This window comes from Streptomyces sp. YIM 121038 (genome assembly GCF_006088715.1).
Classification (GTDB): Bacteria; Actinomycetota; Actinomycetes; order Streptomycetales; family Streptomycetaceae; genus Streptomyces.
Window position 1 is genome coordinate 3025145 of record NZ_CP030771.1, and the last position, 56362, is coordinate 3081506.

General features: G+C 73.6%; 49 protein-coding genes (2 of these 49 cut by a window edge). 24 read left to right on the forward strand and 25 right to left on the reverse strand.

Annotated features, from left to right (window positions below):
- The 4 genes from C9F11_RS12665 to C9F11_RS12680 all read right to left on the reverse strand — a co-directional run.
- A protein-coding gene (locus C9F11_RS12665) for an MFS transporter (protein ID WP_138959387.1) crosses the window boundary here: on the reverse strand, positions 1–334 show its 5' portion. Its footprint begins 884 nt before the window's first position; only the first 334 of its 1218 coding nucleotides appear in the window; it begins with the start codon at positions 332–334; its stop codon lies beyond the left edge, outside the window.
- Between the two features lie 183 nt (positions 335–517).
- Positions 518–1540 (reverse strand): endonuclease/exonuclease/phosphatase family protein, encoded by a 1023-nt coding sequence (locus C9F11_RS12670; protein ID WP_138959388.1) that lies wholly within the window; start codon positions 1538–1540, stop codon positions 518–520.
- Between the two features lie 245 nt (positions 1541–1785).
- Positions 1786–2382, reverse strand: coding sequence for a TetR/AcrR family transcriptional regulator (locus C9F11_RS12675; RefSeq protein ID WP_171075717.1), 597 nt, complete (start codon positions 2380–2382; stop codon positions 1786–1788).
- Between the two features lie 187 nt (positions 2383–2569).
- Positions 2570–4174, reverse strand: coding sequence for a DHA2 family efflux MFS transporter permease subunit (locus tag C9F11_RS12680; protein ID WP_138959389.1), 1605 nt, complete (start codon positions 4172–4174; stop codon positions 2570–2572).
- Between the two features lie 219 nt (positions 4175–4393).
- Here C9F11_RS12680 and panB point away from each other — a divergent pair, with 219 nt between their 5' ends.
- The 3 genes from panB (at position 4394) to C9F11_RS12695 (ending at position 7375) form a co-directional block, all read left to right on the forward strand.
- On the forward strand, positions 4394–5275 hold the full coding sequence (panB, locus tag C9F11_RS12685) for a 3-methyl-2-oxobutanoate hydroxymethyltransferase (protein WP_138959390.1): 882 nt from the start codon (positions 4394–4396) through the stop codon (positions 5273–5275).
- A gap of 211 nt (positions 5276–5486) precedes the next feature.
- Positions 5487–6524: an ATP-binding cassette domain-containing protein gene (locus tag C9F11_RS12690; protein WP_138959391.1), complete on the forward strand. Its 1038-nt coding sequence runs from the start codon at positions 5487–5489 to the stop codon at positions 6522–6524.
- The gene (locus C9F11_RS12695; RefSeq protein WP_138959392.1) at positions 6521–7375 is read left to right on the forward strand and encodes an ABC transporter permease; all 855 of its coding nucleotides are present in this window, start codon (positions 6521–6523) and stop codon (positions 7373–7375) included. The genes C9F11_RS12690 and C9F11_RS12695 overlap by 4 nt, the downstream gene beginning before the upstream one ends.
- 28 nt (positions 7376–7403) lie before the next feature.
- On the opposite strand, the gene C9F11_RS12700 is transcribed toward C9F11_RS12695, so the two are convergent.
- Positions 7404–10796, reverse strand: coding sequence for a BTAD domain-containing putative transcriptional regulator (locus C9F11_RS12700; protein WP_138959393.1), 3393 nt, complete (start codon positions 10794–10796; stop codon positions 7404–7406).
- A gap of 211 nt (positions 10797–11007) precedes the next feature.
- Between C9F11_RS12700 and C9F11_RS12705 the strand changes: the two genes are divergently transcribed.
- Entirely contained in the window at positions 11008–11802 is a 795-nt protein-coding gene (locus C9F11_RS12705) for a site-2 protease family protein (RefSeq protein ID WP_138959394.1), read from the forward strand.
- Here the strand turns inward: C9F11_RS12705 and C9F11_RS12710 are convergent.
- From C9F11_RS12710 to C9F11_RS12720, 3 genes are all read right to left on the reverse strand, one after another.
- The gene (locus tag C9F11_RS12710) at positions 11792–11989 is read right to left on the reverse strand and encodes a hypothetical protein (protein ID WP_138959395.1); all 198 of its coding nucleotides are present in this window, start codon (positions 11987–11989) and stop codon (positions 11792–11794) included. The genes C9F11_RS12705 and C9F11_RS12710 overlap by 11 nt on opposite strands.
- A 96-nt stretch (positions 11990–12085) precedes the next feature.
- Positions 12086–12790 (reverse strand): NADPH-dependent F420 reductase, encoded by a 705-nt coding sequence (gene npdG / locus C9F11_RS12715; RefSeq protein WP_138959396.1) that lies wholly within the window; start codon positions 12788–12790, stop codon positions 12086–12088.
- Positions 12791–12826: 36 nt separating this feature from the next.
- Positions 12827–13912 (reverse strand): sialidase family protein, encoded by a 1086-nt coding sequence (locus C9F11_RS12720; RefSeq protein WP_138959397.1) that lies wholly within the window; start codon positions 13910–13912, stop codon positions 12827–12829.
- Between the two features lie 80 nt (positions 13913–13992).
- On the opposite strand from C9F11_RS12720, the gene C9F11_RS12725 reads away from it, so the two are divergent.
- Together C9F11_RS12725 and C9F11_RS12730 are read left to right on the forward strand one after the other, a co-directional pair.
- Positions 13993–14604: a hypothetical protein gene (locus tag C9F11_RS12725; RefSeq protein WP_138959398.1), complete on the forward strand. Its 612-nt coding sequence runs from the start codon at positions 13993–13995 to the stop codon at positions 14602–14604.
- Positions 14605–14693: 89 nt separating this feature from the next.
- Positions 14694–15956, forward strand: a complete 1263-nt coding sequence (locus tag C9F11_RS12730) for an MFS transporter (protein ID WP_138959399.1) — start codon at positions 14694–14696, stop codon at positions 15954–15956.
- A 556-nt stretch (positions 15957–16512) separates the two neighbouring features.
- Here C9F11_RS12730 and C9F11_RS12735 read toward each other — a convergent pair.
- A complete protein-coding gene (locus tag C9F11_RS12735) occupies positions 16513–16746 on the reverse strand; it encodes a hypothetical protein (RefSeq protein WP_138959400.1) in 234 nt (77 codons plus the stop codon).
- Positions 16747–16816: 70 nt separating this feature from the next.
- Between C9F11_RS12735 and map the strand changes: the two genes are divergently transcribed.
- Positions 16817–17674: a type I methionyl aminopeptidase gene (gene map / locus C9F11_RS12740; protein WP_138959401.1), complete on the forward strand. Its 858-nt coding sequence runs from the start codon at positions 16817–16819 to the stop codon at positions 17672–17674.
- 149 nt (positions 17675–17823) lie between these two features.
- Positions 17824–18510, forward strand: coding sequence for a biliverdin-producing heme oxygenase (locus tag C9F11_RS12745; RefSeq protein ID WP_138959402.1), 687 nt, complete (start codon positions 17824–17826; stop codon positions 18508–18510).
- A gap of 107 nt (positions 18511–18617) precedes the next feature.
- Here the strand turns inward: C9F11_RS12745 and C9F11_RS12750 are convergent, their stop codons facing one another.
- From C9F11_RS12750 to C9F11_RS12760, 3 genes are all read right to left on the reverse strand, one after another.
- Complete coding sequence (locus C9F11_RS12750; protein WP_138959403.1) at positions 18618–19355, reverse strand: PhzF family phenazine biosynthesis protein; 738 nt, start codon at positions 19353–19355, stop codon at positions 18618–18620.
- A 92-nt stretch (positions 19356–19447) separates the two neighbouring features.
- On the reverse strand, positions 19448–21019 hold the full coding sequence (locus C9F11_RS12755; RefSeq protein WP_138959404.1) for an HtaA domain-containing protein: 1572 nt from the start codon (positions 21017–21019) through the stop codon (positions 19448–19450).
- A gap of 82 nt (positions 21020–21101) precedes the next feature.
- A complete protein-coding gene (locus tag C9F11_RS12760) occupies positions 21102–22601 on the reverse strand; it encodes an HtaA domain-containing protein (RefSeq protein WP_249401703.1) in 1500 nt (499 codons plus the stop codon).
- A gap of 134 nt (positions 22602–22735) precedes the next feature.
- Here C9F11_RS12760 and C9F11_RS12765 point away from each other — a divergent pair, with 134 nt between their 5' ends.
- The 7 genes from C9F11_RS12765 (at position 22736) to C9F11_RS12795 (ending at position 30164) form a co-directional block, all read left to right on the forward strand.
- On the forward strand, positions 22736–23722 hold the full coding sequence (locus C9F11_RS12765; RefSeq protein WP_138959405.1) for an ABC transporter substrate-binding protein: 987 nt from the start codon (positions 22736–22738) through the stop codon (positions 23720–23722).
- Between the two features lie 77 nt (positions 23723–23799).
- Positions 23800–24810, forward strand: a complete 1011-nt coding sequence (locus tag C9F11_RS12770; protein ID WP_249402169.1) for an iron ABC transporter permease — start codon at positions 23800–23802, stop codon at positions 24808–24810.
- On the forward strand, positions 24807–25643 hold the full coding sequence (locus C9F11_RS12775) for a heme ABC transporter ATP-binding protein (protein WP_138959407.1): 837 nt from the start codon (positions 24807–24809) through the stop codon (positions 25641–25643). Before C9F11_RS12770 ends, C9F11_RS12775 begins: the two co-directional genes overlap by 4 nt.
- 131 nt (positions 25644–25774) lie before the next feature.
- A complete protein-coding gene (gene efeO / locus C9F11_RS12780; RefSeq protein ID WP_138959408.1) occupies positions 25775–26941 on the forward strand; it encodes an iron uptake system protein EfeO in 1167 nt (388 codons plus the stop codon).
- 27 nt (positions 26942–26968) lie between these two features.
- Positions 26969–28240 (forward strand): iron uptake transporter deferrochelatase/peroxidase subunit, encoded by a 1272-nt coding sequence (gene efeB / locus C9F11_RS12785; protein ID WP_138959409.1) that lies wholly within the window; start codon positions 26969–26971, stop codon positions 28238–28240.
- 4 nt (positions 28241–28244) lie between these two features.
- Complete coding sequence (efeU, locus tag C9F11_RS12790; protein ID WP_138959410.1) at positions 28245–29117, forward strand: iron uptake transporter permease EfeU; 873 nt, start codon at positions 28245–28247, stop codon at positions 29115–29117.
- A 75-nt stretch (positions 29118–29192) separates the two neighbouring features.
- Complete coding sequence (locus C9F11_RS12795) at positions 29193–30164, forward strand: hypothetical protein (RefSeq protein WP_171075718.1); 972 nt, start codon at positions 29193–29195, stop codon at positions 30162–30164.
- 3 nt (positions 30165–30167) lie between these two features.
- Here the strand turns inward: C9F11_RS12795 and C9F11_RS12800 are convergent, their stop codons facing one another.
- Complete coding sequence (locus tag C9F11_RS12800) at positions 30168–30914, reverse strand: bifunctional DNA primase/polymerase (protein WP_138959411.1); 747 nt, start codon at positions 30912–30914, stop codon at positions 30168–30170.
- A gap of 170 nt (positions 30915–31084) precedes the next feature.
- On the opposite strand from C9F11_RS12800, the gene C9F11_RS12805 reads away from it, so the two are divergent.
- The gene (locus C9F11_RS12805) at positions 31085–31963 is read left to right on the forward strand and encodes a glycerophosphodiester phosphodiesterase family protein (RefSeq protein WP_138959412.1); all 879 of its coding nucleotides are present in this window, start codon (positions 31085–31087) and stop codon (positions 31961–31963) included.
- Here C9F11_RS12805 and C9F11_RS12810 read toward each other — a convergent pair.
- Positions 31950–32594: a TetR/AcrR family transcriptional regulator gene (locus C9F11_RS12810; RefSeq protein WP_138959413.1), complete on the reverse strand. Its 645-nt coding sequence runs from the start codon at positions 32592–32594 to the stop codon at positions 31950–31952. The genes C9F11_RS12805 and C9F11_RS12810 overlap by 14 nt on opposite strands.
- Positions 32595–32776: 182 nt before the next feature.
- Between C9F11_RS12810 and C9F11_RS12815 the strand changes: the two genes are divergently transcribed.
- Both C9F11_RS12815 and ddaH read left to right on the forward strand, forming a co-directional pair.
- Positions 32777–32956 carry a DUF6243 family protein gene (locus tag C9F11_RS12815; RefSeq protein ID WP_138959414.1) on the forward strand — a complete coding sequence of 60 codons (180 nt, stop codon included), beginning with the start codon at positions 32777–32779 and terminating at the stop codon, positions 32954–32956.
- A 163-nt stretch (positions 32957–33119) separates the two neighbouring features.
- Positions 33120–33947, forward strand: a complete 828-nt coding sequence (ddaH, locus tag C9F11_RS12820) for a dimethylargininase (RefSeq protein ID WP_346347257.1) — start codon at positions 33120–33122, stop codon at positions 33945–33947.
- A gap of 105 nt (positions 33948–34052) precedes the next feature.
- On the opposite strand, the gene C9F11_RS12825 is transcribed toward ddaH, so the two are convergent.
- The 5 genes from C9F11_RS12825 to C9F11_RS12845 form a co-directional block, all read right to left on the reverse strand.
- Complete coding sequence (locus tag C9F11_RS12825; RefSeq protein WP_138959415.1) at positions 34053–36005, reverse strand: glycoside hydrolase; 1953 nt, start codon at positions 36003–36005, stop codon at positions 34053–34055.
- Between the two features lie 89 nt (positions 36006–36094).
- The gene (locus C9F11_RS12830; protein WP_138959416.1) at positions 36095–37102 is read right to left on the reverse strand and encodes a small ribosomal subunit Rsm22 family protein; all 1008 of its coding nucleotides are present in this window, start codon (positions 37100–37102) and stop codon (positions 36095–36097) included.
- A 47-nt stretch (positions 37103–37149) separates the two neighbouring features.
- Positions 37150–38328 (reverse strand): serine hydrolase domain-containing protein, encoded by a 1179-nt coding sequence (locus C9F11_RS12835; protein ID WP_138959417.1) that lies wholly within the window; start codon positions 38326–38328, stop codon positions 37150–37152.
- Complete coding sequence (locus C9F11_RS12840) at positions 38280–39575, reverse strand: multidrug effflux MFS transporter (protein ID WP_249401704.1); 1296 nt, start codon at positions 39573–39575, stop codon at positions 38280–38282. The genes C9F11_RS12835 and C9F11_RS12840 overlap by 49 nt, the downstream gene beginning before the upstream one ends.
- 215 nt (positions 39576–39790) lie before the next feature.
- Positions 39791–41422 carry an alkaline phosphatase D family protein gene (locus C9F11_RS12845; RefSeq protein WP_138959418.1) on the reverse strand — a complete coding sequence of 544 codons (1632 nt, stop codon included), beginning with the start codon at positions 41420–41422 and terminating at the stop codon, positions 39791–39793.
- Between the two features lie 192 nt (positions 41423–41614).
- Here C9F11_RS12845 and C9F11_RS12850 point away from each other — a divergent pair, with 192 nt between their 5' ends.
- The 3 genes from C9F11_RS12850 to C9F11_RS12860 all read left to right on the forward strand — a co-directional run bounded on the left by C9F11_RS12850 (position 41615) and on the right by C9F11_RS12860 (position 44174).
- On the forward strand, positions 41615–42433 hold the full coding sequence (locus tag C9F11_RS12850) for an SDR family oxidoreductase (RefSeq protein ID WP_249401705.1): 819 nt from the start codon (positions 41615–41617) through the stop codon (positions 42431–42433).
- Positions 42434–42748: 315 nt separating this feature from the next.
- Positions 42749–43216, forward strand: coding sequence for a lamin tail domain-containing protein (locus C9F11_RS12855; RefSeq protein ID WP_138959420.1), 468 nt, complete (start codon positions 42749–42751; stop codon positions 43214–43216).
- 73 nt (positions 43217–43289) lie between these two features.
- The gene (locus tag C9F11_RS12860) at positions 43290–44174 is read left to right on the forward strand and encodes a PhzF family phenazine biosynthesis isomerase (protein ID WP_138959421.1); all 885 of its coding nucleotides are present in this window, start codon (positions 43290–43292) and stop codon (positions 44172–44174) included.
- A 60-nt stretch (positions 44175–44234) separates the two neighbouring features.
- On the opposite strand, the gene C9F11_RS12865 is transcribed toward C9F11_RS12860, so the two are convergent.
- The gene (locus C9F11_RS12865; RefSeq protein WP_138959422.1) at positions 44235–44558 is read right to left on the reverse strand and encodes a nuclear transport factor 2 family protein; all 324 of its coding nucleotides are present in this window, start codon (positions 44556–44558) and stop codon (positions 44235–44237) included.
- 188 nt (positions 44559–44746) lie between these two features.
- Here C9F11_RS12865 and C9F11_RS12870 point away from each other — a divergent pair, with 188 nt between their 5' ends.
- Together C9F11_RS12870 and C9F11_RS12875 are read left to right on the forward strand one after the other, a co-directional pair.
- A complete protein-coding gene (locus tag C9F11_RS12870) occupies positions 44747–45289 on the forward strand; it encodes a DoxX family protein (RefSeq protein WP_138959423.1) in 543 nt (180 codons plus the stop codon).
- Between the two features lie 73 nt (positions 45290–45362).
- On the forward strand, positions 45363–46142 hold the full coding sequence (locus C9F11_RS12875) for a class I SAM-dependent methyltransferase (protein ID WP_138959424.1): 780 nt from the start codon (positions 45363–45365) through the stop codon (positions 46140–46142).
- 7 nt (positions 46143–46149) lie between these two features.
- Here the strand turns inward: C9F11_RS12875 and C9F11_RS12880 are convergent, their stop codons facing one another.
- Positions 46150–47133 (reverse strand): aminoglycoside phosphotransferase family protein, encoded by a 984-nt coding sequence (locus tag C9F11_RS12880; protein ID WP_171075719.1) that lies wholly within the window; start codon positions 47131–47133, stop codon positions 46150–46152.
- A 97-nt stretch (positions 47134–47230) separates the two neighbouring features.
- A complete protein-coding gene (locus C9F11_RS12885) occupies positions 47231–47698 on the reverse strand; it encodes a hypothetical protein (protein WP_138959425.1) in 468 nt (155 codons plus the stop codon).
- A 366-nt stretch (positions 47699–48064) separates the two neighbouring features.
- Here C9F11_RS12885 and C9F11_RS12890 point away from each other — a divergent pair, with 366 nt between their 5' ends.
- Positions 48065–48949 carry a glycosyltransferase gene (locus tag C9F11_RS12890; protein WP_138959426.1) on the forward strand — a complete coding sequence of 295 codons (885 nt, stop codon included), beginning with the start codon at positions 48065–48067 and terminating at the stop codon, positions 48947–48949.
- Positions 48950–48980: 31 nt separating this feature from the next.
- On the opposite strand, the gene C9F11_RS12895 is transcribed toward C9F11_RS12890, so the two are convergent.
- From C9F11_RS12895 to C9F11_RS12905, 3 genes are all read right to left on the reverse strand, one after another.
- A complete protein-coding gene (locus C9F11_RS12895; RefSeq protein WP_138959427.1) occupies positions 48981–49490 on the reverse strand; it encodes a hypothetical protein in 510 nt (169 codons plus the stop codon).
- A gap of 81 nt (positions 49491–49571) precedes the next feature.
- On the reverse strand, positions 49572–55820 hold the full coding sequence (locus tag C9F11_RS12900) for a DNRLRE domain-containing protein (protein ID WP_138966410.1): 6249 nt from the start codon (positions 55818–55820) through the stop codon (positions 49572–49574).
- A 349-nt stretch (positions 55821–56169) separates the two neighbouring features.
- On the reverse strand, positions 56170–56362 hold the end of the coding sequence (locus C9F11_RS12905) for a response regulator transcription factor (protein WP_138959428.1). 488 nt of this gene lie beyond the right edge of the window; only the last 193 of its 681 coding nucleotides appear in the window; its start codon lies beyond the right edge, outside the window — the gene reads right to left on this strand; it ends in the stop codon at positions 56170–56172.

Genomic DNA, 56362 nt, shown 5'->3' on the forward strand with positions numbered 1-56362 from the left:
CGACGCCGAAGAACGCCCCGTGCGGCAGTCCGCTGAGGAAGCGGGCGGCGAGGAGCAGGTGGTAGTCCGAGGCCGCGGCCGAGAGCGCGTTGCCGACGACGAAGAGGACCATGAGGCCGATCAGGACGCGGCGCCGGGGCAGCCGCGCGGTGACGGCGGCGAGCAGCGGGGCGCCGATGACGACGCCGAGCGCGTACGCGGACACGAGGTGTCCTGCGGTGGGTATGGATATGCCGAGGTCGTCGGCGACGTTGGGCAGCAGGCCCATCATCACGAACTCGGTCGTGCCGATGCCGAAGGCGCCCACGGCGAGGGCGAGCAGGGCCAGGGGCATGGAGACGTACTACCTTCCGAACAGCCCGTACGAGGGCAGGGACGATCCAGGGAATCGTTTGGTTCACGTACGGAACAAAGAGGTCCGCACCCAGTATTCCGCCCGCGCGCACCGCGAGGTGAAGGGCACATGACCATCGAGCGTCGACGGCGCGCGGCCCTCAGCGGCTGGCCGTGCGTGACCTCAGAGGTCGACGCTCGCCGCCACCGGCAGGTGGTCGCTGTCCGTCCGCGACAGCGTCCAGGACGACACCGGCTCGACGCCCTTGACCATGATCTGGTCGATGCGGGCCATCGGGAACGACGCGGGCCAGCTGAAGCCGAAGCCGTCGCCCGCGGCGCCCTGCGTGGAGCGCATCTGGGAGGTGACGGCGTTCAGGGCGCGGTCGTTCATCGTGCCGTTCAGGTCGCCGAGCAGGATGACCTTGCTGATCTTCTCGTGGGAGATGGCCTCGCCGAGCGCGTCGGCGCTGTCGTCGCGCTGCCCGGCGGTGAAGCCCGCGTCGAGCTTGACCCGCACCGACGGCAGGTGGGCGACGTAGAACGCCACCTCGCCCTTGGGCGTGTGCACGGTCGTCCGCATGGCCCGGGTCCAGCCCAGCTTGATGTCGACGGGCTTGGTGGCGGTCAGCGGGTACTTGCTCCACAGCCCGACGGTGCCCTGCACCGAGTGGTACTTGTACGTGCCCGCCAGCGCCTTCTCGTACGTGGGGACCGCGGCGGAGGTGAGCTCCTCCAGGGCGATGACGTCCGCGCCGGACGCGGCGACGTCACGGGCGGTCGAGGCCGGGTCGGGGTTGTCCGCGTTCACGTTGTGCGTGGCCACGGTGAGGTCGCCGCCGCTGCCCGACTTGTCGGTGACGAGGCCGCCGAAGGCGTCGAGCCAGACGATCACAGGGAGCAGCAGGGTGACGAGCGCGGTCGCGGACTTGCGGACGACGGCGATCACGAGGAGCACGGGGATGAAGAGGCCGAGCCACGGCAGGAACGTCTCGGTGAGACTGCCGAGGTTGCCCACGCCGTTCGGGATCTGGGCGTGCACGAGCATCACCAGACCGATCACGACCGCGAATCCGGCCGTGACGAGTCCGCGCCGCCAGATGCCGGGGTCACCCCGCCAGCCGTCGACGAAACGCCGCAGCGGGGAGCCCTGGCGCTCGGGCCGCGAGCTGCCGCTGTCCGTCTCCGCCTTGTACGCCTGCGCCATACTCTCGTCGCCTCACTGACTGCCGTGCACACCGTCCCCCGCCCCTGAACCCTAGGCGATGATCGGGTGTCGTCCCCGCCGTCCGCGGACGGCCCTACGGACCCGAGGACGAGCGGGGGCGCACGACAGGTTCCGGATGCGCCCCCAGGGTCCGCACTCTGTGACGAAACGCGCATATCGCCTGCGAGTTCAGGGCTGCTCGGGGCGACACGCTAACACCCCGCACCCCTCTCGGGGGCTCACTCTCAGGGGCGCAGTCCGTCGAGGATCAGGTCGACCACGCGCTCCGGCAGGTCCTCGTCGAGGGGGGCGTCGGAGCGCATGACGGTACGGACCAGCATGGGGCCGACGAACAGCTCGTGGGCGAGCGCGATGTCGACGTCCGCGCGCAGCTCGCCGTTCTCCTGGCCCCGGCGCAGGACGTCGTGGGTGCGGCGGCGCTGTGGCTCGATGACCGTCGCGTGGTACGCGTCCCAGAGCTTGGGCAGGGTCTTCATTTGCGCGAAGACGTTGTGCAGGATCGCCGACGCGCGCAGGTTCAGACCGCGGCGGCGGATCTGCTCCAGGAGGACGACGAGGTCGTCGCGCATGGAGGTGCCGGGCAGGACGGCGGGCGGCGCCTCCAGGGTGCGCAGGACGTCGACGAAGATCTCTTCCTTGCCGCTCCAGCGGCGGTAGATGGTGGCCTTGCCGACGCCCGCGGTGCGGGCGATGCGCTCGATGGACAGCTCGGCGAGGGGGGTGCCCTCCTCGATGAGCCGGATCACGCCCTCCAGGATCGACCGCTCCACGGCCTCGCTGCGGGGGCGGCCGCGGGCGGCTCGGGTGGGGCTCTGCGCCACGGTGTCGACTCCTCTGCGGTTGAGCGGCTGGCCCCATTTTCCCCTGGCCCGGCCGTGCGGCGTGCCCCCTTGCAGCGGCCCTCGCCCACGCCCTTCGCCAGCGGTGCGGGGCAGCTGTGGGCTGCGCCCACCCGTTCCGCCCCCTGGGAGGAACGGGTCTGCACAGCAGCGAGCGCTCCCAGCCGCGTCAGCGGCCCGCGGAGGCCGGTTCCCGGTCGTGGGGTTCTGCGGGGGCGGGGGCTGCGGAGGCCGGGGGCTTGCCCGGGAGGAACAGGGCCACCACCAGGACGCCCACCAGGGCGACGCCCGCGCCGCACAGGGCGGTGACGTGCATCGCGTGCAGGAAGGAGTCGTTGGCGGCGGAGACCAGGCCCTCGCCGCGCGGCCCGAGCCGCGCCGCCGCGCCGAGGGTCGCCTCGATGGACTCGCCCGCCGTGTGCCGCATCCCCGCGGGCAGGAGCCGCATCTCGTCCTCCACGCCGCCCCGGTACGCCGCGGAGAGCACGGACCCGAGCACCGCGATGCCGAGCGCGCCGCCGACCTGGCGGAAGGTGTTGCTGAGCGCGGACGCGGAGCCCGCCTTCTCGCGCGGCAGCGCCTGCATGATGACGACGCTGGTGGGCGTCATGATGTGCGCCATCCCGGTGCCCATGAGGAAGAAGACGACCTCCAGGACCCAGATCGGCGTGTCCGAGTCGAAGATCGTGAACGCGGCGAGGGTCACGGCGATGACGGAGAGCCCGCCCACGCAGGTGGCCCGCACCCCGAACCGGTCGACGACGTGCCGCGCCCGCGGCGCGAAGATCAGCTGCGCGGCGGCGAGCGGCAGCATCAGCAGTCCGGTCTGCAGCGGCGTGTAGCCGCGCACGCTCTGCGTGTAGAAGACCGAGAAGAACGTGACGCCCATCAGCGCGAAGAAGACGAGCGCGATCGCGGTGATCGCCGCCGAGAAGACGCGGTTCTTGAAGTACGAGATGTCGATCGACGGGTGGTCGGCGCGCTTCTCGTACCAGACGAAGCCGACGAGCACGGCGAGCCCGGCGAGGATGGTCGCGAGCACGGCCGGGTCGGTGAAGTCGGCCAGCTGGCCGCCCTTGATGATGCCGTAGACGAGCAGCACGAGGCCGATCACGGACAGGACGACGCCGACCAGGTCGATCCGGCCGGGCTTCGGGTCCTTGGAGTCCGGTACGAGGACGACCATGAGGATCAGCGCGACGATCACGATCGGCACGTTGATGAGGAAGACCGAGCCCCACCAGAAGTGGTCGAGCAGGACGCCGCCGGTGATCGGGCCGATGGCGACGGCGAGGCCGACGCCGGCCGCCCAGATGCCGATGGCCTTGGGCTGCTCGTCGCGCTCGAAGACGTTCATGAGGACGGCGAGCGTGGCGGGCATCACGAAGGCGGCGCCGAGGCCCATCACCCCGCGGAACGCGATGAGCTCGACGGGCGAGCCGGACTGGGCGGCGAGCGCGGAGCCGATGCCGAACACCGCGAGCCCGGCGAGCAGCACCTTCTTGCGGCCGACGCGGTCGCCGAGCAGGCCCGCGGTGAAGAGCAGACCGGCGAAGACGAGCGTGTAGGAGTTGATGGCCCACTCCAGCTCGCCCTGGGTGGCGCCGAGGCCGGTGGGCGCGGGCGTGGAGATGGTCTTGATCGCGACGTTCAGGATGGAGTTGTCCAGGACGACGATCAGCAGGCTGAGCATCAGGACGCCGAGGATCGCCCAGCGCCGCCGGTGGACGGCCTCCGGTATCCGGGACGTGCCGGGGACGGCAGGTGTTGTCATGCTCCGACCTTAGCCACATTCCGATACGAGACCGTCTCGTATTGGAAAGGCTTTGCCAGGCCTTTCCCGGAAGGACACCAAGGAACACCCGCGTCCGTCATACGTCTCCAAAACGGCCGAAAAGAACCCCTCTAGCGCCCGGGCGGCACGCGATGCCACCATGGACGTGATCCGGGGACGCCGTCAGGGCGCCTCGAGACGACAGAAGGAGCCGTTGCGATGACGCAGCTTTCGGCTGCCCAGAGCCCTGCCCTGAACGGGCGGAAGACCGACAGCAGCAAGACGCTGTACGGCGGCAAGGGCACACGCCGCATCACGGTCCGCGACATCACCGCCGCCAAGGAGCGCGGCGAGAAGTGGCCCATGCTCACCGCGTACGACGCGATGACCGCGTCCGTCTTCGACGAGGCCGGGATCCCGGTCATGCTCGTCGGCGACTCGGCGGGCAACTGCCACCTGGGGTACGACACCACCGTGCCCGTCACCCTCGACGAGATCACCATGCTCTCGGCGGCCGTCGTCCGGGGCACGAGCCGCGCCCTGATCGTCGCCGACCTGCCGTTCGGCTCGTACCAGGAAGGGCCGGTCCAGGCCCTGCGGTCCGCGACGCGCCTGGTCAAGGAGGCGGGCGTCGGCGCGGTCAAGCTGGAGGGCGGCGAGCGCTCGCTGGCCCAGACCGAGCTGCTCGTGCGGTCCGGCATCCCGGTCATGTCCCATCTGGGGCTCACCCCGCAGTCCGTGCACACCATGGGCTACCGCGTCCAGGGCCGCAGCGAGGAGGCGGCGCACCAGCTGGTGCGCGACGCCAAGGCCGCCGAGGCCGCGGGCGCCTTCGCCGTGGTGCTCGAACTCGTACCGGCCGAGCTCGCCGCCGAGGTCACCCGCTCGCTGCACATCCCGACCGTCGGCATCGGCGCGGGCGTCGACTGCGACGCCCAGGTCCTGGTGTGGACGGACATGCTGGGCCTCACCGGCGGGAAGATGCCGCGCTTCGTGAAGCAGTACGCCGATCTGCGCGGGGTGATGGGCGACGCCGCGAAGGCGTTCGCCGAGGACGTGGTCGGCGGGGCGTTCCCGGCCGCGGAGCACTCCGTCCGCTAGCCCCGGCCCGGAGCGCCGGCCGGCGTTCCTTTCGAGCCACTGCGGCACTGACGGCAGCCCGCCGACCGTCCCCCGTCGGCGGGCTGCCGGCCCCGGCAGAGCGGATCTGTCGGGGTCTGTCGGGATCTATCGGTGTCCGTCGGTGCCGCTGTCGCCCGCCTGTAGGACATCTGTCGGCGCGTTGTCGGTGGCGGCTGCTCTCATGTAGGGCATGACACGCATCGAGAACACCCCCCAACGGGGAGCGAGCGGCGGAGCGAGTGCCGTCTCGGTACGGGGGCTGGTCAAGCACTACGGCGAGACCAAGGCGCTGGACGGCGTCGACCTGGACGTCCGCGAGGGCACGGTCCTCGGCGTCCTGGGGCCGAACGGCGCCGGCAAGACCACGCTCGTACGCTGCCTCTCCACCCTGATCACCCCCGACTCCGGCAGCGCCGTCGTCGCGGGCTACGACGTGCTGCGCCAGCCGCGCCAGCTGCGCCGCGTCATCGGCCTCACCGGCCAGTACGCGTCGGTGGACGAGAAGCTCTCGGGCTACGACAACCTGTACATGATCGGGCGGCTGCTCGACCTGCCCCGCAAGGAGGCCCGCACGCGGGCCCACGCCCTCCTGGAGCGCTTCTCCCTCACGGAGGCCGCCAAGCGCCCGGTGCGGACGTACTCCGGCGGCATGCGCCGCCGTCTCGACCTCGCGGCGTCGATGATCGGCAGCCCGGCCGTGCTGTATCTGGACGAGCCCACCACGGGCCTCGACCCGCGCACGCGCAACGAGGTCTGGGACGAGGTCCGGCGCATGGTCCGCGAGGACGGCGTCACCGTCCTGCTGACCACCCAGTACATGGAGGAGGCCGAGCAGCTCGCCGGCGAGCTCACGGTCATCGACCGCGGCCGGGTCGTCGCGGGCGGCAGCATCGGCGAGCTGAAGGCGAAGGTCGGCGGCCGCACCCTGCGGATCCGCCCGGCCGATCCTGCGCAGCTGCGCCCCACGGCGCTCGCGCTCGACGAGGCGGGCCTGACCGGCCTGGCCACCACGACCGTGGACTCCGAGGACGGCACGGTCCTCGTGCCGATCCTCAGCGACGAACAGCTCACGGCGGTCGTCGGCGTGCTCAGCGCGCGCGGCATCACGCTCGCCGACATCGCCACCGAACTGCCCAGCCTGGACGAGGTGTTCCTGTCCCTGACCGGCCACAAGGCCGGCCTCACGGACGACGCCGCGACCACCGAGTACGAGGAGGTCGCCGCATGAGCGCGACCGCAGTCAAGGCGCCCCCCGCGCCCCCGAGCCAGGCCGTCCCGCTCACCGGCCAGGCGGACACCCGCATCGGCCCGCGCGCGTTCGCGCGGCACACCGGCGCCCTGGTGCGCCGCAATCTGCTGTGGATCAAGCAGGACGTGGAGTCGATGTTCGACGCCGTCCTGATGCCGATCGTCTTCACGCTCCTGTTCGTGTACGTCTTCGGCGGCTCCGTCGGCCAGTCGCTCGGCGGCGGCCGCGAGGAGTACATCCAGTACGTCGTCCCCGGCCTGATGGCCATGATGGGGATGAACATGGCCATGGGGGTGGGCACCGGCTTCAACCAGGACTTCCAGACCGGTGTGATGGACCGCTTCCGGTCGCTGCCGATCGGGCGCTCCTCGGTCATGATCGCCAAGATCGTGGTCGAGCTCATGCGCATGCTGGTCGCCACCGGAATCCTGTTCGTCGTCGCCCTGTGCATCGGCTTCTCGGTGGAGAGCGTCCCCGGCCTGCTCGCGGCCGTCGGCCTCGCCATGGTCTTCGGGATAGGCCTGATGTGGATCTTCCTCACCATGGGCGTCGTGATGAAGAGCGCCCAGGCGATTCAGGGAATGGGATTCCTGGTGCTGCTGCCGCTGCAGTTCGGCTCGTCGATCTTCGCGCCGACCGACTCCATGCCCGGCTGGCTCCAGGCGTTCACGGACTACAACCCGCTGTCGTCCCTCGCGGACGCCGCGCGCGGTCTGATGAACGGCGGCTTGCCGGTGGCCCACGACATCTGGGTGACGCTGATCTGGTCGGTGGCCCTGACCGCGATCATGGCGCCGATCGCGATCCACAAGTTCCGTACGAAGACGTGACGTCGGCGGCGCCCGCCCGGCCGGGGCGTCACAGGCCCGCCGCGGCGACGGCCTCCTCCCAGGTGAGGCCGGAGCCCTCGGCGTACGCGGCGGCGTAGGCCGCGTCGCCGAGGGGCGCCCGGACCGCCTGCTCGGCGGCCGTGCGCACCTCCCGCTCGAAGACGGTCCGCACATGGCCGGGCGGCAGCTGTCCGTCGGCCACCGCAAGGAGGCGCGCCGCGACGGCGGCCCGGTCCGGGGCGGTGCGGGCGAACGCGTGGGCCACGGTTCCCAGATGGACGGCGAGCAGCTGGGGGGCCACGATCTGCGAGAGCGGGTCGGCGGCCTTCTCCAGGGTCGCGCGGGCGCCCGCGAGCACGCCCTCGTAGTGGCCCTCGATGGTGTCGAGCCAGGCGCTGACGGCGAGCACCGTGCCGTCGAAGACGGCGAAGCCGACGGCCTTGAACTCCTTGCGCAGCAGCGCCAGCTGGTCGCGGGCCTCGCGGACGTGGCCGCGCATGCCGAGCAGCCCGATGAGGAAGATGCGGGCGGCGGGCAGCGCCCCGTCGAGACGGCCCACGCTGTCGTCCACGACGCGCCGCAGCAGCCGCTCGCCGCGCTCGGTCTCGCCCAGTTCGACGAAGACCGCGCCGAGCCGGGCCGTCAGGAGGGACACCTGGGTCTTGGCGCCGAGCGCCTCGGCGTGGGCGATGGCGGCCGCGAAGTCCTCGGCGGCGCGCGGGAAGGCGCCGCGCCGCTCATGGGCCTCCGCGCGCGAGGACAGCGCCTCGGCCATGCCCCAGGTGTCGCCGAGCCGGGTGAAGATCTCCAGGGCCTCGTCGGCGTCCTGCCAGGCGTCGCCCGCCCAGTCGACGCGGTTGGCCAGGACGTTGGCGCGCCACTGCAGGGCCCCGGCCAGCTCCCAGGTGTAGCCGAAGTCGCGGCAGGCGGCGACGGTCCGGTCCACGATCTCCCGGACCCGGTGGACGTCGCCGCTCAGCAGGACGGCGTAGAACCACAGGCTCCCGGGGTTCCGGCAGGTCTGCGGCAGGCCCGGCCGGTAGGCCTCGCGGATGGCACGCAGCTTCTCCTCGGCCCGGGGGGTCTGCCAGGCGTCCGGGTCCATGTCCATGCAGGACATGTGCACCAGGTGCACCCCGCGCCGGGCCTCCTGGAGCACCTCGGGCCGCATCGGCGGCGGGGCGTCCGTGCAGCGCTCGTGCAGCGGCTCCACCGGCGCGACCGGCTCCGCGAACGGGTCGGGCCCGAGCGCCATCACCTCGCGGGACCAGTGTCTGACCTCGGTGCGCAGGTCCCGCATCAGCCAGAACCACGACAGGGCGTGCACCAGGCACAGCGCCTCGTGCTCGTCGCGGGCGGCGACGGCGCGGCGCAGCGCGGTGCGCAGGTTCTCGTACTCGTTCTCCAGGACCGCGACGGCCGTGCGCTGGCCGTGGCCGCGCAGCTCGGGGTCGGTGCGGCGGGCCAGCTCCCGGAAGTAGGTGAGGTGCGCGCGCTCGGTGGCGGCCCGCTCCCCCGACTCGTCGAGGCGCTCGACGGCGTACTCGTAGACGGTCTCCAGGAGGCGGTAGCGCATGCCGCCGCCCGCGGCCGAAGGGGCGGCCACCACCAGGGACTTGTCGACGAGTGAGCCGAGCAGGTCGGGCACGTCGCGCGGGTCGACCTCGACGTCCACGGCCCAGGAAGCGGTCCCGGGGGCGGCCCCGGAGGTGGCCCCGGAGGTGGCCCCGGAGATGGCGCAGACCGCCTCCGCCGCGGCGAGGTCGCAGCCGCCCGCGCAGACCGCGAGGCGGCGCAGGACGGCCCGCTCGGAGCGGTCGAGGATGTCCCAGGACCAGTCGACGACGGCGCGCAGGGTCTGCTGGCGCGGCAGGACCGTGCGGGCGCCGTTCGTCAGGAGCCGGAAGCGGTCGTCGAGGCGGTCGGCTATCTGGCGCGGCGTGAGCATCCGCAGACGGGCCGCCGCCAGCTCGATGGCCAGCGGGAGCCCGTCGAGCCGCGCGCAGATCTCGGCGGCGGCCTCCGGGTCGTCCGTGACCCGGAAGCCCGGGCGTGCCGCCTGCCCCCGGTCGGCGAGCAGCCGCAGGGCGAAGGGCTCCGGCAGCGGGCCGACGGGGCGCAGGGCCTCGCCGGGGACGCCGAGGGGCTCGCGGCTGGTGGCGAGGACGGTCAGTTCCGGGCAGGCGGCGAGGAGCCGCTCCGCGAGGTGGGCGGCGCCGTCGATGACGTGCTCGCAGTTGTCGAGGATGAGCAGCATGCGGCGCGGCGCGCAGTATTCGGTGAGCCTGAGGACCGGGTCGTCGCCGAGCCGCTCCGCCGCCGCGCGCAGCTCCTCCGCGCCCGCGCCGCGCAGCACGGTCTCGCGGGCGCCGAGCGCGGTGAGCACGGCCTCCGGCACGCCCTGCGGGTCGTCCAGGGGCGCGAGTTCGGCGAGCCACACCCCGTCCGGGGCCTCGATCCCCTCGGCGGCCTCCTGGGAGAGCCGGGTCTTCCCGGCCCCGCCGGGGCCGACCAGGGTGACGAGCCGGGCCCGCCGCAGGTCCTCCCGGATGGCGTCGATGTCGCCCGCCCGGCCGACGAAGGAGGTGAGCCGGGCGCGGAGGTTGCCGGGGGCGGCCGCCGTGGACGCGCGCGCGGCGGCCGTGGGCTCCTCGCCCGCGCGCTCCCGCGGGGCGGCGGGCCCGGCGCGGTCCGCGGCCGCGCCGGGGCGGAGCAACTCCTCGTGCAGGGCACGCAGTTCGGGCCCCGGGTCGGTGCCGAGGCGGTCCGCGAGGAGGCGGCGGACGGCGTCGTAGGCGGCGAGGGCCTCCGCGGGGCGGCCCGCCGCGCGCAGGGCGCGCAGGCGCAGCGCCTGGAGCGGCTCGTCCAGCGGACGCGTGTCGCACAGGGCGGTGATCTCGGGCAGGGCGTCCTCGGCCCGGCCGAGGGCGACGGCCGCCGCGAGGCGGGCGCGCCGGGCCTCCAGGCGCCGGGCCGCCCAGCGGGCCGCGTGCGCGGCGTGGTCCGGCAGATCGGCGAAGGCGTCCCCGTGCCAGAGCGCGAGCGCGTCGTCGAGGACGACGGCGGCCTTGGCCGGGTCGCCGTCGGCGAGGGCGCGCGTGCCCTCGCCGACGAGGCGCTCGAAGCGGTGCGCGTCCACGTCGTCCGGGGCCGCCCGCAGTTGGTAGCCGCCGTCCACCGAGGCGACGGCCTGGGCGCCGAGCGCCCGGCGCAGTCGGCCCACCAGGGCCTGCAGCGCGCCGGCGGCGTCGGCCGGGGGCTCACCGCCCCACACCTCGTCGACCAGGACGGCCACCGGAACGGTCCGCCCCGGCCGCAGCGCGAGCGCCGCGAGCAGGGCACGCAGTCGGGCACCACCGACGGCGGCGAGGGTGCCGTCGGGGCGCAGGGCCCGGGTGATGCCTAGAACGCGATATCGCACGCCCCCATTGTCGCCGTTCGCGCTCCGGGCCCGGGTCCCGGCTCCGTCCGGGCACCGCGGGGCCCTCGTTCCCGCCCCGTGGAACCACCCCGCCGTCGCCGGACGTTCACGTACTCCTGCTGTACGGTCGGGCACGCCGCGCAGGCCGCAGGCCTGCCGCCCGCCCGCTCCGGGCGTACGGCGACCGCACGAACCTCAGGAGCCCCGCACCATGACCGGCCACTCCCACGGCGACCGCCGGGTCAGCCCCGTCTTCCTCGGCATCGCGGCCGTCACCGCGGTGAGCGGCTGGGCGGCCTGGACCGGCTTCGCGGACAACCCCGGCTTCGCCGTCTTCCTGTTCGTGACGGCGGCCTGGGTGGTGTCGCTGTGCCTGCACGAGTACGCGCACGCGCGCACCGCCCTGCACGGCGGCGACATCTCCGTCGGGGCGAAGGGCTATCTGACCCTGAACCCGCTGAAGTACACGCACGCGCTGCTCAGCATCGTGCTGCCCGTGCTCTTCGTGATCATGGGCGGCATCGGTCTGCCCGGCGGCGCCGTGTTCATCGAGCGCGGGCGGATCCGGGGCCGCTGGCGGCACAGCCTGATCTCGGCGGCGGGCCCGCTGACGAACGTGCTGTTCGCCGTCGTGTGCACGGCCCCGTTCTGGCTGGACGCGCTCGACGGCGTCCCGGACACCTTCCGCTACGCCCTGGCGTTCCTCGCGCTGCTCCAGGTGACGGCGGCGATCCTGAACTTCCTGCCGATCCCGGGCCTGGACGGCTACGGCGTCATCGAGCCGTGGCTGTCGTACTCGGTCCGCCGCCAGGTGGAGCCCTTCGCGCCGTTCGGCCTGCTCGCGGTGTTCGGCATCCTGTGGATCCCGGAGGTCAACGACGCCTTCTTCGACGCGGTGGACGCCGTCCTGCGCGGCCTCGGCGTGGAGGAGTGGGACACCTACTGGGGCCAGCGGCTCTACCGCTTCTGGCAGGGCACCCCGGACATCCCCGCGATCAGCGGCTAGCGGCGGCGGTCTCGCGCGCCGCCCGCTCCAGCTTGGCCCGGCGGACGTAGTACCAGGTCATGTTGGACGACAGGCCCGCGAGCAACACCCACACGATGCCGAGGAGGCTGCCCTGGACGAAGGAGACCACGGCGGCGGCGACGGCCAGGACACAGACGACGAGGGTGTAGAGCGCTAGGCGGGGCATGGGGTTCGGCTCCCTGATCACAGCACGACGGATACGGCATTCCGGACGGACGTACCGCACCAGTGTCCCCCATGCCCCGCCCGCCCGGGCACGGGCCTAGACGTCGGTGACCCGGAGCCCCGCGTGCGCCTTGTAGCGCCGGTTGACGGAGATCAGGTTGGCGACCAGGGACTCCACCTGGTGGGCGTTGCGCAGCCGCCCGGCGAAGACGCCCCGCATGCCGGGGACGCGGGCGGCGAGCGCCTGCACCAGGTCCGTGTCGGCGCGGCTCTCGCCGAGCACCATCACGTCGGTGTCGATCTCCTCGATCGAGGCGTCCTGGAGCAGCACGGCCGACAGGTGGTGGAAGGCCGCCGTCACCCGGGAGTCGGGGAGCAGCGCGGCGGCCTGCTCGGCGGCGCTGCCCTCCTCGGGCTTGAGGGCGTACGCGCCCTTCTTGTCGAAGCCGAGCGGGTTCACGCAGTCGATGACGAGCTTGCCCGCGAGCGGCTCGCGCAGGGCTTCGAGGGTCTTGGCGTGGCCGTCCCACGGCACGGCGACGATCACGATGTCGCTGCGCCGGGCGCACTCGGCGTTGTCCGCGCCCTCGACGCCGAGGCCGAGCTCGGCGGCCGCGGCCTCGGCGCGCTCGGCCGCACGCGAGCCGATGATCACCTTCTGTCCGGCGCGGGCGAGCCGGTAGGCGAGGCCGCGCCCCTGGTCACCGGTGCCGCCGAGGACCCCGACGACGAGCCCGGACACATCGGGCAGGTCCCAGGGGTCCTTGGCGGGCGCCTTCTGCACACTTTCCGTGGAAGTCATGGTCAGACCCTACGTCCGCGTCCACGGCGACCGCGTTCAGGTGAGCCGGTCGAGCGGCACCCTGCGGAAGGTGATCGTCTCGTACGCGCCGAAGTCCCCGGTCTCGTAGAGGAGTCCGACGGCGTCCTCGTCGAGGCGCACGAGGTCGGAGTACGCGGCGGGCAGCCCGTCGACGGTGTGCACGGGCTGCCAGGTGGTGCCGTCGTCGTCGCTCCTGTGGATGCTCATCCGGGCGCGGAAGCCGGGGTCGGCGGGCCCGGAGAAGAGCAGCACGTCGGGGTCGCGCAGCTGGAGCACGCTGCACTCGACGACAGGTCCGGTCAGACAGGACTGCGGCCGGAAGGGCTTGACGAGGCTGGCGCCGCCGTCGCGGGAGTGGGCGTCGGCGCGGTTGCCGGGGGCCGGCGAGTCGTTGCGGGTGTTGAAGTACACGCGGCCGTCGGGGAGTTCGGCGGCGGTGGTCTCGTTGACGTTGATGTAGCCGTTGGTGTTGTCGTCGACGTAGCCGATGCGCCAGGTCTGGCCGAGGTTGTCGCTCAGCAGGCAGTGCCCGCCGTTGTACTTGCCCTCGGTGCCGGTGTCCGTGCCGGTGGGCGGCAGCGAGTGGTTGGCGGGGACGACGATCCGGCCGCCGCCGAGCTGGATCGCGTGGCCCGGCGTGGTCGCGTACCAGCGCCAGTCGGCCCGCTTCACCTGCTTGGTGATCTCCCGGGGCACCGACCAGGTGAGGCCGTCGTCGTCGCTGTGCTGCACCCAGACCCTGCGGCCGTCCGCCGGGGTCACCTGGCCGCGCCGGATGGCGTCCTCGGAGGCCGCGGCCGCGTTCCTGACCTGGACGAGCAGGACCCGCCCGGTGTCGAGGACGACGGGCGCCGGATTGCCCGCGAGGTCCGTGCCGTTGGCGCCGACGACCTGGAGCGGGCCCCAGGTGCGGCCGCCGTCGGTGGACCGTTTCAGCACGATGTCGATGTTCCCGAAGTCCTCCTGCGACCCGACGCGGCCCTCGCAGAAGGCGAGGACGGAGCCGTCGTGCGTGACGACGACCGCCGGGATGCGGAAGCTGGCGTACCCTTCGCGGCCCGCCCGGAACGGTACGGACGCCTCAACTGTCTCCACTGCCATCCCCGCCCCTTCCCCACCTCGGGGGAATTCGGAGTGAACTGCGGCTGTACGAATGACTTGTTGAGGCAGTATGCGCCTCCATGGACGCGGTACGGGTCGCGCTGCTGCGCGAAGTTCTGAACGGCACCGAATGGCCGGACGCCACGCGCCGCTTCGCCGGGGCGCTGCGCGCCGGTGTGGTGCCGCACGGCGGGGGCCTGCTCCTGGTGGGCACGCACGAGTACGAGCCGTGGCATCTGGCCGCGCACCTCACGGACGAGGCCGCCTGGTCCGGCACGCCCGAGCTGACGCCCACGCTCGTGCGCCACCGGCCGCGGGCGGGGGCGCCCGCGCACCTGTCGGTGGGGCTCGGCCGCGTCGAGGCCGCGCGGCGCGGCGAGACGCTGCTCGTGGTCGCGCCCGGCACGCCCGCGCCGGAGCTGCTGTCCCGCGTCCACGACGCGCGGCGCGCGGGCGCGACGGTCTTCGCGCTCGGCCCGGACACGGGCGCGGGCGACGAGCTCGGGGCGCTCGCCCACGAGGCGCTCACCGTGCCGCGCACCGGGGACCTCGACCTGGACACGGTCCAGCACCTGGTGAGCGCGGCGACGGGCGAGAACAGCCTGCCCGCGCCCCGGGGCCGCCGCCGCGTGCGCGACCGCCTCTCGCGGCTGGCGGACCAGCTGACGGCTCCGCCGTCGACGCGGTGGTGAGCCCCCCCCCGGGGGGCGCCCCTCGGGGGCGACTGGCGTTCGAGAAATCGTTTGCACGACGGCATTCGCGCCGCTGACCATGTCCCCTTGTGAAACGAATCGCCGCGATACTGCCCGACCTCTCCCCCTGGCGCTCAAGCCGGGACTTCCGGCTCCTGTGGGTCCAGGGCCTGGTCACCTACTTCGGCAGCTTCATGGCACTGATCGCCCTGCCGCTCCAGATCAAGGACCTCACCGACTCGCCGCTCGCGGTGGGGGCGATGGGCGCGGTCGAGCTGGTCCCGCTGATCGTCTGCGGCCTGTACGGCGGGGCGCTCGCCGACGCGGTGGACCGGCGCAAGGTGATCCTCCTGACGGAGGCCGCGCTCGGCGTGCTCGCCCTCGTCCTGTTCGTCAACGCGCTGCTGCCGCAGCCGCTCCTGTGGCCCCTGTACCTGGTGGCGGCCGGGGTCTCCGGGCTCGCCGGGCTCCAGCGCCCGGCGCTCGACTCGCTCCTCGCCAGGATCGTGCCGCACGACCAGCTGACGGCCGCCGCCGCGCTCAACTCGCTGCGCTGGAACGTCGGTGCCATCGCCGGGCCCGCCCTCGCCGGTGTCGTCGTGGCCTACGCCGGGCACGCCAGCGCGTACGCCGTCACGGTCGTCGGCTTCGCCGTCTCCGTGGCGCTGTGCACCCGGCTCTCGCCCGCGCCCGCCGCGCACGGCGCGCAGAAGCCGTCACTGCGGGGGCTCGCGGAGGGGGCTCGGTACGCGTGGTCGCGGCCCGTGCTCCTCGGCACCTACGCCATCGACGGGGCGGCCATGGTCTTCGCCTTCCCCAACACGATCTTCCCGTTCCTCGCGGACGACCTGGACGCGAGGTGGTCGCTCGGCCTGATGTACGCCGCCGGGGCCGTCGGGTCGCTGCTCCTCAGCCTCACCAGCGGGTGGACGTCGCGGGTGCGGCGGCACGGGGTGCTCGTGGTGTGCGGGGCGGCCGGGTGGGGGCTCGCCATCACGGCGGCGGGGCTCCTGTCGAACGTGTGGCTCGTCCTGGCCGCCCTCGCGCTCGCCGGGGCGGGCGACATGCTCAGCGGTCTGGCCCGCAGCACCATCTGGAACCAAACCATCCCCGACGAGCTGCGCGGGCGGCTCGCCGGGATCGAGGTCCTCTCCTACAGCGTCGGGCCGCAGCTCGGGCAGGTGCGGGCCGGGGCGGCGGCCGGGTGGACGGGCACGCGGTCGGCCATCTGGTCCGGGGGGCTCGTCTGCGTGGGCGCGGTGGGCGCGCTGTGCGCGGTGCTGCCTTCGCTGCTCTCCTACGACTCGGCCACGGACGAGGACGCCACCCGCCGCCGGGTCGCTGCCGCTTAGCCTGGACGGTACGGGCCGGGCCTTGCTGCGGCCCTTGCCTCAAGGGTTGCTCGGCACCTGGGGCCGTGCCGATGGCCCCCCGCGGGAAGCCGGGCCGCGTGCCGCCGGGGTCGGGCCCCTGCTTCAACGGTTGCTCGGCACCTCTGCGCTGTGCCCACCCGTCCCGCCCTGCGGGACGATTGCCCACAGCGGGGAAGCCGGGGGCGGGTCCGTGGTGCCGCGCTGCGCGCGGCCGGGGCGGGCCCACCCGCCCGCCCACCCGCAAGCGCTCCGCGTCGGGCCCGGCCGCGCAACGCCGAGGAGTTCCGGGTGGGCGGGTGGGAGATCCCGCCGCGGTAGCGGCGGAGCCACCCACCGGGCCGCGAGCGCACCGCGTCGGGGCCGAGCCCGGCAACGCCGAGGAGATTCGGGTGGGCGGGTGGGAGATCCCGCCGCGGTAGCGGCGGAAACCACCCACCGGGCCGCAAGCGCACCGCGTCGGGGCCCGGCCGCGCAAGGCCGAGGCGCTACGGGTGGGCGGGCGGGAGGGGCTCCGCGCAGCGGGGGCCCGGTGGGGTCAGGGGTTGGGCCGGTCCGGGTCACCGGTGGCGTCGTGCCAGCGAGGGTCCGTGTCCCAGTCCAGGTTCCGCTCCGCCGCCGTCTCCATCGCGTGGGTAGCCTCCTCCCGGGAGGCATAGGGCCCGAACCGGTCCTTGCCGGGGCACTCCGGGCCCTCCTCGACCTTCTTGTGCTCCAGGCAGTAGTACCACTCGCCCGGTTTCCCGGCGGTCCGCTTCTTGAACAGCGCCATGGCCACAGCTCCCGTCTCCCCCGCTCTCTCCCGCCATGCTGCCCCATCCGGGCTCGTTAGACTCGCTGGCATGTCTGGCCAGTCACTGCTCGTACCAGGGGAGCTCTCTCCCACCCGTTCCGTGCCCGGGAACATCAGGCGCCCGGAGTACGTCGGCAAGCCCGCCCCGACGCCGTACACCGGGCCGGAGGTGCAGACCCCGGAGACCGTCGAGCTGATGCGCACGGCGGGCCGCATCGCCGCCCGCGCGATGGAGGAGGCCGCGAAGGCCATCGCTCCGGGCGTGACCACCGACGAGCTCGACCGCATCGCGCACGCGTACATGTGCGACCACGGCGCCTATCCCTCGACGCTCGGCTACCGCGGCTTCCCGAAGTCGCTGTGCGCCTCGGTCAACGAGGTCATCTGCCACGGCATCCCGGACTCCACCGTCCTGCGCGACGGCGACATCGTGAACCTCGACGTCACCGCGTACATCGGCGGCGTGCACGGCGACAACAACGCGACGTACCTGGTGGGCGACGTGGACGAGGAGTCGAGGCTCCTCGTCGAGCGCACCCGCGAAGCCCTGCACCGCGCCATCAAGGCCGTCAAGCCCGGCCGTCAGATCAACATCATCGGCCGCGTCATCGAGTCGTACGCCAAGCGCTTCGGCTACGGCGTGGTCCGTGACTTCACCGGCCACGGCATCAACACGTCGTTCCACTCCGGCCTGATCGTCCCGCACTACGACAGCCCGCACGCGACCACGGTCATCCAGCCCGGCATGACGTTCACGATCGAGCCGATGCTGACGCTGGGGACGCACGAGTACGACATGTGGGACGACGGCTGGACGGTCGTGACCAAGGACCGCAAGCGCACCGCGCAGTTCGAGCACACGCTCGTGGTGACGGACAGCGGGACGGAGATCCTCACCCTGCCGTGAACCGGACGGGCGGGTAACGTTTTTACCGACAGAGCGTCGGGAATTTACCGACAGGGCGTCGGGAACCGGTTGACTTAGGTAAGCCTAACTTGCATGATCGGTGCTGGCCACACTGGTTTTCCGCCCCTCTCGGCACCCGGAGGTCCCGCATGGACTCGGCGATCCCTCAGCCCACCGCCCCGCTTTCGTTCTCGACGCTCATCCGCACCGCGTCCCACGAACAGCACACGGAGGCGGAGACGTCGACGTTCATGAGCGACCTGCTCGGCGGCCGCCTGGGCGTGGACGCGTACGCGCGCTACACGGAACAGCTGTGGTTCGTCTACCGCGCCCTGGAGGACGGCACCGAGGCCCTGCGCGACGACCCCGTCGCGGGGCCGTTCGTACGGCCCGAGCTGCTGCGCGTCGCCGAGCTGGAGCGGGACCTCGCCCATCTGCGGGGCCCGGAATGGCGCGAGCGGGCCACCGCGCTGCCCGCGACGGCCGCGTACGCGGCCCGGGTCGAGGAGTGCGCGCGGACCTGGCCCGGCGGATACGTCGCCCACCACTACACCCGCTACCTCGGGGACCTCTCCGGCGGACAGATCATCCGGGGCCGGGCCGAGAAAGCCTGGGGCTTCGCCCGCAAGGGCGACGGAGTCCGGTTCTACGTCTTCGAGGGGATCTCCAACCCGGCCGCGTTCAAGCGGGACTACCGCGAGCTGCTCGACGGGATCGAGGTCACCGTGCCCGACGAGCTGGAGCGGCACCGGATCGTCGACGAGTGCAAGCGGGCGTTCGCCCTGAACACGGCCCTGTTCCGGGACCTCGCCACCGAGTTCCCGCACGCGGCGTAGCCCTCTGACCGGGCCGGGCAACCGCATTTTCGCGCTGCGCGCTCGTCCTCAAACGCCGGACGGGCTTGATGCTCCGGCAGCGCGAGGTCCGGGTGACCCGGCCCCGTTCAGGCCGACGGCCAAGTGGCGTGCGACGGCAGGGACACGCGGCCGCCCACATCGATGAGGTCGTCGGGGCCCGGTGCCGTGATGATCTGGGAGCCGCGCCCCTGCGTGATGTTGAGGGCCCGGCCCAGCTGGTGCGTGAGCAGGAGGGCCGCCGCCCCGGTGGCCTCGTCCTCGCGGATGCCGTCGTTGCGCCCGGGGAAGCCCCGCGCCCGCACCCGCCCCGCGGCCTCGTCCTCCCACGCCCAGGCGTAGATCCACTCCCCGGCGGGCGGCACCGCCAGCGCCTCCACCTCGGCCGCCGAACCGTACGCGCGCAGCGTCCGCGGCGGCGCCCACCGCGCCCGCGCCGCGATCCAGGTGAACTCCCCGTCCTGCCGGGCCTCGACGACCCCGGCCTCGGTGACGAGCTCGGGCACGTCGAGCAGCCAGGCCGCGCCGAGGCAGGGGTATCCGGCGAAGGGCAGCCGTGTGGTGGGCGTGTAGATGTCGATGTGCCCGCGCTCGGGATCGTCGACGAACACCGTCTCGCTGAAGCCGAGTTTCCCGGCAAGCTCCTGCCGCGCCTCGCGCGCGGGCACGCGGCCGCCGTTCCTGACGACCCCGAGCTCGTTGCCGTACCGGCCGTCGGGGCCGCAGAAGACCCGCAGGACGTCGACTCCGGCGTGTACGTCGGTCCCGACGGGCACGCCGGTCCCGTCCGCCGCGCCGGGTGCGCCCGGCCGCTGTTCTTCGGTCATTCGGGCATTCAAGCATCCGGCGCCGCACGGACGTGCGGCGCCGGAGAAGGAGTTGGGGTCGTCACACCCCGGCCCGGGTCAGGCCGGTGGCGTCACGCCCGCGCGCCGTGGCCGGGGTGGTGCCGCCGCGCCGCGTACACGGCGCCCGCGCCGGCCGCGACCACCGCGCCCGCGATCCCGAGCAGCGCGCCCGAGGGCGTGTCGGAGCCGGTCTCCGCGAGGGCCCCCGTGTCGTCGCCGACCGAACCGCCGCCCACGGACCCGGCGGGCACGGCGCCGCCGCCCGTGCCGGACGCACCGCCGGAGCCGGAGGACCCCACCGAGCCGGACGGGCCGGCCGCGCCGGAGGAGCCGGAGGAGTCAGCGGCGGCGGGCGGGATGCTCGCCCGGTCGGACAGGGTGAGCGCGACGGTCACCGGGTCGACCGGGTCGCCCGCCTTGTAGGGGGAGCCCACTGTGTCGTTGGCGAACTGGCGCGCGCCCGCGGCCGTGAACTTCGCGGGGACCTTGCTGAGGAGCACCACGTCGTTCTTGGCGGCGTACGAGACACGGGACAGGTCGAGCGTCGCGAACTTCACGTCGTCACGGGTGCGGCCCTGCGCCTTCACGTCGGCGTACAGCGTGCCCTTCTTGCCGCTCGCCTTGACCCTGAGGTCGCTGAACGTCATGTCGATGCCGTGTCCCGAGTACCGGAACCGCACGCTGCCGCCGAAGGAGGCGTCCACCGTCTTGGCGCTCGCGTTCCACTTCGCCTTCGCGTACGGGAAGTCGAAGCCGTGGGACTTCTTCTTGGCGCCACCGGCCGTCGTGATCTTGCCGCCGGAGGAGATGTAGCGGCGGAAGCTCTCCTTCATGCCCCACGACATCTTGCCGCCGACGACCTTCTTGGGCTTGGCGGCGGTCGGGGTCGGCTTGGGCTTCGGCTTGGGCTTCGGCTTGGGCTTCGTGGGGGTCGACGGGGTCGGCTTCGGCTTCGTGGGGGTCGACGGGGTCGGCTTCGGATCGGGGCCGGGGACGGGCGCGCCGGGCTTCACCGTGAGGGTGGCGGGGTCGAGCACCTCGCCCTTGCGGTACATGCCGTTGAAGGCCTTCGCGCCCTTGGCGGTCAGCTTCGCCGGGACGTCCTTGAACGTCACCGCGCCGCCCTGGCCGTGGCCCGGCCGGATGCCGTCGAGGTCGAGGGTGGCGAGGTCGATGTCGTTCTGCTTGGCGCCGTTGAGGGTGACGTCCGCCCGGACGGCGCCGGTCCTGCCCTTGGTGCGCACCTTCACGTCGGCGATGGTGATGTCGAATTTGTGCAGCTGGGAGGTGAAGCGGACGCCGCCCTTGAAGGAGGTCTTCAGGGCGTGGTCGCCCACGTCGTACGTGCCTTTGGCGCCGCCGAAGGTGAACACGCCGTTGCGCGGGGCCTGCTGGGCGCCGCCGCTGGTGGTGATCTTCCCTTGCGCCATGCCGACCACGTAGCTGCGGAAGCTCTGCTTGAAGCCCCAGGTCAGGGTGCCGTCCACGATGCTGTACGCGGGCGGCGCCTGCGGGGAGCCGACGGCGGGCTCCGCGGCGGGCTCGTCGGCGGCGAACGCCGGCAGGGTGAGCGCGCTCGCGCCGAGCGTGACGGCCGTGGCGACGGCGGCCGCGCGGACTATGGGGCGGCGGGGGGCAGCCATGGGGTGTGCTCCTTGGGGTGAAGGAAGGGGGGAAGGGAGGGAAGGGGGAAGGGCAGAGGGCGGGGAGTGGGGACGGGGTGGTTCAGGGGGTGCCGGTGGAGTCGTCGGCGGTGCCGGTCGCGCGGCCCCCGCGCCGCTTGCGGACGATGCCGTAGGCGGCCGCTGCCGCGACGAGCAGGGCGGCGACGGCGCCGATGGTGATCGGCAGGGCGGCGGACGAGTCCGCCGTGTCGTCGGCGGACGCAGCGGCCTTCTCCTTCTTCGGCCCGGCGTCCGGGGCCTTCGCGGCCTTGGGCTCCGCGGCCGAGCCGAGGTCGGGCAGCGCGGGCAGCTCCGCCTTCTCGTCGACGGCGACGGCCAGCGAGACGGGGTCCATCGCGGTGCCCGCCTTGTACAGGGAGCCGAACGCCTTGGCCCCGTCGGCGGTGAGCTTCGCGGGCGCCTCGGTGACGGCGATGAGGCCGTCCTTCGGCTTGAGGTCGGCGAGGCCCGCGCCGGTGAAGGTGACCAGCGGCGCCTTCTTCTTGGTGAAGTCCCCGCTGTCGACGTCGGCGTAGAGCGTGCCCTTGCCGTCCTCGACGCCGACCGCGACCCGGCTCAGACCGATGTCGAGCCCGTGCTTCCCGGTGAAGCGGACGGCGCCGGTGAAGTCCGCGGCGAGGGTGCGCTTCTTCTTGTCGTACGAGCCCTCGCCGCGCGGGAAGCGGAACAGCGCGCCGCCGTCCTGGGCCCCGGCGGTCAGGGACCACTTGCCCCGGGCGATGGATCCGGAGACGTACTCGCGGAAGGTGCGGCGCACGCCCCAGTCGACGGCGGCGTCCTCGATGCGCCCGGCGGCCTTGGCCTTCTCACCGGCCTTCTCACCGGCCTTCTTCGCGGACTTGTCCCTGGACTTCTCCGGGGACTTCTCCGGCTTCTCCGGCTGTTTGCCGCCGGTGGCCGCGGTGAGGTCCGCCGAGAGGCTCAGCGGGTCGAGTCGCGTGCCCGCCGTGTAGTACCCGGCGAAGGCCTTCGCTCCCCGCGCGGTGAGCGTGGCGGGGATGTTGGTGAGGGCGATCGGCCCCGAGCCGCCCTTCATGTCGATGCCGGACAGGTTCAGCGAGGCGAACGGCACCTGCGTGGTCGAGGTGACCTTCCCGGAGCCCTTGGCCTTGCTGACCATGTCGACGTAGAGCGTGCCGGAGCCGCCGGAGACCTTCACGGTGGGGCGGCTGAGTGCCAGGTCGAGCTGGTACGAGGAGCCCTTCTTGTGGCCGGTGAAGTGCACCCCGCCCGAGAACGCGGCGCTGAAGGCGCCGCTCGCCGGGTCGTAGGACCCCTTGGCGGAGTGGAAGCGGAACTGGCTGCCGCCGACGGTGGCGGCGCCGCCCGTGAGGTTCCAACTGCCGTGCGCGACGGGCCCGGTGACATAGCTCTGGAAGGAGGACTTGAGGCCCCAGTCGAGCCTGCCGCCGCGCACGGTGCGCTCCTCGGCGTGGGCGGCGGCCGCCGGGAGCAGAGCGGTGACGAGTCCGGCGAGAACGGCCACGACGACGGGACGGGCGCCGTGGCCGCGGCGCGGGCGCGACGGTCTTGACGGCAAGGGACACCTCCAAGTGGAACGACGACGAGCGAGCCCTAGATCGTTAGGTAAGGCTAACCTAATCTAAGATCTCGTCATCAGGGAACCACACGACAGGACGGTGGACTTCGGTGCGTAAGTCGCGCTCACTCCGGATGGCCGGCGCCTTGGCGGCCGTACTCGCCCTCGCCCTCAGCGGCTGCGGATCCTCGGGTGACGGCGGCTCAGGAGGCGGGAACGCCAAGGCGAGGACGGCCCACGCCGACCGCCTCGAACCGCTCAAGGGCACGCCGGAGCAGAAGCTCCCGGCGACCGTCGAATCCGCCGACGGCAAGAAGGTCACGGTCGAGGACACCAGCAGGATCGTGCCGCTCAGCGGCGGCCTGAACGAGATCGTGTTCACGCTGGGCCTCGGCGGACACGTCGTGGGCCGGGACATCACCGCGACCTTCGAGCAGGCCGGGAAGCTGCCCGTCGTGACGCGGGCCCACGACGTGTCGGCGGAGAGCGTGCTCTCCCTGAAGCCGACGGTCGTCCTCGCCGAGAGCACCACGGGACCGGCGGAGGCCGTCGACCAGATCCGGGACGCGGGCGTCCCGCTCGTCGTCCTCGACCCGGCCAAGGGCCTGGACGACGTCGGCCCGCGCATCGAGGCGGTCGCGAAGGCCCTCGGCGTGCCGAAGGCGGGCGCGGCCCTCACCTCCCGTACGGAACAACGGCTCGACAAGGTGCGCCGGTCCGTGCCCGCCGGGGCGAAGAAGCCGCGCGTGGCCTTCCTCTATCTGCGCGGCTCGGCCTCCGTGTATCTGCTCGGCGGCCGCGAATCGGGCGCCCCGTCGCTGCTCGAAGCGGCGGGCGCCGTCGACGCGGGCAAGGAGTCGGGCCTGAAGAAGGACTTCACGGCGATCACCAGCGAGGCCCTCGCGAAGGCGGCGCCCGACGCGATCCTGGTGATGTCCAAGGGGCTCGACTCGGTCGGCGGCGTCGACGGCCTGGTGAAGATCCCGGGCGTGGCCGAGACCCCGGCGGGCATGGACCGCCGCGTCGTCTCCGTCGAGGACGGGGTGCTGCTCAACTACGGCCCGCGCACGGACCGGGTGCTCGCCTCCCTCGTGGACCAGCTGTACGGGGACGCCGAGTGAGTCTCCTGACCAAGTCCGCCGCGGCCCCCGCGCGGGAGGCCGCCACCGCCCGGCGCGGGCGGCGCGGGACGCCCGCGCTGCTCACCGCCGCCCTGGCCGCCGTGCTCGCCGTGCTGTGCCTGCTGTCCGCGGGGCTCGGCGCGTACGACATCCCGCTCGGCGACGTCCTCGCCTCCGTCCAGCACCGCGTGGGGCTCGGCGGGCACGCGCTCGACCGGGTGCCGGAGAGCGTGCTGTGGAAGGTGCGCCTTCCGCGCGTGGCGCTCGCACTGCTTGTGGGCGCCTCGCTGGGCTGCGCGGGCGCGCTGATGCAGGGCGTGTTCGGCAATCCGCTGGCCGAGCCGGGCGTCATCGGGATCTCCGCCGGCGCGGCCGCGGGCGCGGTCGCCTCGATCGCGCTCGGCCTGAGCTTCCTCGGCAACTGGACCGTCACGGTGTGCGCGTTCGCCGCCGGTCTCCTCACCGTGCTGCTCGTGTACGCCCTCTCGCGCGAGGGCGGCCGCAGCGAAGTGGTGACGCTGATCCTCACCGGCATCGCCGTGAACGCCTTCGCGGGCGCGCTGATCGGCCTGTTCATCTTCTTCGCCGACAACGCCCAGGTCTCCCAGATCACGTTCTGGCAGCTCGGCTCGCTCGCCCAGGCCACCTGGCCGAAGGTGCTCGCCGTGCTGCCGTGCGCGGCGGTGGGGCTGCTCGTCGCTCCCCTGTACGCCCGCAGGCTCGACCTGCTCGCGCTCGGGGAGCGGCCCGCGCGGCACCTGGGCGTGGACGTGGAGCGGCTGCGGATCGTCCTGGTGCTGGTGGTGGCGCTGCTCACCGCGGCGGCCGTGGCGGTGGCCGGGGTCATCACGTTCGTGGGGCTGCTCGTGCCGCACCTGCTGCGGATGGCGGCGGGGCCGGGGCACCGCTTCCTGGTGCCGGGCAGCGCGCTCGGCGGGGCCGTGGTGCTCGTCGGCGCCGACCTCGCCGCCCGTACGGTGGCGGCCCCCGCCGAGCTGCCGCTCGGCGTCCTCACCGCGCTCTTCGGCAGCCCGTTCTTCTTCTGGCTGCTGCGCAGGACCCGTCGCAAGCAAGGGGGTTGGGCATGATCGGGCGGCTCTTCGGCGGGCGCGGGCGCGCGCTGCCCGGGCCCGTGGCACCCGGCGACGTCCTCGCCGAGGCCGTGGACGCGCGGCTCGCGCTCGGCGGCCGTGAGGTCCTCAGGGGCGTGTCGGTGCCGGCCAGGGCGGGCGAGGTGCTCGCCCTCGTCGGCCCCAACGGCGCCGGGAAGTCCACCCTCCTGGCCGCGCTCGCCGCCGACCTGCCGGTCGCCTCCGGCACCGTGCTGATCCGCGGCCGGGCTGCCGGGGACTGGCCCCCTCGCGAACTGGCCCTGCACCGGGCCGTGCTGCCGCAGTCGGCGGCGCTGTCCTTCCCCTTCCCCGTCGAGGACGTCGTCCGGATGGGGCGCGCGCCCTGGGCCGGGACCCGCCTGGAGGAGGACGACGACAAGGTGGTGCGCGAGGCGATGGCCGCCACGGAGGTCGCCGGGTTCGCGGCGCGGCCGTTCTCCGCGCTCAGCGGCGGCGAGCGGGCCCGGGTCGCGCTCGCCCGCGTGCTCGCGCAGCGGGCGCCGCTGCTGCTGCTCGACGAGCCGACCGCCGCGCTCGACCTGCGCCACCAGGAGCTGGTCCTCAGGATCTGCCGGGAGCGCGCCGCCGCCGGGGACGCGGTGGTCGTCGTGCTGCACGACCTGGGTCTCGCGGCGGCGTACGCGGACCGTGCGGTGGTGCTGCACGGTGGGGCCGTGGCCGCGGACGGCGCCCCGTGTGACGTGTTCGACGCGGCGCTGCTGTCCGGTGTGTATCGCCAGCCGATCGAGGTGTTCCCCCATCCGCGGACCGGAAAGCCGCTGGTCACGCCGGTGCGAGGGGGGAGCTGACGGCGACCGCGCCAACGATCACCGTCGATTTCAGGACAGCACTTGACCTGTCCTTTGCCCATTCCTGGTCATGCCCGAAGTAAGGCTCGGTTAAGTTAGGCTCCCCTCACTTTCTTCCATCTGGAGCCTCCATGCACCGCGCCCGTCTCCCCCTCGCCGCCGCCACCGCGGCGGCGGCCCTCGCGGCCCTCACCGGCTGCACCGAGAAGAGCGACGGCAAGGGCGGCGACGGGACCGTCAAGGTGACCGCGAGCGACGACAAGTGCGAGGTGTCGAAGAAGGAATTCCCCGCCGGGCACGTGAAGTTGGCCGTCGAGAACAAGGGCTCCAAGGTCACCGAGGTCTACCTCCTGTTCCCCGACGACCGCATCGTCAGCGAGCGCGAGAACATCGGCCCCGGCACCCGGCAGACCCTCACCGCCGAGGTGAAGGCGGGCGACTACCGCATCGCCTGCAAGCCCGGCATGAAGGGCAAGGGCATCCGCCAGGACGTGAAGGCGACCGGTGGCGGCAGGACGGCGAAGCGCGACCCGCGCCTGGACAAGGCGGTGGCCGAATACCGCTCCTACGTCCAGGCGCAGGCCGACGAGACGCTCCCCAAGGTGAAGGTCTTCACGGACGCGGTCAGGAAGGGCGACCTGGAGGCCGCGAAGAAGGCGTACGCGCCCTCCCGCATCGGCTGGGAGCGCACCGAACCGGTCGCCGAGTCGTTCGGTGACATCGACCCGAAGGTCGACGTCCGCGAGGACGGGCTCGCCGACGACCAGGACCCCGCGAAGGACTGGACGGGCTGGCACCGCCTGGAGCGCGCGCTCTGGCAGGACAAGAAGATCGGGCAGCGCGAGAAGGACCTCGCGACGCGGCTCGACAAGGACCTCGCCCACTGGCGCAAGCGCGTCGGCAAGGCCGTGATCACCCCGACGTCCATGGCCAACGGCGCCAAGGAGCTCCTCGACGAGGTCGCCACCGGCAAGGTCACCGGCGAGGAGGAGCGCTACTCGCACACCGACCTCGTCGACTTCAAGGCCAACGTGGAGGGCGCCGAGAAGGCCTACGCCCTGCTCAAGCCGGTGGCGTCGGAGAACGACCCGGCGCTCGCCAAGGAGCTCGACAAGCAGTTCGCGGCCCTGGACGAGCTCCTCGGCCGGCACCGCGCCGGCAAGGGGACCGCGGACTCCTACGACTTCACGGCGTACGACAAGGTCGGCAAGGCGGACCGCAAGGAGCTGCTCGACGGCGTGAACGCGCTCGCGGAGCCGCTGTCGAAGCTCGCGGCGGCCGTCGTCGCCTCCAAGTGACGCGTCCCAGGGAGGGGAGGCTCAACCATGTCTGAGGAGACCAGCACCGGTGCGCCGTCGCGGCGTTCCCTGCTCGGCTGGGGCGGCGCCGGGCTCGTGCTCGGCGCGGCGGCCGCGGGCGGCGCGGTCGCGGTGACCCGTGAGGAGTCCGGCGCCGGTGACGCGGTGCCCGCGGCCTCGACCGGCGCGGCCGTCGACTTCCACGGCCCGCACCAGGCGGGCATCGCGACGCCCGTCCAGGACCGGCTGCACTTCGCCGCGTTCGACGTGAAGACCGAGGACCGCGAGGAGTTCGTGGCGCTCCTGAAGGAGTGGACGCGGGCGGCGGCCCGGATGACCGCGGGCCACGCGGTCGGCGAGGGCGCGTTCGGCGGGCTCGCCGAGGCGCCGCCGGACGACACCGGCGAGGCGCTCGGCCTCAGGCCCTCGCGCCTGACGCTCACCCTCGGCTTCGGCCCTTCCCTGTTCGAGAAGCACGGCGAGCGGTTCGGCCTCGCGGGACGGCGCCCGAAGGCCCTCGTGGACCTGCCCAAGTTCCCCGGCGACAACCTCGACCGGGCCCGCAGCGACGGCGACCTGTGCGTCCAGGCCTGCGCGGACGATCCGCAGGTCGCGGTGCACGCGATCCGCAACCTGGCCCGCATCGGCTTCGGCAGGGTCGCCATCCGCTGGTCGCAGCTCGGCTTCGGCAAGACGTCCTCGACCACGCCCGACGCCCAGACGCCGCGCAACCTCATGGGCTTCAAGGACGGCACCCGCAACATCGCGGGCACCGACGAGGCCCGCCTCGCCCGGCACGTGTGGGTCGGCGAGAAGGACGGCCCCGACTGGATGACCGGCGGCTCCTACCTCGTCGCGCGCCGCATCCGCATGAACGTCGAGACCTGGGACCGCACGTCGCTGCGCGAACAGGAGGACGTCTTCGGCCGCGACAAGGGCGAGGGCGCCGCCGTCGGCAAGGCCGAGGAGCGCGACGAGCCGTTCCTGAAGGCGATGAAGCCCGACGCGCACGTACGGCTCGCGCACCCCGACTCCAACGGCGGCGCGACGATCCTGCGCCGGGGCTACTCCTTCACCGACGGCACCGACGGACTCGGCCGCCTCGACGCGGGCCTGTTCTTCCTGGCCTACCAGCGCGACGTGCGCGAGGGCTTCATCCCCGTACAGCGCTCGCTCGCGGCGACGGACGCGCTCAACGAATACATCCAGCACGTGGGTTCGGCGGTCTTCGCGATCCCGCCCGGGGTGCGGGACAAGGACGACTGGTGGGGCCGCGCGCTGTTCACCGGGAAGGCATGAGGCGATGTTCGGCAACTATCTGATCGGCCTGCGGGAGGGCCTGGAAGCCAGCCTCGTGGTGTGCATCCTCGTCGCGTACCTGGTGAAGACCGAGCGGCGCGACGCGCTCGCCCCGGTGTGGACCGGCATCGGCGTCGCCGTGGCGCTGTCCCTCGGCTTCGGCTGCGCCCTCACCTTCGGCTCGCAGGAGCTGACGTTCGAGGCGCAGGAGGCCCTGGGCGGCTCCCTGTCGATCCTCGCGGTGGGGCTCGTGACCTGGATGGTCTTCTGGATGCGGCGCACCGCCCGGCATCTGCGGGCGGAGCTGCACGGACGGCTCGACGCGGCCCTGCGGATGGGCACGGCCGCCCTCGTCGCGACGGCGTTCCTGGCCGTGGGCCGCGAGGGCCTGGAGACCGCCCTGTTCGTCTGGGCGTCCGTCCGCGCGTCGAACGACGGCACGCACGCGCCGCTGCTCGGCGTGGTCCTCGGCCTGCTCACGGCCGTCGCGCTCGGCTGGCTGTTCTACCGCGGGGCCCTGCGCATCAACCTCGCCAAGTTCTTCACCTGGACCGGCGCGATGCTCGTCGTGGTGGCGGCGGGCGTCCTCGCGTACGGCGTGCACGACCTCCAGGAGGCGCGGTTCCTCGGCGGCCTGGAGGACAAGGCGTTCGACATCAGCACGACGATCCCGCCGGACAGCTGGTACGGCACCCTCCTGAAGGGCGTGTTCAACTTCCAGCCGAACCCGACGGTCCTCCAGGTCGTCGTCTGGTCGCTGTACCTGGTGCCGGTCCTCGCGCTGTTCCTCGCACCGGCCCGCGCGGGCTCCGGCACGCCCGCCGACCGGGCCCCGAAGGCCGCGAAAGCGGCGAAGGCCGACGCCTCCGGTTCCTGACAGCGCCCCCGCGCCCGCTCCCGGCGGGGCCCCGGTAGGGTTCGGGCCCGGGAGCGGGGAGAGTGAAGGGGTCCCATGATCAGGGTGCGCAGGCTCGGGCGGTTCGGTGCCTCGGCGGCAGCGGCACTCGCCCTGTCGACGACGGCGAGCGGATGCGTGACGGTGCACGGGGAGCGGGAGGTCGTCCCGACCGCGACCGAGGCCGAGGCCGCCCGCGCCCTCAAGGACTTCCTGCGCGCCTACAACAGGGCCGACCGGGCCTACGACCCCGCCCTGGACGCGGCCCGCGTCACGGGACCGCTCGGCGCCATCAACCAGGCGGGCCTGAAGGCGCGGCGCGCACAGCACCCGGACGGCAACGCCCGGCACGTGCCGCTGCGGTTCACGGACGTCGAGTACGCCGTCCCGAAGAAGGCGGGCTGGCCCCGGTTCTTCGTCGTCAACGCCCTCAGCAACCGCAAGCCGCACGGCTACCGCTGGCTGATCGTCTTCACCCGCGCCGGCGGGGACCAGCTGTGGCGGGCCACGTATCTGAACCTGGTCCGTCCCGACCGGATCCCGGACCTGAAGCGGGACGGGGACGGGTACGCGGAGCCGGTCGCCGCCGACCGGGCCGGTCTCGCGCTGGCGCCCCGGCGGCTCGGCGCGCGGTACACGGCGTTCCTCAGGTCCGGCGGCGACGCGTTCGCCCCGGGCCCGCACACCACGCAGTGGAAGGCCGCCCGCGACCGGAACGGCAAGCGCCTCGGCCTCGCCGTGCAGTACCTGGACGAGCCCCGGAACTCCGGCGCGTTCGCCCCCCTGGGCCTGCGCACCCGCGACGGCGGCGCGCTCGTCTTCTTCTCCACCCACCACTACGAGAAGCAGACCGCGTCCAAGGGCCTCACGGTCAGCGTGGAACCGGACGTCAAGGCCCTCATGAAGGGCGAGGCCAAGCAGTCCGTCACCCTGGAACGCGTCTCGAACCAGGTCTCCCTGACGCCCAGGAAGGGCGAGATCACGATACTGGGCCGCATGCAGGGCCTGGTGGGGGCGAAGGGCGCATAGCCCTCAGCCGCGCAGCGGCCAGGCGGCCACGTCCTCCCGGGGCTCCCCCGCGTACCGGGCGCACTCGTCCGTGAGGATCTCAAGCAGGGTCAACGGGTCGGGCAGCGCGAACTCGGGCCCCCGCACCCAGCCGACCGCGAGGTCACCCGGCAGTCGCGCGGGCGGCACGAGGACATAGGACCCGCGGCAGTGCCACCGCAGCCCGGGGTGCTCGTCCATCGTCTCCGGGTGGCAGTCCAGCTCGCAGGGCCACCACTCGTCCTCGTCCTCCGGCGTCCCGCGCGTCGCGGTGAAGAAGAGCATCCGCCCCTGGCCGTGCGCGCCCTCGGACTCGGCGACGGGCCCGACCTCGATGCCGTCGGCGAGCAGCCGCTCCAGGGCGGCCCGCCCGGCCTCGAGCGGCACGTCGAGGACGTCGTGCACCATGCCGGTCGCGGTGATGAAGTTGGCCTGCGGCTGGTGCCGCGCCCAGCGCTCGACCTGGCCGCGGTCGGTGGTGGACTGGGTCTGCCAGGCGAAGGAGACGGGGTGCCGGGCGGGGGTGGGACAGCCGATGCGGTCGCAGGAACAGCGGTATCCGGCGGGGTGCGCGGCCGGCGCGAGCGGCAGCCCCGCCGCGGCGACGGCGAGCAGCAGGTCCTCACGGCGCGTGGCTTCGGCGTCGCCGTCCGCGCCCGCACGTGCCCGTCGGCGAAGCCATTGGGAGATCCTGCTCTGCGCGCCGGACGTCCGGCCGAACTCTGCGCCCATCTATCCCCTCACCTCGCCGTCGTGCGGAACAGCATGACCTATGGTCCCACCATCCTGCTCCCCGGGTGGCCGTAGCCCACATCCGGGGTAGCTGGGGTGATGCAAGGCGGGGGGTGACATAGCGCGTCATTACGGGCGAAGTGGCGTTTTCCGCTCCTACCGTGGTCGCCATGGTCACACGGACTGTGCTGTCACTCTCGGGCGTCACCGCCCTGGTCCTCACCGGGCCCACCGCCTTCCTGGCCCCGCTGGAGTGGGGCGGCGGCCCCCTCACGGTCGACGCGCTGCCGCCGTTCGTCTACACCGCCCACCGGGGCGGCGCCCTGGAGGTGCCGGAGAACAGCATGTCGGGCCTGATGGCGGCGTTCGAGCGGGGCACGGCGCAGGTCATCGACGCCGATACGCGGATGCTGGCCGACGGCACCCTGGTGGTGCTGCACGACGCGACCCTGGACCGCACGACGTACGCGACGGGGCCGGTGCACCTGCTGACCGCCCGCGAGTGGCAGCACGTGCGGCTGCGCCCGCAGCGGCACGTGCCGGGCCTGTGGCGGGTCGAGCGGCCGCCGACGGTGACGGAGGTCCTCGACCGGTTCGGCGGGCGGGTCATGCTGATGCTGGAGGCGAAGGACCCCGAGAGCCTGAACCGGCTGAGCGCGCTGATCCACGAGCGCGGCCTGGCCCGCTCGGTGTTCGTGAACTCCAACAAGCCCTGGGTGGCCCGGCGCGCGCACCACCTGGGCCTGCTCGCGCAGCTGTGGCGGTCCAAGCGGCAGCTGCGCTCGGACCGCCCGGAGCGCTGGGCGTCGTTCGTCGACGTGCTGGACGTGGACCACAAGGCGCGCGAGCAGGACCTGCGGCGGGCGGTGAACTCCGGCGTCCCGCGCGTGTGGGCGCACACGGTGACCACGCCCGCGCAGCGCGACCGGGTGCTCCGGCTCGGCTGCAACGGCGTGATCACGGACGCCCCGGGGCTCCTCTCGCGGACCCCGGTCAAGGGCGCACGGAAGGCGGCCCGGCGCCCGCTGGGGCCGCTCAACCAGCGGTGACGCGGGGCGCGATGCCGTAGAGGGCGTACTCGACGAGCGTGTCGGCGTACGCGTGGGTGAGCGGGCCCGTGCGCTGCATCCAGCGCTGGGCGAGCGGCCCCGTCCACAGTTCGAGGGCGATGCGCGGGTCGATGTGGGCGGCGACCTCGCCGCGGTCCTGGGCGCTGCGCAGGCGCTTCACATAGAGCTGGAGCTGGGGTTCGAGGAGCTTCTCGACGAACTCGGCGCCGAGCTCCTGGTTGACGACGCCCTCGGCGGCGAGCGCGCGGGCGGGGGCGTCGAACTTGGGGTCGGTCATCTCGTCGACGGTGGCGCGCAGCACGAGCTTGAGGTCGGCTTCGAGGTCGCCGGTGTCCGGGATGTCGGTCGCGGGCTCGGCGAGCCCGGCCTCCTCGCTGAGCTGGGCGTTGGCCTGTTCGGCGAGGTCCAGGAAGGCGTCGAGCAGGACGGCGCTCTTGGAGGGCCACCAGCGGTAGATGGTCTGCTTGCCGACGCCCGCGCGGGCGGCGATCGCCTCGATGGTCATCTTGCCGTAGCCGACCTCGCCGACCAGGGCGAGAGCGGCGTCGTAGATCGCGCGGCGGGAACGCTCGCTGCGGCGCGTGGAGTCAGGTGCGGTCTTCTGGGCCATGCCGTCGAATGTAGCAGCGCCGCGAGACGCCGCGTCTCACCAACGCCGACGGCGCCCTCAATCCCCTCGACAAGACGGATCGTCTCGGTTACTGTCGAGACATGACGAGACGCAACGTCTCGTCGCTCGGCGGTGCGACAGCGGTGCCGCCGACTACTTCGACGACTCACGGAGGTCACACCATGTCGCGAGGCGGATCCGGAATGCTCGGCGTGGGCGGCACCCGCTCCAACCTGTCGCGCAAGACCCTGCGCGGCGGGAAGGGCGCGGGCCGCGTCGGCGGCGGGCTCAGCCCCCAGGAACAGAAGCGTGAGCTGCTGCGCAAACTCCAGGAGGGCCGGGCGGCGAACCACGACTCATGACGCGGGATGCCCCCGGGAACGGAGGCTCCTGACCGCCGGAACCTCCGGTTCATGAGCATTTTCCCGTCCACACCACAGTTCGAGCAACGCAGATCACTGCGCGAAGGCTCCTCAGACCGCACCATGGGCAGCAATAGCCCCTGCGGTTCGTGAGGAGCCTTCGTTGCGTCAAGCTGCCCGGCGCGCCACACCCCGGCGCTACCTGATGTGCCCACCGGCGCACTTCAAGGTCACGTACTCCATCAATCCGTGGATGGACCCCGCCAAACCCGTCGACGTCCCGCTGGCCATCGCCCAGTGGGAAGACCTGCGCGACCGCTACCGCTCGCTCGGCCACACCGTCGAGGAGCTCGAACCCCGACCCGACCTGCCGGACATGGTCTTCGCGGCCAACGGCGCCACCGTCGTCGACGGCCGGGTCCTCGGCGCGAGCTTCGCCTACCCCGAGCGGCAGGCCGAGGCCGCGGCCCACCTGGAGTGGTTCCGCGCCCACGGCTTCGAGCACGTGCACGAGCCGACCCACATCAACGAGGGCGAGGGCGACTTCGCCGTCACGTCCTCGTACGTGCTCGCGGGCCGCGGCTTCCGCGCCAGCCCGCTCTCGCACGGCGAGGCCCAGGAGGTCTTCGGCCGCCCGGTGATCGGCCTGGACCTGATCAACCCGCGCTACTACCACCTGGACACCGCCCTCGCGGTCCTGGACGACACGACGGACGACGTCATGTACTACCCGGGCGCGTTCTCGCCGGGCAGCCAGGCCGTGCTTCAGCGGCTGTTCCCCGACGCGCTGATCGCCGAGGAGGCGGACGCCGAGGCCCTCGGCCTCAACGCCGTCTCCGACGGTCTGCACGTGCTCCTTCCGCAGGCGGCGACCGGGCTCTTCCAGCCGCTGCGCGACCGCGGCTACGAGCCGATCGGCATGGACCTGGGCGAGTTGCTCAAGGGCGGCGGCAGCGTGAAGTGCTGCACGCAGGAGCTGCGGCTGCGTTAGGCCGTCCTTCGACTGCGGGCCGCCTGTGGCTGGTCGCGCAGTTCCCCGCGCCCCTACGGGGGCGCTCCTCTGTGCGGGCGGCCTGTGACCGCCCGCACCTCTCCTTCAGGAGCCCGCGTCCGCCGGACACAGCCGCCGCGGCCGCGCGTCCGTGCGCAGCTTCGCGTCGACGCAGCCGCCCGGGAGTCCGGCGCGGGCCTCGGTGCCGAAGTTGGCGGTGACGGTCAGGGTGCCGTCGCCGAAGACCGTGCGCTGGACGGAGCGGTCGCCGGTCAGCCACCGGAACGACGTGAGCCGCTCGGCCCCGGCCGCCCGGTGCAGGGGCGCGAAGTAGCGCTGGAGCGCGGCGAGTTCCCGGCCGTGGCGGGCCAGCGCGGGCCCGTCGAGGACGTAGTTCAACGGCCGGTCGTACAGCATCGCGAGCAGCGCGCGCCGCGTCTTCTCCGCGGGCAGCTTCTCGTACGACAGCTCCCAGCGCTCGGCGCTGACGGTCGCGCCGTGCAGGGCTGTCCCGTACAACGGGACGCGGTAGCGCGGCGCGTACATGGCCCGGCTCAGGTCGGCGGGCAGGCGTACCGGCTCGAAGAACGCCTTCGGGGCGTTCTCCGGGTAGTAGCCGCCCCATTTCTCCCGGTCCTTCTGGAGTGTCCACAGGCCGTCGGCGACGGGGGTCGCGCTGCCGTGGTCGAAGGCGACGGCCTGGTTGGCCCAGGCCTGGGCGGTCTCGGAGCCGAGGACGAGGCCGGACCCGGCGATGCGGCGCATCCGCGCGAGGCGGTGGGCGCGGTCCTGGGCCTTGGTCATCGGGTGGGCGGCGGAGTGGTCGCGGAACAGCTCGCCGGTGGCGTCCACGTCGAGGAAGTAGCTGTCGGCGCCGTTGCGGACCATGGCGCGGGTGCGGTCGGCCAGGTAGTGGCGGGCGGGCTCGGCGCGCTCGAAGGCGGCGGAGCTGAGATAGCAGCCGCGGCCGCCGAACCCGGTGTGCGGGGTGCCGTCGGCGTTCCGGACGCAGAAGTCCGGGTAGATGCGCCCCGGCCACACGGAGGTGGGGCTGTCGGCGGTCTTCGGGTCCTGTCCGTTGGCGAAGGTGTCGTACGGGCCCACGAGGTATCCGGCGGCCCGCGCCGCGGCGACCGCCTTCTCGTCCATGGGGTCCGGCCCGGCGTCGTACCCGAGCCACATCCGGTCGGCGCCGAGCGCGCGCAGGCGCCGCACCCCGGCGGCGGTGCGGGCCTCGCCCCAGAGGTAGGCGTGGAAGGCGCCGAGGAGCTTGCGCGCCGCCGGGTTCTGCCGGAACTTCGCGCGCAGGCTGCCGAGCCGGCCGCGCTCGGCGAGGTAGGCGCGGTAGTCGGCGGCGGGGGCGACCGGGCTGCCGTCGGTCAGGGCGAGCGTGACGGTGTACGCACGGGTGCCCTCGGCGCGGCGGAAGGCGTGCGCGGCGGTGGCGCGCAGGCGCCCGTGGGCCTTGGTGAAGGCGAGCGAGGTGCCGATGTCGGTCGGGGTGAGGTAGCTGACGCCGTGCCGCCCGGCGGAGTACCCCCACAGGGGCAGCGTGAGGTCGGCGCCCACGTCGACGCTCGTGCCCGCGAGGCGGCCGCCCCCGGAGGTCCAGAAGGGGTCGGCCACCGGGATGTCGAGCCCTTCGCCGCGCGGGAGTTGCAGGCTCGCGGCGGCCGGGGCGCCGACGCCGGTGACGGGCCAGCGCAGCGTGGTGTCGCGGCGGGCGGCGAAGCTCAGGGCGAGGCGGCCGTGGTCGGAGCGGGCGGTGACGTCGAGGCCGCGCTCGGGGTAGCTCCAGCGCACCCGGCCGCCGTCGAGCCGGTGCACGGGCCCCGGTGCGCCCAGCGGGGTGGCGGACGCGGCCGAGAGCAGCCGGTCGTGGCCGTCGCGGGTGCGGGCGCGGACGGCGAGCGTGGCGGTGTCCACGACGGCGGTGCCGCCGCGGACGGCCAGTTCGACACCGGTGCCGGGGGCCCGGTCCGGGGCGGCCGCGGCGGGGGCGGCCCCGGCGGCGAGGGCGAGGACGAGCCCGAGGGCTGTTGTGGTCTTGAGGGGCATGGTGACGTGGATAGTCACCGGTTCTAAGGGACTTCTAAGAGCCGGGGCCCGGCGCCGCGCCCCGCCTCGGGCCAGGCGTCGCGCCGGGCCTACGCCTTCGGCCAGGCGTCGCCCCAGGCGGCGTCCCGCGCCTCCCGGTAGAGGGCCCCGTGCCGCTTCGTCACGGTCTCCCGGCGCAGCGCGCCCTCTGCCTCGCACAGGTCGAGGAGGACCTGGCCCTTGCGGATCTGCGGCTTGCGGACGACGCGGCGGGGCGCGGGCGCGAGGCCCTCGGCCGCGGGTCCGGTGGCGCGGACGGCGGCGACGTACGCGAACTTCTCGTCCTCGTACGCCAGGGAGCCGCCCTTGACCTTGCGGTGCAGCGAAGAGCGGCTGACCCGGGCGGAGAAGTGGCACCAGTCGCTGCCGGGCACGATCGGGCAGGTGTCGCTGTGCGGGCAGGGCGCGGCCACCCGGAACCCGGCGGCGACGAGCCGGTCCCGGGCCTGAAGGACGCGGGCGTAGCCGTCGGGGGTGCCGGGCTCCACCACGACCACGGCGTCGGTGGCGGCACGGGCGGCGACGTCGACGACCCAGCCCCGGTCGTCCTCGGTGAGCTCGCCGAGGACGTACGAGAGGGTGACGAGGGCGGTGGGCGCCACGGTGAGCGACGCGCCGATGCGGGCGCGCTGCCACTGGGCCGCGGCCAGGTCGGGGTGCGCGGCGGCCAGCTCGCGCCCCAGGTCCAGGGCGGGTTCGGCCCAGTCCAGGACGGTGACGGGCCGCTCCCCCGGCCAGGTGGCGCTGACCGCCCAGGTGGCGGCGCCGGTGCCGCCGCCGATGTCGGTGTGCCCGGCGGGGGCCCAGTCCTCGGGGGCCGCGGCGGCGAACGCCCGCAGGGCGGAGCGCACGGCCTCGAAGGTGGCGGGCATCCGGTACGCCGCGTACGCCGTGACGTCGGCGCGGTCCCGCAGGACGGGGGCCTCGGTCGGGGTGGCGCCCCGGTAGTTCGCGATCAGCCGGTCCACCGCCTGGGCCGCGGCGCGCGGAGGGAGGTCCGCCAGCAGGTCGGCGAGGGCGGTGCGGAGGGTCTCGGCGGGGGAAAGGTGGTCGTGCACCTGTCGATTTTAGACACCGGGGCGGAGCGGCCCGGCGCCCCTGCGGGTCACCGGGGGCGGAGCGCCCGGGCCAGGGTGGTGGCCGCCCGGGCGCGCGGGGCGTTGGCGGGCGGCCGCCGCCGGGGGTGGACCGTGGTGGCCAGGAGCACCAGGAAGGTGTCCGTGGCCCGGTCGAGCACCAGGGACGTGCCGGTGAAGCCGGTGTGCCCGGCCGCGCCGCGGCCCGCGAGCTCCCCCATGAACCACGGCTGGTCGACGGCGAAGCCGAGCCCGGGCGGCGCCAGCATCAGGTCGACGAAGGCGGGCCCCAGGACGCGGGCGGAGCCGTACGCGCCGCCGCACAGCAGCGCCCGGCAGAACACGGCGAGGTCCCGCGCGGTGGAGAACAGCCCGGCGTGGCCCGCCACGCCGCCGAGCGCCCACGCGTTCTCGTCGTGGACCTCGCCGCGCAGCATGCCCCGGTCGGCCTTCGCCCAGGGCCCGCGCTGGTCCTCGGTGGCGGCCGCGCCGGGGCGGGGCCCGAAGGCGGTGGCGGCCATGCCGAGCGGCCGGGTGATGCCGTCGCGGACGAGGACGTCGAGGGGATGCCCGGTGACGCGGTGCAGGACGTGCTGGAGGAGCAGCAGGTTCAGGTCGGAGTAGAGGTGGGTGCCCGGCGGCCCCGAGGGAGCCTCGGCGCGCAGGGCCCGCAGCCGCGCGGCCGCGTCGGGCAGGTCGTACAGCGGCAGCTCGGGCCGCAGCCCGGACGTGTGGGTGAGGAGCTGGCGCACGGTGGTCCCGTGCGCGGCGGCGCCCGTGAACTCCGGGACGTACGTCCCGACCGGCTCGTCGAGGCCGAGGGTGCCGCGCTCCAGCTGCTGCACGGCCGCCACGGTCGTGAACAGCTTGGTGAGCGAGGCCAGGTCGAAGGGCGTGTCCACGGTCATCGGCACCCGCCGTCCGGCCGGCAGCTCGACGCCCGCGTCGGCCCGCTCGTCGTACGCGGCGTACCGCACCGCCCAGCCCGCCGCCTCGGCCACGGCGATCACCGGGCCGCGCCCGGCGAGGACCACGGCGCCCGCGCACCACGGCCGCGGGCCGCGCGTCAGCTCCCGTACGTCGTGGACGAGGCGGGCGAGTGCGTCGGGGTCGAGCCCGGCGCGGTCCGCGGTGCCCGGGCGCAGGACCCGGGGCGGCGTCAGCGGTCCGCCCCCTCCGGCTCCCGATGGGTACTGGTCCGCTGCCACGGGCGGCACAGTCCCACGAAGCAGCCGATGGCCGCCAGCCCGCACGTCAGCTGGACGACGGCCATCGGGACTGCGGTCTTCTCGCCCGCGATGCCGACGAGCGGCGAGGCGATCGCGCCGATCAGGAAGGAGGAGGTGCCGAGCAGCGCGGAGGCCGACCCCGCGGCGTGCTTGGTGCGCATCAGCGCGAGGGCGTTGGTGTTGGGCATGGCCAGGCCCATCGCCGACATCAGGACGAAGAGCCCGGCGGCCACCCCGACGAGGCCGACGTCACCGAAGACGCCGCTCGTCATCAGCAGCAGCGCGGTCGCGGCGAGCGTGATCACCACGAGTCCGAAGCCGAGCGCCTTGTCGAGGCTGACCCGGCCCACGAGCAGCTTGCCGTTGATCTGGCCGACGACGATGAGGCCGACGGAGTTCACGCCGAACAGGAGGCTGAAGGTCTGCGGCGAGGCTCCGTAGATCTCCTGGATGACGAACGGGGACGCGGAGATGTACGCGAACAGGGCGGCGAAGGCGAAGCCGCCCGCGACCATGTAGCCGGTGAAGACGCGGTCCGCGAGGAGCCCGCGCATGGTGCGCAGCGCCTCGGCGGTGCCGCCGCCGTGCCGGTCCCCGGGCGCGAGGGTCTCCGGCAGGCCGCGCCACACGAGCAGCGTCAGGGCGATGCCCACGACGGTCAGGACGACGAAGATGCCGCGCCAGTCCGTCAGGCGCAGCACCTGGCCGCCGATGAGCGGCGCGACGACGGGGGCGACGCCGGAGATCAGCATCAGCGTGGAGAAGAACCGGGCCATCTCCACGCCGTCGTACAGGTCGCGCACCACGGCCCGCGCGATCACGATCGCGGCGGCGCCCGCGAGGCCCTGGAGCAGGCGGAAGGCGATGAGCAGCTCGGCGGTCGGGGCGAACGCGCAGATCGCCGTCGCGAGGACGTAGACGAGCAGGCCGGTCAGGAGGGGGCGGCGTCTGCCCCACTTGTCGCTCATCGGCCCCACGACCAGCTGGCCGAGCGCCATGCCCATGAGGCAGGCGGTGAGGGTGAGCTGGATGGTGGCGGCCGGGGCGTGCAGGGCGTCGGTGACCTCCGGCAGGGCCGGGAGGTACATGTCCATGGAGAGCGGGGGCATGGCGGTGAGGCCGCCGAGGATGAGCGTGACGAGGGCCCCTGTCGCGATGCGGCGGGCGACGGGGTCCTGGGGCCCCGCCGCCTCCCGTATCTGTCCCTCTGCCTGTGTCTCCGCCATCGCGCCCCTCCCGGTAGTTGTCGTGTCCCCCTATCGTCGCAGGCCCTGCCGGGCGGTCCCCAATCCCGCCCCTTCCCGCTTCCTGGGGGCTCCGCCCCCAGACCCCCGCTCCTCAAACGCCGGAGGGGCTGAAACACCGCCGCAAGCGGCACCATCCAGCCCGTCCGGCGTTTGAGGACGAGGCGCGAAGCGCCGAAAAGCGGGGGGGGGGGGAGCTACGCCGGGTGCAGGCCCGGGTTGCCCGCCTCCGTGACGAAGGACGCGGCCGTCGCGAGAGGGGCGCCCGGCGTGGTGACCGCGGAGACCGTCTTGAAGTCGGCGCGCGCCTCGTCGCGGCCCAGGGCCACGGTCACGTAGCCGCGGCGGCCGTTGTAGAACTTCAGGTGCGGATTGGCCTTGGTGTACGTCTCCCAGTTGGCGGGCCGCTCCGCGCCGTCCTTGCCGCTGGTGATGGACGTCGCGACGATCTCCGTGCCGACGATCTTCGACGAGGGCTTGTCGAAGTCGTCGAGGATGTCGAAGGCGTAGCCGACGTGCACGTCACCGGTGAGGACCACGAGGTTCTCGACGTCGGCGGCCTTCGCCCCGTCGAGGACCCGCTGCCGCGAGGCCGCGTAGCCGTCCCACGCGTCCATGCTGACCTTGGCGACGGGGTTCAGGTCGAGCTTGCGCTGGGAGAAGGTGACCTGCTGCGGAACGACGTTCCACAGGGCGCGCGAGCGGCGCCAGCCGTCGATGAGCCAGCGCTCCTGGCCGGCCCCGGTGATGGTCCGCTTGGGGTCGAGCGACTCGGGCCCGGGTACGTGCGCCCCGTCGCCGTAGGCCTGGTCGGACCGGTACTGCCGGGTGTCGAGGATGTCGAACTGGGCGAGGCGGCCCCACTGGAGGCGGCGATAGAGCTGCATGTCGGGCCCGGAGGGCTGCTGCGGGCGGCGCAGCGGCTGGTTCTCCCAGTAGGCGCGGTACGCGGAGGCGCGGCGCAGCAGGAACTCCTCGGGCGGGTTGCCGTTCTCGTCGAGGTCGTCGGCGTAGTTGTTCTCGACCTCGTGGTCGTCCCAGGTGACGACGAAGGGGTGCGCGGCGTGCGCGGCCCGCAGGTCGGGGTCGGACTTGTAGAGCGCGTACCGGCGGCGGTAGTCGTCGAGGGTCTGCGTCTCGCGGTTGAAGACGTCGGGCAGCACGCGGTCGGTGTACTTGCGGGCGCCGCCGACGGAGTTCACGGCGTACTCGTAGAGGTAGTCGCCGAGGTGGAAGACGACGTCGACGTCGTCCTCCGCGAGGTGCTTGTACGCGGTGAAGTAGCCGTCGTGGTACGCCTGGCAGGACACGGCGGCCAGGGTGAGCTCGCCGGTGCGGCCGTGCGGGTGCGGCGCGGTCCGCGTGCGGCCGGTCTCGGAGGTCCACTTGCCGGCGCGGAAGCGGTAGTAGTACGCGCGGTCGGTGTCGAGGTGGTCGACCTGGACGTGCACGGAGTGGTTGAACTCGGGGTGCGCGGTGGCCGTGCCGCGTCTGACGGAGCGGCGGAAGCGGGGGTCGCGGGACAGCTCCCACTGGACGGTGACGCGCTCGGCGGGCAGGCCGCCGTTCTCCGCGTACGGCTCGGGCGCGAGGCGGGTCCACAGGAGCACGGAGTCGGGCTGCGGGTCGCCGGACGCGACGCCCAGGGTGAACGGGTCGTCCAAGACGCGTGCGGCGTCGAGCTCGGCGGCGCCCGCGACACCGGCCGTGGGCAGGTTGGTGGCGAAGGCCAGCGCCGCGGCCGCGCCGGTGCCGGTCAGGAAGCGGCGGCGGCCCAAGTGGCGTGCTGCCGCGCGGAGTTCGGGTGCGTGGTGACCTGAAGCTGACATGTGCCCCTCCCGGACAATGGCTGTACGGTGCATTGGAGTGCCGAGGGACGACGATGGCCTGTCACGTACACAACAGCCATATGTCGAGCAGATGATGTCCGAGTTGCGGACCCTCCCGTACGCTGCGGGGCCATGAACGCAGAGCGAACGGCCTCCCCCAGCACCTCCCGGACGGACCCTCAGGAGGCCCCCGTGGCAGCCGAGACGGCCGGGGAGGCGACCCCGGAGGCCGCCCCGGACGCCGCCGCGAAGACCGCCGTGGTCACCGGCGCGGGCTCCGGAATCGGCCGTTCCGTCACCGTGGAACTGCTGCGCGCGGGCTGGTCCGTCGCGCTCGCGGGCCGCCGGGACGAGCCGCTGCGCGAGACGGTCGCCCTGGCCGCCGCCGAGGGGGGCGAAGCCGTCCGCGAACGGGCGCTGTGCGTACGGACCGACGTCTCCGCGCCCGACGACGTCGCCGCGCTCTTCGCCGCCGTGCGCGAGCGGTTCGGGCGGCTCGGCCTGCTCTTCAACAACGCCGGTACGTTCGGTCCTGGCGGCGTGCCCGTCGAGGAGCTGCCGTACGACGCCTGGCGCCACGTCGTCGACACGAACCTCAACGGCGCGTTCCTGTGCGCGCAGGCGGCGTTCCGGCAGATGAAGGAGCAGGAGCCGCGCGGCGGCCGGATCATCAACAACGGCTCGATCTCCGCGCACGCGCCGCGCCCGCACTCCGTCGCGTACACCGCCACCAAGCACGCCCTCACGGGCCTGACCAAGTCCCTGTCCCTGGACGGGCGTCCGTACCGCATCGCCGTCGGCCAGATCGACATCGGCAACGCGGCGACGGACATGACCGCGCGCATGCGTACGGGGATCCCGCAGGCCAACGGGGACGTCGCGGTCGAGCCGGTGATGGACGTGGCCGACGTGGCGCGCACGGTGCGGCACATGGCGGAGCTGCCCCTGGAGGCCAACGTGCAGTTCGCCACGGTGCTCGCGACCGCGATGCCGTATGTGGGGCGGGGCTGAGGGCCGCACGCCGGGGAGCGCCCCGCGGGGGGCGCGGGGCCGTGTCTGTGTGCGGCTCCGCCGCGTGGGCGCGACCAGCCACGATGAGGCCGCAGACGTCCGACGTGATGGCGCGGCACATCCGTACCGCAGCGGACTTCACCATGCCCGCCAGGGCGCGCAACCTCCCTGCGCCGAGCGGCGGATGACGCCCCTACGGATTTCGGACGAACTGGGGACCAGGCTCTGGCCAGCCTCCGGGATCCGCCCTCGGGGCCCGCGGCCAGCCGCTAGGCTCGGCAGCTCTCCACGGAAACTTCACACACGGAGCACACGTTGCGCATTCGTTCGGCGGCCACGGCCGTCCTCGCCGCCACCGCACTCACGGCCCCGCTGCTCGCCGCAGGCCCGGCGACCGCGGCCCCGCGCCACCAGGGCGGTCTGCACCTCGGCTTCATCCAGTACGACAGCCCCGGCCGGGACACCACCGCCCGTGCCTCGGTCAACGGCGAGTGGGTGAACATCCACAACAGCAGCAGCGGCCCGATCCAGCTCAAGGGCTACCGGCTGAAGGACAACACCAACTACACCTACACCTTCGGCAGCTACAAGATAGGCGCGGGCAAGACCGTCAAGGTCCGCACCGGCAAGGGCACCAACGCCTCCGGCGTGCGCTACTGGGGCCGCGGCTGGCACGTGTGGAACAACACCACCGACAAGGCCCGCCTGATCAAGCCGAACGGCTCGCAGCTCGACTCCTGCTCGTGGACCACCCGCGACGGGGGCTCCAAGAACTGCCACTGAGCCCGGGCGGGCTCGCGCGCGCACCCGCGTGCGGCCGGGAATGCCCCCGGCCGCACGCGGGTTATCGTGCGGCATGAGCACATCAGACCAGCACGCCCAGACCGCCGACGTCCTGCGCTACACCGCCTTCGCCACCGACCCCGACGGGGGCAACCCGGCCGGAGTCGTCCTCGACGCCGACGGGCTCGACGGCGTGCGGATGCTCGCGATCGCCGCGGACCTCGGCTACAGCGAGACGGCGTTCGTGACGCCGGGGCCCGCCGGGCTCGGGCCCGAGGGCCGCACTTTCACCGTGCGGTACTTCAGCCCGCAGACGGAGGTCCCCTTCTGCGGCCACGCCACCGTGGCGACGGCGGTCGCCCTCGCCGAGCGCGACGGGGCCGGCGACTTCGTGTTCACGACCGAGGCCGGCACCGTGCCGGTCACCGTCGCGGAGGCCGACGGGGTGCTGCGCGCCACCCTGACCAGCGTCGAGCCGAAGGTGAGCGAGGCCCCCGCGGCCGACGTCACCGAGGCCCTCGCCGCCCTCGGCTGGGCGGCGGACGACCTCGACGCACAGCTGCCGCCGCGGATCGCCTACGCGGGCGCCCGGCACCTGGTCCTCGCGGCGGCCACGCGCGAGCGGCTCGCCGACCTGGACTACGACTTCGAGCGGCTGAGGTCCCTGATGCTGCGGCTCGACGTGGTGACGGTCCAGCTGGTCTGGCGGGAGACCCCGTCCGTCTACCACGTACGGGACCCGTTCCCCGTCGGCGGCGTCGTCGAGGACCCGGCGACCGGCGCGGCAGCGGCGGCGTTCGGCGCCTACGCGCGCGAGCTCGGCCTGGTGCCCGCCGCGGCGGAGCTGACCCTGCACCAGGGCGTGGACATGGGGCGCCCCGGAGTCCTCACGGTGACGCTGCGCGAGGGGGACACCCGGGTGCGCGTGTCGGGCGCGGCGGTGCGCATCCCGGCCTGATCAGGAGCGACACCCTCCGGTCCCGTTCAGGCCTGTCCGGTCTCGAACCCCGGTCCCGGTTCAGGCCTGTCCGGTCTCGAACCGGGACACCTTCCCGCCGTCCACCGTGAACTTCCACTTGGTGCGCATCGCGCCCCAGGTGTCGTTGCGGTAGTCGGCCACGAGGGCGCGGCCGCCGTCCGCCTCCGACTCGACGTCCATGTGGCCGCCGGACGAGAACGCCTCACGGTCGAGCCACTCCATGAGGTTCCGGTCGGAGCCGTCGTCGGACATGGTCGCGTCGGGCGTGAGCAGGCCCGTCAGGGCGGTCCTGTCGCCCGCGTTCAGGGCGGTGACGAAGTCCCTGACCGTCGGGTCGCTGAGCTGGTTCACCGGAATGGTCATGCGTCCACGGTCACACCGGGGCGGTGGTCCCGCCACCGCGCGCCCGCGTCCGGCCCCGGCGGCCACTCACCCGGGCGGCGGGCCGCACCTCGTGGGCGGGGCCGTCCCGGTGGACGGTGGAGGGAAGCGTCCTTCGGGGGTGCCCCGCCAGGAGGCGCCCCCGTCCCGAACCCGCCCTGGAGCCCGCCGTGACCTGTCGCCGTTCCCACCCGTGCGCCCGCCCCGACCGGCGCGACATCGGCCTGCTGCTGCTCCGCACCGGCACGGGCGCGGTGCTCGCCGCGCACGGCTCGCAGAAGCTGCTCGGCTGGTTCGGGGGCGGCGGGATCGAGGGCACCGGCGCGTACTTCGAGTCCGTCGGCTACCGCCCGGGCAAGGCCAACGCCGTGCTCGCGGGGCTCGCGGAGGCGGGCGGGGGCGCGCTGCTCGCGCTCGGCCTCGCCACGCCCGCGGCCGGGGCCGCGGCCGCCGGAGCCATGGCCGGGGCAGCGCCCGTGCACGCGCCCAACGGCTTCTTCAACCAGGGCGGCGGCTTCGAGTACCCGGCGGTCCTCGGCCTCGTCTCGGCGGCGCTCGCGATCACGGGGCCGGGTCGCCTGTCCGCCGACCACGCGCTCGGGGACGCCCTCAACCGGGCCTGGATGGCACCGGCGGCCCTGCTCGCCACGGGGGTCGCGACGGCCGCACTCGTGGCCTCCCGGAGGCGGGCCTTGCGGGAGGCCGAGGCCTGAAGGACCGCCCTAGTACCCGCGAGGGCATAAATCCCGTGCACCGGGCGACCACGAACGCATAGCGTGCCCCACCATGACCTCCACAGACGCCCCGCCCCGCCTCACCCGCCTCACCTTCCACGGCCCCCTGTCCGAGGCGCGGGCCACCCGCATCGTGGCGCGGGCCGCCGAGGCCCTGACGGCCGCGGACCGGCCCACCGTGCTCGACCTCGGCTGCGGCTGGGGCGAGCTGACGCTGCGCCTCCTCCAGGCGGCGCCCGCCGCCACCGCCGTCGGGGTCGACCTGAACGAGGAGGACCTGGAGCGGGGCAGGGCCCTGGCCCGGGCCAGGGGGCTCGCGGACCGGGTGGAGTTCGCGGCCGAGTCGGCGACGGACACCGCGCGCGGCCCGGCCGACGTCGTGCTCTGCCTCGGCTCCGCCCACACCCTGCGCCCGGCCGACGCCGCGCCCCCGCACACCGCCGACGCGCTGCGGGCCCTGCGCCGCCTGGTGCGCCCCGGCGGGCGCGTCGTCCTCGGCGAGGGCTTCTGGGAGCGCACGCCGACCGCGGCGGAGCTGGCCGCGATGTGGCCGGACGCCCGCACCGACGAGCATCTGCACCTGGGCGACCTGACGGACGCGGCGGTCGCCGCGGGCTTCCGGCCGATGTGGGTGGAGACGGCGAACGCCGAGGAGTGGGAGGAGTTCGAGTCGGCGTACCTCGCGGACACCGAGGTCTGGCTCGCCGCCAACGCGGGGCATCCGCTCGCGGCCCAGGCCCGCGAGCGCGCGGACCGGCACCGCGCGACCTGGCTGCGCGGCTACCGCGGCCTGCTCGGCATCGCCTATCTGACGCTCGTGCCCGTGGACTAGGCCGCCGCTAGCCCCGCCCGAACCAGTGCTCGGCCAGCGCGTCGAGGGTCGGCTCGGGCGGGGCGGGCAGCTCGCGCAGGTAGCGGGGCAGGTTGCTGTAGACGTGCAGCAGCGTGTGGGCGAGGAGTCTGCGGGGCTCGAAGGCGCGGCCGTACGCCGAGGTGAAGCGGGCCAGGAGGCGGGGGTCGGCGCGCGTGACGTAGAGGCCGACGGCCACGAAGTCGTACGCCGGGTCGCCGATCATCGCGGGCTCGAAGTCGAAGAGCCCGGTGAGCTCCCAGCGGCCGTCCGGCGCGGGCGCGGCGAGCAGGTGCTCGCGCATGAACTCGGTGTGCAGCAGGGCACGCCGGCCCCCGGCGGCGGGCGCCTGCGCCGCGCGCTCCCCCGCGCTCTCCGCCGCGCGCTCCCCCACGCCCGCCACCGCGTCGAGGAAGTCCGGAATCTGCTCCAGCCAGTGCTCGGGGAGGTGCCGCGCGCGCTGCCGTTCGACGGCGCCCGCCCGCTGCCGGGCCAGGAACGCGTCCCAGTCGCCGGGCCCGAGGGCGCCGGCGAGCGGCGCGTGGTCGAGGGCGTGCAGTGCGGCGAGCGTCCGCCCGGCCCGCTCGACGAGCCGCTCCCGGTCGGCCCCGGGCACGCGCGGCCAGGCGTGGTGCAGGCTCTCGCCGGGGAGCTGGGACATCAGGACGTAGCGCCAGCCGTTCTCGTACGCGCCCCAGGAGTGGACCCGGGGGGTCGCGACGGGCAGGCGGCCGTGCACGTGGGCGAGGACGCGGGCCTCGGTGACGCCGTCGTCGGCCGCGGCGGCGGGGAAGAGCTTGAGCACGAGGTCGTCGCCGACGGCGTAGACGGGCTGGGAGCCTTCGCGGAAGCGGGTGAGCGGCACCCCCGCGACGCCGAGCCGGGCGCACAGGTCCGCCGCGCCGGGCCGCATCACGGCCTCGTCCGGGACGATCGCGTCCCACTCCTCGTCGGTGCGCACGGGGGGCAGCATGATCGGAACGGTAGGCAGGGCGCGGGCGCGGCGGCAACGGGATTTCGGGTGGGGCGCCGCCGCCCGCCGTCCGGGCGGCGGCGCCTCTGCGGGGCGGTCAGAAGACGAACGGCCCCGGCTTCTGCTCGGACGTCGCGTTGCAGGTCACGGTGATGCCGAAGACGACGACCTTGAGGGACTTGGCCGAGAGCCTGTCGCCGGAGGCGACGGTGCCCTTGAGCGGGCCGCTGGAGATGGGGCTGCCCGCGGGGATGGCCGGGTTGGCGCGGCCGGTGAAGGTGGTGGTGCCGGTGCCGTTCTTGGTGAGGGTGAGGGTGGAGTTGACGGCGCCCGCGCCGACGTTGACCGGCGCGGTGATCGCGGACGTGGAGAGCTCGATGGTGGCGCTGGTGCCGTTCTGCGTGGCCTTGAGGGTCGCCGCGCCCGAGCCGAACGAGCCGCACTCGAAGTCGAGGGTCGCCGTCGTCGGGTCCACGGCGGTCGCGGTGGGGGAGAGCGCGAGGGCGCTCAGCGTGAGCGCCGCGGTGCCGAGTGCCGAACAGAGGGCGAGTCTGCCGTGCCGCATGGAATGACCTGCCTTCGCATGGGGGGAGTGTGGGGTGCCGCATCGCCGAACACGCCCCCGCACCACGGCGGCTGACGGTGTGTCAGCGATTTGGGTTGGAGGCATTGAGACACGCTCCCCCGGAGGTCACAAGGGACGCCTTCTTGATTTTTGACATGTCACGACCAAAACCGGTCGAGCCGTCGGCGCCTTTCACTGCGCCACCTGGCGCACGCGCCGGAGTGAACGTCATGAACGCGCCCCGTCGTGCGATGAACACACCGGTGAACGGCTACCATCGCCAGAACCGTCAAGGCGGCGCACCGCTCCCCCGGCCGCGGCCGAACCGCCCCGACCACCCCTGCGACCCGATCTGGAGGGCTCCCCGTGTCCGAACCGCGCCTGGGTGTGGCCATCGTGACCATGGGCAACCGCCCCAAGGACGTCGACGCCCTCCTGGAGTCCGTCGCCAAGCAGGACGTCCCGCCCACCCGGGTCGTGATCGTGGGCAACGGCACCGAGCTGCCGGACTTCCCCGCCCACCCCGGCGAGGTCACCACGATCGCGCTCGACGAGAACCTGGGCTGCCCCGGCGGCCGCAACGTCGCCCTGCGGCGGCTGCGCGAGTTCGGCGACGTGGACGTGGCGATCGAGCTCGACGACGACGGGCTGCTCGTCGACCCCGACGTGTTCCGCACCGTGCAGCGCCTGTTCGCCGAGGACCCGCGCCTCGGCGTCGTCGGCTTCCGCATCGCCGACGAGCACGGCGAGACCCAGCGCCGCCACGTGCCGCGCCTGCGCGCCAAGGACCCGATGCGCCGGGGCCTGGTCACGTCCTTCCTCGGCGGCGGCCACGCCTTCTCCATGGAGATGCTGGAGCGGACCGGCGACTGGCCCGCCGACTTCTTCTTCACGCACGAGGAGACCGACCTCGCCTGGCGCGCGCTCGACGACGGCTGGAAGGTCCTGTACGAACCGGCGCTGCTGCTCCAGCACCCCAAGACGTCCCCCGCCCGGCACGCCGTCTACTACCGCATGACGGCCCGCAACCGCGTCTGGCTGGCCCGGCGCCGCCTTCCGCTGCTCCTGATCCCCCTCTACCTGGCGGTGTGGACCCTGCTCACGCTCCTGCGCACCCGGTCCCTCGGCGGCCTGCGCGCCTGGGCGGGCGGCTTCGTCGAGGGCCTGCGCACCTCGTGCGGCGAGCGGCGGCCGATGCGCTGGCGCACGGTGTGGCTGATGACGAAGCTGGGCCGCCCGCCCCTCGTCTGACCGCCCCCGGCCGCTGCCCCGCCGGGCCGGGCTACGGCAGGAACGCCCAGACGAACGCCCCCAGGATCGGCAGCACCAGGACGTCGGTCCACTCCACCCGCAAGCGCCGCCGCACCGGCGCCGACGCCGCGCCCCCGGCCCGCCGCACCGCCTGCCGCAGCTCGCGCCGCGCGGCCTCGGCCCTGCGCCCGTCGAACACCGAGCGCGTCATCGCCCACGGAAGCACCGTGCCGAGGCCCTCGACGTGCAGCGCCCCGCCCCGGCCCGCCCGGCCGAGCAGCCGCACGTCGGCCAGGCACGCCTCGTACACGAAGAACGGGTTGCGGACCACGAGCCGCTTCTCGTCCCACGCCACGGACGGCGTGAGGCCGGTGCGGACGAGGACCCAGGTCACCCCGGCGGGCAGGGCCAGGGCCAGGGCGACGTCCCAGGCGTCGCGCGGCCCCTCGCCGCCGCCGAAGAGGAACTGGACGGCGACGAGCGCCATCATCGCGACGACCGCCCACGAGGCCCGTCGCACGGGCCGGTTGGTGTAGTGCATGTGTCTGTACGCCTCATCCTCTGGGTCGCCCGGCGGGGGCGCCGCGCGCGTGGCGCCACGCCCCCACCGGGCGGACTGCCGCTAGCAGTACCGCATCTTCCAGCTCATCCCGCAGGTGAGCGTGCCCGTCCACGCGTTGCCCGCGTAGCCCCACGCCGTCCTGCGGTAGGAGAACCGCTTGGCGTGCCGGCTGCGGCCCGCGGCGTGCCTGCCGCCCCGGGAGAAGCCCTTGCTGGACTTCCACCAGGAGCCCGCGGCGAAGCGGCCCGCGCCGACGCCCACGGCGGTCCAGGCCGCCGACTTGGCCGTCGACCGCCAGTACTTCTTCGTCCGCCACTTGCCGCCGCGTCCGTCGGCGGCGGACGTCGCGGCGAACACCGCGACGCTCGCGATCGCGCAGGTGCCCGCCGAGGCGACGATGCACGCCGCCGTCGCGCCGTACCCGGCGTACGTGCGCCAGTTCTTGCGGACGTTGCGGCCGACCCGCTTGAGGCCGCGCTTGACCTTCTTCCACCACTTGCCGTCGAGGTCGAAGCGGTTGACGGGGTCGCCGCCCACGTACTCGTAGGCGTTGTTGCCGCCGCCGTAGACCGGGTCGACGGACAGGAAGCGGCCGGTGGCCGGGTGGTACAGGCGCACGCCCATCAGGGTGAGGCCGGTGAGGGTCTCGGCCGAACGCTGTTTGCCGCCCAGCCAGCCGTAGCGGGCCGGGGCCTGGCCCGCGCGCGGGTTGCCGTACTCGTCGGAGTCGAGCGCGACGGGCGCCCGGCTCTTGTCGAGGGGCAGCTGGAGCGCCACGTCGCCGTGGACGGTGGTGAGCTGGAGCACCGCGTCGCCGGTCTTGTCCGTGGTGGCGGCCAGGTCGCCGGAGGCGGAGTCCACCATGCGGGTCAGGGCGCCGGTGGCGGTGTCCTCCACGATCCAGCGGGGGTTGTCGCCGTCGCTGTCGTAGTGGTTGACCTTGGACTGCTCCTTGGCCCAGGAGGAGCCGGAGCCGGACTCGACGGTCCAGGAGCGGAACCGCAGGGCGGCGTCGAGCTGCCAGGTCTGCCGCTTGCCGCCCTCCGTCTGCCGGTGCACCAGGTCGTTGGCGTAGTAGCCGAGCGAGCCGTTGCCGGGGGCCGCGGTGGTGCGGCCGAAGGCGTCGTAGGCGTACCCCGGGTCGACGAGCCGGTCGGCGCTGTCGTAGGTGTGCTTGGCGGTGGTGCCTCCCGATGCGGGGCAGTCGGCGCCGGGCGTGCCGGACGCGGTGGTCAGGGACGTGCGGTTGGCGCGCGCGTCGAAGCCGTAGGCGCGGCGCGTGCACACCGTCTCGGCGGTGTCCTCGACGGTGGTCAGCCGCCCCGTGGCGTCGTAGCGGTAGCTCTGCCCCGACCAGCCCGCGTGCTCGGTGACCTGGCCGTGGACCGACTTGGTCACGGTGTCGGAGTAGACGGTCGTGCCGTCGCTGTCCCGCGTGTACGTGCGGTCCGTGACCGCGCCCGCGGTGTCCTCGGTCTGCGTGAGGGTGTAGCCGCCGGGCAGCTGCTCGCTCGCCACGGAGCCGTCGGCGTCGTACGTGGCCCGGAACGCGCCCGCGACGGAGTCGACGGTCTTCGTGGCCAGGCCCCGCGGCTCGGCCGCGGTGTCATAGGTGTACGTGACGGTGGACGGCGCCGTGTCGGTGACCTTCACCGGGCGGCCGAGCAGGTCGTACTCGGTGGTGGTGGTGCCGCCGTCGGTGTAGGCGACCTGGCGGCCCAGCCTGTCGAACGTCTTGGTGAGGCTGCCGCCCGTGGGCGACGTCGTCCGCACGGCCTGGCCGGTGGCCGGGTCGTACTCGGTCGTGGACTGGGGGACCTGCTCGCCCGTGCCGCCGGTCACGGCCACCTTGGTCTGGCGGCCCGCGTCGTCGTACGTGGTCGTGGTCGTGCGGGTCACGCCGTTCGCGGTCTCGGTGACCTTCGCGGGGCTCCCCCACCAGTCGTACTCGGTGGTGAACGAGGGCAGTTCCTTGGGCTGGCTGCCACCCCCGGTGACCTCGCCGCCGGGCGCGACCTCGCAGACCAGGTCGGCCCACTCCGGGCGCCCGGCGCAGCGGCCGCTGCCCGTCGCCGACCAGTAGCTGGTCACGCGGGTCCCGGCGTCCGAGCCGTTCGCGCCCGGCAGGAGCTGCTTGACGACCCGGCCCTGCGCGTCGTACTCGGTGGTCGTGGTGAGCGCGAGCCCGCCCGGGTCCTGGATCGTCTTCGCGGGCTGGCCCTTGGCCCAGTCGAACACCGTCTGCGTCACGCGGCTCTCGCCGAGGACGCCCGGGTGCTCGCGGACCTCGGCGCCCGTCGTGACCTTGGTGACCTGGTCCTTGACCTTGGCGGTGCCGTCCGAGGGACGCCCGGCGTCGTACTCGTTGAGGGTCCTGCCGCGCGCGGCCACCGACGTGCCCGCCGGGACCAGGGTGGTGGCGCCCGACTTCAGGTCCGCCGTCAGGTCGACGCGCCGCAGCGGGCCGAGCTCCTCCAGCTTGCGGGTGCCGTTGTCGTTGTACAGGGAGCGGGTGGCGAGCAGGTCGGCGCGCTCCGCCGGGGTGAGTCCGGCCAGGCCCAGGTCGGCCTGGACGGCCTTGTCGGCGGCGGTCAGGCCCAGGGCGACCGCGCGGTTGGCCGCGCTCAGTTCGCGCACCGTGTTGCCGAAGCGGTCGGACTCGGTGGTGGTGAGGTGCCCGCCGGGCGTCGCCGTGTTGACCTCGCGGCCCGACACGCCCAGGTAGTGCACGTCGGCGCGCCGGTACGCGGCCGGGGTCAGCTCGTCGCCGGAGTGCGCGGACGGCACGGCGTCGGCGGGGAGCACCGCCGCCGCGTCCGTCGGGGCGTCGAGCTGCCCCCACGCCTTCACGTCGGCCGCGCCCATCTTGTACGGGGCCTTGGCGCCGGTCAGCGGCACGTCGTAGACGACGGCGGTGCTCGCGGTGCCCTCCTGCGTGCCGGTGGTGCCCGGCTTCAGGCCGGAGCGGGACGCCTTCAGGAGCATGCCCTCACCGGCGGTGGCGGCGCTGCCCGCCTTGCCGTACGTGAAGGTCCAGGGCAGTTCGCCGGGTGGGGTGTACGTGGTGACCCGGCCCGCGCCGTCGTAGTCGTAGGCGGACTTGAGGGCCGGGCTGATCTGCGGGTTCCAGGCCTGGCGCAGCCGGCCGGCGCCGTCGTAGGCGTACTTCTGGACGGACTTGGCGGTGGCCTCGCTCGCGCCGGGGGCGGTGGCCCACAGGCGCAGCTCCCTGACCCGGCCCTCGTGGTCGCCGAAGGTGTCGCCGGAGGCGGTCGTGCGGTCCGCGTACACGAACTCAAGGACGCGGCAGCCCTTGGTCGCCGGAGTCGCGGTGCAGGCGGCGGCGGACGCGGCCGAGGTGGGCGCGACCACGCGCCGGGGGCGGGCCAGCTTCTTGCCGTCGACGGTCACGGACTCGGACACGATGGTCGTCGTCGAGTTGGCGAGCCCGTCGAGGAGGGTGCTGGACACCTGCCAGGTGCTGGCGGCGGCGTCGGTGCGGGTGAACTCGGTGACGGTGCCCTCGGTGTCGGTCAGCGTGAACGACCCGGTGACGCCGCCCTTGAGCGTGAGGTCCTCGGAGCCGGGCTCCGGGATCCACGCGCTCTTGGCCGCGTTCGCGGTGAAGTGGGTCTCCTCGCCCTCGGCGTCGACGACGGCCACGGCCGTCGCGGAGATCTTCCGCAGGTGCGAGAAGTCCGAGTCGGTCAGCTCGGCGGCGGTGCCCGCCACCCACTCCTTGCCGAAGATCGGCGCCTGGTTCTCCTGCTTGGCCCCCTTGTCGGGGGTCCGCGACGAGGCGGTGCGGCTCACCGACAGGTCGAACGCGGAGGCGTCCGTGGCGGACAGGGTGTGGTCACCGGTGAGCAGGTTCACCGAGCCGGGGCCGGTCTCGGCGGTCGCGGCGTCACTGGCGTTCCGGTCGACGACGACGGTGAGCGGCGCGGTGCTGCCCGTGGCGCCCTTCGGCCCGGTGAAGTCGGCCTTGATCTGCACGCTGCCGTCGGGGCCGACGGTGTCGGTGGCGTTCCACACCAGCCTGTCGCTGCGGCCCTCGGTGAGGGCGACGGGCCAGCCGTCGAGCGCGCTGCCGCCCGCGCCGACGTCCTTGGCGGGGATCCGCACCCAGTCGTCGGCCTCGGCGCGGCGCCACGAGAAGGACACCTCGTCGAACGTGTCGCCGTCGGCCTCGGCGAGCAGCGGCAGGCGCCGCGCGGTGCGCTCGCCGTCGGACGGCTGCACGAAGCCGCCGGGACCGGCGTGGAAGGTGTACTCGACGGCCTCGGACTTGTTGTCGGCCTTGTCGACGGCGCGTACCTGGAGGGTGTGCGTGCCGTCCTTCGGCGGGGTGACGGAGATGTTCTTCGCCGCGCCCGTCCCGCCGGTGGGCTCCTTCGTCCAGGTCACGCCGTCCAGGGACCACTCCAGCCAGTTGTGGTCGGAGCCGGGCGGCGTGACGGTGAAGGTGCCGGGCTTGCCCGCGCCCTTCACCCAGGCGCCCTTCGGGTAGTCCGTGGACGTGACCTTCGTGGGCGCGGACGGCGCGGAGGTGTCGACCGTGAAGGTCTTCCACGCCGACCAGCCTGTGTTGTAGTGCGCGTTGTCGTACGGAGACGTACGGAACTTGTACGTCTTTCCGTGCGCGAGCACGCCCGCGGGCACGGTCACCGACGCGACCTGCCCGGACGGCACCCACTTCGACACCAGCACGTTCCCGACCTGCTTGTCGGTGGCGGTGTCGAAGATCTGGAAGGTGCCGTTGACCTTGTCGCCGTCCGCGTCGGTGAAGGTGTCGCGCAGCGTCGGGGTGAGGCTGTTCACCACGTACGCGCCGCCGTAGGAGAAGTACGGCGGGCCCGCCTCCTGCTTGGTGCCGGTGCGCGGCCGGTAGTTGTAGGTGACGGTCAGCTTGGGCGGACGGGTCGCGGCGTTCGCGGAGTTGACCCGCTTCCACTGCGCGACCACGGTCTCGTTCGCGGCGCGCAGGCCCATGTGGCCGCGGGCGGCCTTCGCCGAGGCCCACTCCTGGACGAGGCCGGTGACGTCGGCGTTGATCCAGCCGTCGGGCGCGGCGGTGCACGCCGGGTTGCCGCGGGTCTCGTTCGACGTCGCCTTCTTCGCGGTCCACGCGGGCTGCGCGGTCCAGCGCGAGGACGTGGACGCGGCTCCGGCGGACCACACCTCCCACGGCTGGGCCTTGCAGTCCTTCTCGTTGGCCGAGTGGAAGTTCCACAGCGACAGCTTCGCGTCCATGACGAGCGCGTCCTGGACGGGCCGGGTGTCCCAGGAGATGAAGGAACGCGCCGTGCGCGGCGTGCCGTTGGCGTTCTTCGTGCCCGGGTTGCCGAGGTCGAGCTCGGTGTCGGTGGACCAGTCCCGGGTCTCGCCCTGCTGGACGTAGGTGTCGAAGACGTTGGCCAGGGCGGAGGTGGACGGGTCGACGGTGACGGGGTATGTGGTCTTCGGGTCGGCGAGGAAGTCCGCGTCGGGGGTGACGACGAGGTCGACGCCGCCCTTGACCTCGACGGCCTTCATCTTCACCGGGGCGCGGCGGGTGTGCTCGCCGGAGACGGGGTCAACGGTGGCGTCCCACATCACGGGCGCGGGCATGACGGCCCGCCGCTGGTCCTTCTTGCCGCGGCGGTCGGTGAAGGTGAGGCTGCCGTCCTTGTGCTGGACGACCTTGAGGCCCTTGGCGCGCAGGGGCAGGGTGTAGCCGTAGTCCCGCTCCGTCGGCCTGCGCTTGATGTCCACGAACTGCTCGAAGCCGGTGCGGGTGGCCTCGACCACCACGTCGGCGCCGGGCACGGCGTTCTCGTACGTGGCGCGGGTGCCGTCCAGCTTCGGCGCGGGCAGGCCGCCCTGCCACCGGAGCGTGATGCGCTCCTCGCCCTCGCCGAGGGTGACCAGGTCGCGGGCGGTGCCGTGCTGGTCGATGCGGGACAGGCGCTTGCCGCCGGGCGCCCCGAGCTCCAGGCCGCGCGGGTGGGCCTTCGGCTCCACCGAGCCGTCGTCGTTCTTCACCAGGTCGAGGTCGACGTCCCGCCACCGGCCGGACTCCTCGTCCTCGAACCGGGTGGGCCCCGCGGTCAGTTCGGTGGTGAGGCTGCCGTTGGGGTTGGCCCAGGTCGTCGACGTCTCGGTGCGCTCCGCCAGGGCCTCGATCCGCTTGCCGTGCAGGCGGGCGGCGACCCGGGCCGACGCGAGGTCCGCGGCGGTCGTGGCGACGGGCTTCGCGGCCTTGCCCGCGGTGGGCTCCGCGGGCGCGGCCGTCGCGGCCTCGGCGCCGTACAGACACGACACGGCCATGAGCAGCGCGAGCCCGGTGGCGAGCGACTTCGGCGCGGGCCCGTCGCCGAACCGGCGGCGTCTTCGGTACCCGGTGTCCTCGGGTACGGGCGCGTGTTCACTGCGGTGGTGCACAGTCTCCCCTTGGTGTGGGTGCGGTGGTGGTGGCTGTGGGGGGGTGTGGGGCGTGTGGGGTCTGGGCGCGGCACGCGGCGGGGCACTCGGTGGGGCGCTCGGCCGGGGCGTGTACGTGGGGCGTGTACGTGGGGCGTGTACGTGGGGCGTGTGCGCGGGGCGTGTGCGCGGGCAGCACGGCATCGCCGAGCGGCGGTCGTACGGGGCCGTCGGCGGGGTCCTTCAGGAGGACGGGCTAGGGCTCGATCAGGCCTGCCCTGATGGCGTACCGGGTCAGGGCGAGCCGGTCGCGCAGGCCGAGCTTGTGGAGGAGGTTCGCGCGGTGGCGCTCCACGGTCTTGGCGCTGATGGTCAGCAGATCGCCGATCTCCTTGGAGGTGTGCCCCTCGGCGACGAGCTTCAGGATCTGTTCCTCGCGGTCGGTGATG

What these genes read in the sequence shown, in the direction of transcription:
- C9F11_RS12865 (WP_138959422.1), bottom strand. Translation starts at nt 44,558, where the DNA reads ATGACCATTCCGGTGAACCAGCTCAGCGACCCGACGGTCAGGGACTTC.
- efeO (WP_138959408.1), top strand. Translation starts at nt 25,775, where the DNA reads ATGCACCGCGCCCGTCTCCCCCTCGCCGCCGCCACCGCGGCGGCGGCC.
- C9F11_RS12705 (WP_138959394.1), top strand. Translation starts at nt 11,008, where the DNA reads ATGACCGGCCACTCCCACGGCGACCGCCGGGTCAGCCCCGTCTTCCTC.
- C9F11_RS12805 (WP_138959412.1), top strand. Translation starts at nt 31,085, where the DNA reads ATGGTCACACGGACTGTGCTGTCACTCTCGGGCGTCACCGCCCTGGTC.
- C9F11_RS12895 (WP_138959427.1), bottom strand. Translation starts at nt 49,490, where the DNA reads ATGCACTACACCAACCGGCCCGTGCGACGGGCCTCGTGGGCGGTCGTC.
- C9F11_RS12825 (WP_138959415.1), bottom strand. Translation starts at nt 36,005, where the DNA reads ATGCCCCTCAAGACCACAACAGCCCTCGGGCTCGTCCTCGCCCTCGCC.
- C9F11_RS12720 (WP_138959397.1), bottom strand. Translation starts at nt 13,912, where the DNA reads ATGGCAGTGGAGACAGTTGAGGCGTCCGTACCGTTCCGGGCGGGCCGC.
- C9F11_RS12800 (WP_138959411.1), bottom strand. Translation starts at nt 30,914, where the DNA reads ATGGGCGCAGAGTTCGGCCGGACGTCCGGCGCGCAGAGCAGGATCTCC.
- panB (WP_138959390.1), top strand. Translation starts at nt 4,394, where the DNA reads ATGACGCAGCTTTCGGCTGCCCAGAGCCCTGCCCTGAACGGGCGGAAG.
- C9F11_RS12875 (WP_138959424.1), top strand. Translation starts at nt 45,363, where the DNA reads ATGACCTCCACAGACGCCCCGCCCCGCCTCACCCGCCTCACCTTCCAC.
- C9F11_RS12710 (WP_138959395.1), bottom strand. Translation starts at nt 11,989, where the DNA reads ATGCCCCGCCTAGCGCTCTACACCCTCGTCGTCTGTGTCCTGGCCGTC.
- C9F11_RS12795 (WP_171075718.1), top strand. Translation starts at nt 29,193, where the DNA reads ATGATCAGGGTGCGCAGGCTCGGGCGGTTCGGTGCCTCGGCGGCAGCG.
- npdG (WP_138959396.1), bottom strand. Translation starts at nt 12,790, where the DNA reads ATGACTTCCACGGAAAGTGTGCAGAAGGCGCCCGCCAAGGACCCCTGG.
- efeU (WP_138959410.1), top strand. Translation starts at nt 28,245, where the DNA reads ATGTTCGGCAACTATCTGATCGGCCTGCGGGAGGGCCTGGAAGCCAGC.
- C9F11_RS12840 (WP_249401704.1), bottom strand. Translation starts at nt 39,575, where the DNA reads ATGGCGGAGACACAGGCAGAGGGACAGATACGGGAGGCGGCGGGGCCC.
- C9F11_RS12815 (WP_138959414.1), top strand. Translation starts at nt 32,777, where the DNA reads ATGTCGCGAGGCGGATCCGGAATGCTCGGCGTGGGCGGCACCCGCTCC.
- C9F11_RS12745 (WP_138959402.1), top strand. Translation starts at nt 17,824, where the DNA reads ATGGACTCGGCGATCCCTCAGCCCACCGCCCCGCTTTCGTTCTCGACG.
- C9F11_RS12765 (WP_138959405.1), top strand. Translation starts at nt 22,736, where the DNA reads ATGGCCGGCGCCTTGGCGGCCGTACTCGCCCTCGCCCTCAGCGGCTGC.
- C9F11_RS12885 (WP_138959425.1), bottom strand. Translation starts at nt 47,698, where the DNA reads ATGCGGCACGGCAGACTCGCCCTCTGTTCGGCACTCGGCACCGCGGCG.
- C9F11_RS12725 (WP_138959398.1), top strand. Translation starts at nt 13,993, where the DNA reads ATGGACGCGGTACGGGTCGCGCTGCTGCGCGAAGTTCTGAACGGCACC.
- C9F11_RS12775 (WP_138959407.1), top strand. Translation starts at nt 24,807, where the DNA reads ATGATCGGGCGGCTCTTCGGCGGGCGCGGGCGCGCGCTGCCCGGGCCC.
- C9F11_RS12680 (WP_138959389.1), bottom strand. Translation starts at nt 4,174, where the DNA reads ATGACAACACCTGCCGTCCCCGGCACGTCCCGGATACCGGAGGCCGTC.
- C9F11_RS12880 (WP_171075719.1), bottom strand. Translation starts at nt 47,133, where the DNA reads ATGCTGCCCCCCGTGCGCACCGACGAGGAGTGGGACGCGATCGTCCCG.
- C9F11_RS12695 (WP_138959392.1), top strand. Translation starts at nt 6,521, where the DNA reads ATGAGCGCGACCGCAGTCAAGGCGCCCCCCGCGCCCCCGAGCCAGGCC.
- map (WP_138959401.1), top strand. Translation starts at nt 16,817, where the DNA reads ATGTCTGGCCAGTCACTGCTCGTACCAGGGGAGCTCTCTCCCACCCGT.
- C9F11_RS12750 (WP_138959403.1), bottom strand. Translation starts at nt 19,355, where the DNA reads ATGACCGAAGAACAGCGGCCGGGCGCACCCGGCGCGGCGGACGGGACC.
- C9F11_RS12845 (WP_138959418.1), bottom strand. Translation starts at nt 41,422, where the DNA reads ATGTCAGCTTCAGGTCACCACGCACCCGAACTCCGCGCGGCAGCACGC.
- C9F11_RS12860 (WP_138959421.1), top strand. Translation starts at nt 43,290, where the DNA reads ATGAGCACATCAGACCAGCACGCCCAGACCGCCGACGTCCTGCGCTAC.
- efeB (WP_138959409.1), top strand. Translation starts at nt 26,969, where the DNA reads ATGTCTGAGGAGACCAGCACCGGTGCGCCGTCGCGGCGTTCCCTGCTC.
- C9F11_RS12755 (WP_138959404.1), bottom strand. Translation starts at nt 21,019, where the DNA reads ATGGCTGCCCCCCGCCGCCCCATAGTCCGCGCGGCCGCCGTCGCCACG.
- C9F11_RS12900 (WP_138966410.1), bottom strand. Translation starts at nt 55,820, where the DNA reads ATGGCCGTGTCGTGTCTGTACGGCGCCGAGGCCGCGACGGCCGCGCCC.
- C9F11_RS12690 (WP_138959391.1), top strand. Translation starts at nt 5,487, where the DNA reads ATGACACGCATCGAGAACACCCCCCAACGGGGAGCGAGCGGCGGAGCG.
- C9F11_RS12670 (WP_138959388.1), bottom strand. Translation starts at nt 1,540, where the DNA reads ATGGCGCAGGCGTACAAGGCGGAGACGGACAGCGGCAGCTCGCGGCCC.
- C9F11_RS12735 (WP_138959400.1), bottom strand. Translation starts at nt 16,746, where the DNA reads ATGGCGCTGTTCAAGAAGCGGACCGCCGGGAAACCGGGCGAGTGGTAC.
- C9F11_RS12810 (WP_138959413.1), bottom strand. Translation starts at nt 32,594, where the DNA reads ATGGCCCAGAAGACCGCACCTGACTCCACGCGCCGCAGCGAGCGTTCC.